The sequence below is a fragment of the Longimicrobium sp. genome, from assembly GCA_036389135.1.
GTDB lineage: Bacteria > Gemmatimonadota > Gemmatimonadetes > Longimicrobiales > Longimicrobiaceae > Longimicrobium.
In genome coordinates, this window is the sequence record DASVQP010000063.1 from 56882 (window position 1) to 114552 (window position 57671).

Below are 57671 nucleotides of genomic sequence, written 5' to 3' on the forward strand. Positions count from 1 at the left end.
GCGCTGGCGCGGAAGGAGATCGACGTGGCGGTGGTGTGGGGGCCGCTGGCCGGCTACTTCGCGCCGCGTGCCGGGGTGCCGCTGGAGGTCGTACCCGTCTCGCCGCAGATCGACCTTCCCTTCCTCCCCTTCGTGTTCGACATCTCGATGGGGGTGCGGCGGGAGGACGTGAAGCTCAAGGAAGAGGTGGAGGCGATCCTCGCCCGCCGCCGCGCGGAGGTGGAGGCCATCCTGGACGAATACGGAGTGCCGCGGGCTGGCCGCCGCGCGAAGCCATGACCGGGGGGAGAACGATGCGATCGATGGCGCTGGTTTGGGTCTGCCTGGCGGGAGTGCTCGCGGGGTGCGAGCGGGAGGAGCGTCCGTCGCGCGAGACGCCGCCGGGCGCATCGCCCTTTCCCGCGGTGCAGACGACGGAGCTGCAGGCCGGCCCCAAGACGCCGGACCCGTCGGTGGGCGCGTACCAGGAAAACCGGTTCACGGTTGGTCAGGGGCAGACCTTCTACGAGCAGTACAACTGCGCCGGGTGCCACTCCGCCGGCGGCGGCGGGGGGATGGGGCCGCCGCTGAACGACGACGAGTGGATCTACGGGAGTGACCCGGAGAACGTCTTCGCCACCATCGTGGAGGGGCGCCCCAACGGGATGCCCGCCTTCCGCGGGCGCATCGACCAGGGGCAGATCTGGCAGCTCGTGTCGTACGTGCGCACGCTGAGCGGCCTCACCCCGCCGGACACCTGGCCGGCGCGCGCGGACCACATGCAGGAGGCCCGCCCCGTGACCGACGCCGCACCCCAGCGCCAGCTCCCGTGAGCACGCGCCTTCGTCCCCACGCATGCGCGGCGGCCGTGCTCCTGGCGGGGTGCGAGCGCCAGTTCTCGGCCACGCACCCCGTGGGCCCGCAGGCGGAGCGGATCAGCGACATGATCTGGTTCCTCACCTGGCTCGGCACGGCCGTCTTCGTGGTGGTGGTGGGCTTCCTCTTCTACGCGCTGTGGCGCGGCAAGCAGCGCGAGGAGAGCGCCGCCGGGCCCGAGGCGGAGCGGCGGATGGCGTGGTGGGTGGGCGGCTCGGTGGCGGCCACCACGGCCATCCTGCTGGTGCTGCTGGTCTACAACTTCTACACGGGGCGGGCGCTGGCGGCCTTCGCGGATTCCAGCGCCATGACCATCCGCGTGACGGGGCACCAGTGGTGGTGGTCGGTGGAGTACCAGGACCCGCTGTACAGCCGCCGGGTGTCGACGGCCAACGAGATCCACATCCCCGTGGGGCGCAAGGTGCGGCTGGAGGTGCAGTCGCGCGACGTGATCCATTCGTTCTGGGCGCCGAACCTCCACGGCAAGATCGACCTGATCCCCGGCTACGGCGGCACCACCTACTTCAGCGCGGACGAGCCGGGGGTGTACAGCGGGCGGTGCGCGGAGTTCTGCGGCCTTCAGCACGCCAAGATGAACTTCCTGGTGATCGCGGAGCCGCCGGACCGCTTCGCCGCGTGGTACGAGGCGCAGCTCCGCAGCGCCCCGCCCCCGGCCGACTCGGTGCAGCAGAAGGGGCAGCAGGTATTCCTGTCGAAGCAGTGCGCGATGTGCCACACGATCCGGGGCACGCCGGCCAACAGCCGCATCGGCCCGGACCTGACGCACCTGGCGAGCCGCCGCACGCTGGCCTCGGGCGCCATCCCCAACACGCGCGGCCACCTGGCCGGGTGGGTGCTGGACCCGCAGCGCATCAAGCCCGGCACCCGCATGCCGCCGAACCAACTCGCCGGCGATGAGCTGCAGGCGCTGCTGGATTATCTGGAGAGCCTGAAGTAGGGAGTGAGGAATGGGGAATGGAGGGACAGCCCCCCGTGACGTCATCCTGAGAGAGCCGCGCAACGGATGTCTGCCGCTCCAGGCCGTACTCCTGCGGCGACCGAAGGATCTAGCCGGCGTGGCAAGAGGTCGGCGGGTGATGACGAGCCCCTCGGCACGCCCAGTAGATCCTTCGCTCGCGCCACGGGGAAGCGCTTCGCTCAGGATGACAAAAAGACGGGAATGCCCGAGGCGTAAGGGCCTGCCTCTCCGCGCCAGTCCGCGGAGGCGGACTTCGTGTGGTTCCAGCGGCGAATTCATCCGCTCCGGGTAGCGGCGCCCGGGGCATCGGCGGCGGCGGGCAGACACGCAGGTCTGCCCCTATGGGTTTGGTGTGGGTCAGCGGCACGGGCGCGATGAATCGCGCCCCTACGACGCACTAACGCACTTTCTTCCGTCCGGAGACCTCCCTTGGCCCACACCGAAGCCCACGCCACGGCCAGCCTTCTCGACGCCGGCGGGCGGGCGGAGATGGAGCGGAGCTGGCGACCAGAGCCCGGCTTCTGGGGGTGGCTCGTCGCAGTGGACCACAAGTCCATCGCGAAGCGCTACATCGCCACCGCCTTCATCTTCTTCCTGCTCGGCGGGCTGGAGGCGATGGTCATGCGCATCCAGCTCGCCCGGCCGGAGAACGGGCTGCTGTCGCCAGACCAGTACAACCAGCTGTTCACCATGCACGGCACCACGATGATGTTCCTGTTCGGGGTGCCGGTGCAGATTGCGGTGGCGCTCTACTTCGTGCCGCTGATGGTGGGGACGCGCAACGTCGCCTTCCCCCGCCTCAACGCGTTCGGCTACTGGACGTACCTCATCGGCGGGGTGCTGCTGTACTCCGGCTTCATCCTCAACACGGGGCCGGACGCGGGGTGGTTCAACTACGTCCCCCTCTCCGGGCCGCAGTATTCGCCGGGGAAGCGGATCGACGTGTGGGCGCAGACCGTGACCTTTACCGAGATCGCGTCGCTGGTGGCGGCGGTGACGCTGATCGTCACCATCCTCAAGCAGCGCGCGCCGGGGATGTCGCTCAACCGGCTGCCGCTGTACGTGTGGTCGATCCTGGTGACGGCGGTGGTGATCCTCTTCGCCATGCCCTCGGTGGCGCTGGCCAGCATGATGCTCGCCATGGACCGGCTGATCGGCACGCACTTCTTCAACCCGGCGGAGGGGGGCGATCCGCTCCTCTGGCAGCACCTGTTCTGGTTCTTTGGGCACCCCGAAGTCTACATCATGTTCATCCCCGCCACGGGATTCGTGTCCGAGATCATCCCCGTCTTCGCGCGGCGCAAGATGTTCGGCCACACGCCGCTGGTGCTCTCGCTGGTGGCGACGGGGTTCCTGGCGTTCGGGCTGTGGGTGCACCACATGTTCACCACGGGGCTGCCGCAGCTCGGGCAGAGCTTCTTCACGGCGGCGTCGCTGATGATCGCGATCCCCAACGGCGTCCAGATCTTCTGCTGGATCGCGACGTTGTGGGCGGGGCGGCCGCGGTTCGCCACACCGCTCCTCTTCGTCATCGGCTTCATCGTCCTGTTCGTGTGCGGAGGGATCACGGGGGTGATGGTGGCCTCGGTGCCCTTCGACCAGCAGGCGCACGACACCTACTTCGTGGTGGCGCACCTTCACTACGTGCAGATCGGCGCCTTCGTCTTCCCGCTCTTCGGCGCCTTCTACTACTGGTTCCCCAAGGTGATGGGGAGGATGCTCTCCGAGACGCTGGGGAAGGTGCACTTCTGGCTCTTCTTCGTGGGGATGAACGTCACCTTCTTCCCCATGCACTTCCTGGGGTTCATGGGGATGACGCGCCGCGTGTACACCTATCCGGTGGAGGCGGGGTGGGCGCCGCTCAACCTGATGGCCACCGTGGGCGCGGCGCTGATGGCGGCGGGGATCCTGACCTTCCTGGCGAACGTCTTCACCAGCGCGCGCCGCGGCGCGCCGGCCGGCGACGACCCGTGGGGCTCGCACACGCTGGAGTGGGGCACCGCGTCGCCGCCGCCCGCCTACAACTTCCTCCACATCCCGGTGGTGCAGGGGCTGTACGCGCTGTGGGAGCGCACCCCCGACCGGCCCGTGGTCACGGGGATGGGAACGCGCCGCCCCGAGGTCCTGCTCACCACCGTGCTCGACGCGGAGCCCGACGCGCGCTACGAGCACCCCGGCCCCAGCATCGCGCCGCTGCTCTGCGCGCTTGCCGTGGGGGTGACGTTCATCGGCGGCATCTTCACCACGTGGGCGTTCGTGGTGGGCCCCGCGCTCCTCTTCCCCGCCCTGCTGGTGTGGATGACGACGCAGGATGACCACGATGGCCCGCGCACCGAGGGAGAGGAGCCCGCATGAGCGCCGAGCGCAGTGTGCTGGACGTTTCCGGCCTCCCCAAGGTCGTCTTTGGCCACCGGTCGCTCCTGTGGTGGGGGACGGTCGGCTTCATGGTGATCGAGGGGTTCACCCTGGTGCTGATGGTGGCGGCCTACTTCTACCTGCGTACCGGCGAGATGGGATGGCCGCCGGGGCGCACTCCCAACCCGGAGCTGCTGATCCCCACCATCAACACCGTGCTCCTCCTGCTGGTGATGGCGCCCATGCACGCCGCGGGGAAGGCGGCGAAGCGCTTCGACCGGCGCGGGGTGGCGCGCGGTCTCCTGATCGCCTGCGCGCTGACGCTGGTGGTGAACGTGCTGCGCTGGTGGGAGCTGCTGGCGCTCAACGTGCGCTGGGACGCGCACGCCTACGCCTCGGCCGCGTGGGGCGTGGTGGTGCTGCACGCCACGCTCATCGTGGTCGATTTCTTTGAGACGGGGACGCTCGCGGCGCTCTTTTTGTCCGGCCGCGCGCTGCGGAAGCACTATCCGGACGTGGCCGACGCGGCGTTCTACCAGTACTTCCTCTCGCTCGCGTGGGTGCCGGTGTACCTGGTCATCTACTGGGGGCCGCGGGTGCTGTGAGGTGCCCCCTCCCCCGCGGGCGGGGGCGGGGGAGGGGGAGAATGCGGCGCGGAGGGCGGGGGGTGGTGTGGCGCTGGGGGCGGGTGCAACGGAACGGGGGCGAGGATGGTGGATACGACGGAGGAAGCCGGGCGGGTGCGAGGGGGGCGCGCGATTGCGGCGCTCTGGTTCGCCGTGCTCGCGGGGCCGGTGGCGTGGATGCTGGGGCTGAACGTCCAGTACTCGCTGGTGCGCCTGGAGTGCGAGAACGGCGGCGTCCTTCCGCTCCACCTGGTGAGCCTCGCCACATTCGCGATCGCGGCGGCGGGGGGCGTGGTGGCCTGGCGGGAGTGGCGGCGCGCCGGCGGCGTCTGGCCGGGCGAAGGCCCCGGCGCCATCCCCCGCAGCCGCTTCATGGCCGCCATGGGGCTCCTGGGCAGCCCGCTGTTCGCGCTGGCGATCCTGGCCCAGTGGGTGGCGAGCTGGTTCCTGAACCCGTGCATGGGGATCTGATGGCGGGCCCTCACCCCCGCTCGTTCCTCGCTGCCCCCTCTCCCGATAACGGGAGAGGGCTGCGCCCTCACGTCATCGAGAGAGGGGGCGGGTCCGCGGGATGCCGGCGCGCACACGGTGTTCTCCCCCTCCCCCGCCCTGCGCCCCCGCGGGCGGGGGCCGGGGGGAGGGGTCCCGCCGCCCTGCTCCTCCTCCTGCTCCTGGCGCCGTCGCCGGGGTGGGCGCACACGGGGCGGCCGCTGGCGCCGCACGACCTGTGGACGGCGTGGGCGTTCGATCCGGGGGTGGTGGCGGCGCTCTTTTTGAGCGCGTGGCTTTACTCGCGGGGGACGGAGCGGCTCTGGCGGCGTTCGGGGGTGGGGCGCGGCGTGCGGCGGTGGGAGGCCGGGTGCTTCGCGGCGGGATGGGTCACGCTGGCCGTGGCGATGGTGTCGCCGCTGCACCCGCTGGGTGGGGTGCTCTTTTCCGCGCACATGGTGCAGCACGAACTCCTGATGGCCCTCGCCGCGCCGCTGCTGGTGCTGGGGAGGCCGATGCTCCCGTTTCTGTGGGCGCTCCCCATGAGCTGGCGGCGCGCGGCGGGGGCCGGGGCGCGGCGGCAGGCGGTGCGCGCGGGGTGGCGGTTCGTTACCGCGCCGTTCGCGGCGTTCGCCCTGCACGCGGCCGCGCTCTGGCTCTGGCACATCCCTGGCCCGTATCAGGCGACGCTCACCAGCGAATGGATGCACACGCTGCAGCACGCCAGCTTCCTGGGCACCGGGCTCCTCTTCTGGTGGGCGCTGGTGCACGGGCGCGAGGGGCGGATGGGGTACGGCGCCGCGGTCTTCTACCTCTTCGCCACGGCGATGCACAGCGGCGGGTTGGGAGCGCTGCTGACCTTTGCGCGCGCGCCCTGGTACCCTGAATACGGCGCGGCGGGCGCGGCGTGGGGGCTGACGCCGCTGGAGGATCAGCAGCTCGCGGGGCTGATCATGTGGATTCCCGCAGGCGCCAGCTACCTGGTGGCGGGGCTGGCGCTGGTGGCGGCGTGGATGCGCGAGTCTGAGCGGAAGGCGGCGCGCTGGCAGGACCGCGCACTGCTGCGGCCCACCTGAGGAGTCAGACCGATGCGATTCAGTCGACGGATGCTCCTGCTGACGGCGCTCGCGCTCTCCGCGTGCGGCGGCGGGCCGGACAAGAAGGCGATGGAGGAGGCCGCCGCCCTCACCCGCGGCGACCCGCACGCGGGACGGGAGCAGATCCGGCGCTACGGCTGCAACGCCTGCCACACCATCCCCGGCATCCAGGGCGCGCACGGCGCCGCGGGCCCTCCGCTCGGCGGGATCGTGGGCCGCATGTACATCGCCGGCGTGCTCACCAACACGCCTGACCACATGGTGAAGTGGATCCAGGACCCCCCGGGCATCGAGCCCAAGACCGCCATGCCGAACCTGGGCGTCACCGAAGAAGAAGCCCGCGACATCGCCGCCTACCTCTACGCCCTGAAGTAGCGGCGCAAGCCGACACACGCCGCCCCACCCTCGCCGACCCGCCTCGCTAATCGACGCGATCTCCCCCCTCTCCCAGCGGTCTGGGAGAGGGGGGACGGGGGGGTGAGGGCGCCACCCGCAGCTCCGGCACCCCCACGATCTCGTACGTCGCGGACGCCAACCCCATCCCCGCGGCATCGAAGCCGTCCAGGATGTCGCGGGCGATGGCGTCCTTGAGGGCACGCACGCCGTGGTCGGGCGCCAGGAAGCGCACCGTGATCTCCAGCCAGTTGTCCGTCAGGCGCAGCGTGGTGCGCGGCTCCGGGTCCGCCGCCTCGATGCGGTAGTGGCGCTGGAGCCTTGCGAGCGCCGCGCTCCCGCGCTCGGTGACCTCCACCGTGTGGCGCCGCGCGGCCTCCAGGATGATCGCCTCCGCGCGCGCCCGGTCGTCCTGGTAGCGCACGGGAATGCGCATCTCCTCCCAGATGAAGGGAAACTCGCGCGTGTAGTTGTAGACGGGCTCGTCGAAGATCTTGTCGTTGGTCACCGTGACGATGCGCCCCGTGTACTGCCGCGCTCCCACCCACATGGCGGGCTCGTCCTTTTGCACCGGGGGCGGCTGCCCCATCTCGATGATCTTGGTCCGCGTGAAGCCCAGCGCGATCACGTCGCCGCGCACGCCGCCCATCACGATGCGGTCGCCCACGTTGAAGATGCGCCCGCTGAGGATCACGAAGTACCCCGCCACCGCCGTGATCACCCGCTGCAGCGCCACCGCCAGCCCCGCCGTCAGCAGCCCGGCCGGCATCGCCAGACCCTTTGGATCGTCGAACCAGATGGACACCAGGACCAGGATGACGATGATCGTGGTGCCGATGCTGACCGCGTGGTCGGACCAGAACCGGGCCCGCACGTCGCGGCGCCTGCGCTGAGACGCCCGGATCAGGGCCTTCAAACCCCTCCCCAGCGCCCACACCAGCACGAGCACAGCCAGCGACATCAGCAGCTTGCGGCCGGTCTCGGCGTTCATCCCGATGAGCCGCACGCCGAACATCTCGACGGTACGCTCCGGCCCCACCAGCTGGACGATGGACTGCATCGGCGTATCCGGTAGAAGGTTCGGCCGCCCCGACCGCAACATGCGATCCAGCGGCTGGCCGCGCTCTTGCGACCCGGGCGGACGTCCCGCCCCCCACCACGCCGCGAGAGAGCGCCATGATCTGCATCCTGCACGGGTACCTGCTGGAAGGCTCCGGAAGCAACCTGTGGACGCGCTCCGTCGTGGAGTCGCTCTGCCGCCAGGGGGAGACGGTCCACCTGATGGCGCAGGAGAACCATCCCGAGCGCTACCCCTTCATCTCCGAAGCGCGCCACTACCACCCCGACGGCAGCGTCGCAACCTTCTATCAGCGCGGCGCGGGCGAGCACCCCGGCTGCTGCATCCTGCACAAGCCGGTACTGGGCGACACGCTGCCGGTGTACGTGTGGGACAAGTACGAGGAGTTCACCAACGTCGTCCCCATGGTGGACCTGGACGACGCGGCGATCGATTCGTACATGGAGCGCAACGTCCGCGCGCTCACCCGCATCGTGCGCGAGAACGGGATCACGGCCATGCACGCCAACCACGCCGTGCTCATGTCCGTGGTGGCGCAGCGCGTGGGAGCGTCGGAGGGGATTCCGTTCTCCATCATGCCGCACGGCAGCGCGCTGGAGTACGCCGTCAAACGCGACGAGCGCTTCCTGCGCCTGGCGACGGAGGCGTTCACGGCGGCGGGTCGCATCTTCGTGATCGGCTCCGAGATGCGCGGGCGGGTGAGCACCGTCTTCACCAGCGTACCCGGGCTGGACGAGAAGATGGTGGACCTGCACCTGGGCGTGGACACCAGCCAGTTCGAGCCCGTCGCGCGCGCGGAGCGTCCCCGCAAGGCCGCCCAGCTCCGCGAGTCGCTCGCCGGCCTCGACCGCGGCCGCACCCCGGCGCAGCTCGACGCCATGCTCGCGGCCCTGCGCGGCGACCTGACCGGCGCGGCGCTGGATGAGGCGCTGGCGGCCGGGCGCGGCTACGTCGCCAAGCTCCCCGACGCGGAGCTGGAGACGAAGCTGGCCGGCGTGGACTGGGAGCGCGAGCCCACGCTGCTCTACGTCGGCCGCCTGATTTCGGCCAAGGGAGTGCAGGAGGTGGTCGCGGCCCTTCCCCTCCTCCTGGAGCGCAATCCCGAGATGCGGCTGGTGGTGGTGGGCCACGGCCCCCTGCGCGAGCCGCTGGAGGCGATGCTCTGGGCGCTGGAGCACGGGGCGCGCGGCGTCTTCGCGGACATCGTGGCCCGCGGCCGAGAGATGGAGGGCGACCCCGAGGGCGAGGGCGGCTCCACCGAGCTCACCAAAGTCGCGCGCTTCATGGACAACCTGCGCGAGCGCGGCGAGCTGGATGCCTACTTCGACGCCGGCCAGCGCCACGTGCGCCGCGACCGCGTGATCTTTACCGGCTACCTGACCCACGCCGAGCTGCGCTACCTCTTCCCCTGCTGCGACGCCGCCGTCTTCCCGTCGGTGGTCAAGGAAGCGGGCCCGCTCGTCTTCCTGGAGGCACTCGCGAGCGGCGCCTTCCCGCTGGGCACCTACTTCGGCGGGATGAAGGCCAGCATCGACTCGGTGGCCACCGTGCTCCCCCCCGAGGCCGCCGAGGCGATGAAGCTGGACCCCTCCCCCGAGCGCACCGTGGCCGACATCGTCCGCCACGTCCCCATCGCGCTGGAGATGGGCGAGCGCCACAAGGAAGCGCTCTTTCGCGTGGCGCGGGATCGCTACGACTGGTCGAGCGTGTCGCGCACGCTGTCGGAGGAGCTGGGGGGGCTCTGAGGGCGGCCCCTTCCCCCGCTCGTCAACTCGCGGCCCCGCCCCCAATAACTGCCTGAGGGAGGGGCGTACGCATGGATCCCAGCGGGGCGCACACATCCCGTAGGGGCGCGATTCATCGCGCCCGTGCCTGCATGCGCTCCGCTTCCTGCCTCCCGCACCCAACGGCATAGGGGCGGAGCTGCGTGTCCTACGTGGGGCGGCTCCCACGGCGGCGGTGCAATGAGTTCAGGCGGGGCAAGGGCGGCAGGCCCGCAGGGACTCACGACGCACCGCGCCGCCCGCACAGATGCACGCCACCGCCCCTCCCCCAGGTAGTTTTGGGGGAGGGGCCGCGAGGTGACGAGCGGGGGAGGGGGCCCGCGCCCCCTACGCCAGCGGCACGCGCACCGTGAAGGTGCTGCCGCGGCCCACCTCGCTTTCCAGCTCCACGTCGCCGCCCAGGAGGCGGGCGAGGCGGCGGGTGACGCTCAGGCCCAGGCCCGTGCCCCCGGCCGTCCGTGTGGGGCCGGCGTGCACCTGCCAGAAGGGGTCGAACACCTTTTCCAGGTGCTCCGCCGCGATCCCGGGGCCGGTGTCCGAAACGCGGAAGACGGCCTCGCCGCCCACCTCCAGCAGGGTGAGCTGCACCGTGCCGGCGTCGGTGAACTTGACGGCGTTGCCCAGCAGGTTGAGCAGGATCTGGAGCAGCTTGCGGCGGTCGCTCACCAGGGTGCCTGGCTCGGCGGGGGCATGGCACTCGAAGGCGATCCCCTTGGCCAGCGCCAGCGGCTCGGTGAGCGCCTGCGCCTCGTGCAACAGCGTCTTGAGGTCGATGGGACCGGGGTCCACCCGCTCCTCCCCCGCCTCCAGCCGCGAGAAGGTGAGGATCTCCTCGATCAGTTCCAGCAGGTGGCGTCCGCTGAGCGCGATGCGCCGCACCTGCTCCTGCGCCGCGACGGGGATCGGCTCCGGGATCCCGGCCAGGAGGAGCTCCGCGTAGCCGATGGTGGCGTTGAGCGGAGTGCGCAGCTCGTGGCTCATCGTCGCCAGGAACTCGCTCTTGACGCGGTTGGCGCGCTCGGCCTCCGCGCGGGCGCGGTGCTCCGCCTCGTACAGGCGGGCGTTGTCCATCGCCACGGCGGCCCATCCCGAGATCCCCACGGCCAGGTGCTCGCTGCGCTCGGAGAAGCGCCCCGGCTCCGAATGGCCGAAGAAGAGGCCGCCCACCACCTCCCCCGTGCGGCTGATCACCGGCACGGCCAGGTAGCTGCGCACCGGAAGGTGCCCCTCCGGCATCCCGCGGTAGGGGGCGTTCTTGCCGTAGCGCGGGTCCAGGGTGATGTCGTCGCTGCGCACCACCCCGTCGCCGTGAAAGGTGGGGCCGAACACCTCGGTGGCGCGCGGCATGGGGAAGCGCGAGAACTCCTCGCGCGGCACGCCGGAGATGGTGTAGAGGGTGTACGACTCGCCGCGCTCGCTCACCACGTTGTAGAAGAAGGCGCCGAACTGCGCCCCCGTCAGCTCCGTGGCCGCGTCGGTCACCACCTGTACGATGCGCTCCAGCCCCAGCTCGCTGGCGAGCGCCTGGCCCACGCGGTGCAGCGTCTCCACCGTGGTGGCCTGCTCCCGCCGCTCCCGGTCCGCGCGGTGCAGGTCTGTGACGTCCATCCCAATGAACCCCACCCCGCTCACCTCCCCGTCCGCGCCGCGCACGGGAAAGTAGTTGAGGAGCACGGCCCGCTCCTCGCCGGTCGCGAGGCTGGGGACCACCGCCTCCAGGTTGTGGATCGGCTCCCCCGTCTCGAGCACCCGGCGGAAGTTGCCCTCCACGCGCTCGGCGTACGCGGGCACCAGCTCGTGCAGGGTCTTCCCCAGCACCTGCTCGCGCTCCAGGCCGTAAAAGGCAGCGTGGGCGGCGTTGATGCTGCGGTAGCGGAGATCGCGATCCACCAGCCCGGCGGGGAGGGGCGCGGCGTCGTGGAAGGCGTCCAGCGCGGCGTGCGCCTCCTGGGCCAGGCGCTGCACGCGCTCCACCGCTTCGGCGCGCTCCAGCAGCTCGCGGTTGGCGCGCGCCATCTCCTCGTTGGCCGCCGCCAGGTCGCGGAGCAGCCGCTCGCGCTCCACGCGCTCGCGCCGCTCCTCGCCGATGTCGCGGGCCTCGATGATCGTCCCCACCGTGCGCCCGCCCTGGCGGATGGGCGAGGCCGTGAAGGCGACCGGGTAGAAGTGGCCGTCCTTGTGGACGAAGACCTCCTCCCCCTGCTCCCGCATGTCCTGCGGAAAGGCCTGGTCGATGGGGCACTCCTCCAGCGGGTAGTGCGACCCGTCCGGCCGGGTGTGGTGGATGTAGTAGTGAAGCTCCTTCCCCTGCAGCTCCTCCAGGCGGAAGCCGGTGAGCCTTTCCGCGGCGGGGTTCATGTACGAGCAGCGCTGGTGCTCGTCCATGATGAAGAGCGCCAGAGTGGCATTCTCCGCCACCGCGTCCAGCTGCCTGCGGTAGAACTCCGCGCTGCCGGAGGGGGCGGGATCGGGTTCGGTCACGAGTAGCGGCTCGGGAACGGGAGTGCGTTTCCTGGGACGGAGACAAGGCTGTGCATGATCCGTTCTTACGGCGCGCCGGCGGCCGGGGCGACCAGCACCTTGTCGACGCGCGGCCCGTCCATGTCGACCACTTCCAGGCGCAGCCCCTCGCTCTCCACGTGCTCCCCCACGAGCGGAATGCGGCCCAGGTGCGTGACGATAAGCCCGCCCACGGTGCGGTAGCCGACGCGCTCCTCATCGCGCCGCTCGTGCAGCCCCATCGCCTCGCGGAAGTCGTCCACCGACATCCCCGCGTCCACCAGCCAGCTGCCGTCGTCGCGCCGCACCACGTGCGGGTCGGTGGGGGCGGTCTCCCACGCCACGTCCTCCATCAGGTCGTCGCGGGTGAGCACCCCCTGCACGCCCCCGTACTCGTCCACCACCACGGCCACGCCGGCCGGGCTCTCGCGAAAGAGCTCCAGCATGTGCAGGGCGCGCGTGTTCTCAGGCACGAAGAGCGGCTGCTGGAGCGCCGCCTGGATGTCCATCGGCTCGCCGCGGACGGCCTGCTCCCACAGGTCGCGCACGCGCACGGCGCCCGCCACGCGGTCCAGCCCGCCGCGGCACACCAGGTAGATGTCGCTCGGCTGTGCGATCATCCTGGCGCGCACCGCGGTCTCGTCGTCCGCTTCGTCCACCCAGGCGACGCGGTGGCGCGGGGTGTGGAGGTCCGCCACGCGCCGGTCGCCCAGCCAGAAGACGCGCTCCACCAGGTCCTGCTCCGCCTCGTGGATCACCCCCGACTCGGTGGCCTCCTCCAGCAGCGCCGCGACGTCCGCGTCGGTGACGGCGGCGTCGGTGTTCTTGGTGACGCGCAGCACGCGAAGGACGACGCGCGTGGAGAAGGTGAGGACCCACACCAGCGGCGCCGCCACGCGCGACAGCAGGTGCATGGGCGCGGCCACCATCGCCGCGATGCGCTCCGGGTGCCCCAGCCCGATCTCCTTGGGCACCAGCTCGCCAATGATGAGCGACAGGTAGGTGATGGCGAGCACCACCAGGCCCAGCGCGAGGCCATTCGCGTACTCCGCGACCGCGGGCACCCCCGCGAAGTAGCGCGCGAGCGGCTCGGACAGGCGCGCGCCGCCGAAGGCGCCGGCCAGCACGCCCACCAGCGTGATCCCCACCTGCACCGTGGCCAGGAAGCGCGACGGCTCCTCCGCCAGGGCCAGGGCGCGGCGGGCCCCCGGGTCGCCGGCCTCGGCGCGCTGCTGCAGGCGCGTCTTGCGGGCGGAGACCACGGCGATCTCGCTCATGGCGAAGACGCCGTTGAGTACGAGCAGGGCGAGGACGATCAGGACTTCGGAGGCCATGGCCTTGGTGTGCTTCCAGGACGGCGAACCGCGGTCTTACGCACGGGCGCGGAGACGCAGGAGAGAGCCACGGGTGTGTCGTGGTTCCCCGAATCTGCGCCCGGCCGGGTGGATGTCAACCGACGCCGGTCAGCGCGGGCGGATGTGCTGGCCGCGCGTGGGCTCGCCGCGGTCCACCGGCTGCGCGTAGGCGAAGTAGCTCGTGAAGGGCGCCGGGAGCCCCTCGCCGGCGCCGAAGACGCCCGTGTTCTGCAGGTGGTAGTGCAGGTGCGCTTCGGTGGAGTTGCCGCTGTTGCCGCACCGCCCGATCACCTCGCCCGCGCGCACCTCGCGCCCCGGCTGCACCGCGACGCTCCCGCGCTGGAGGTGCGCCAGGAAGGAGAACTCGCCGTTGCCGTGGTCCAGCACCACGTGGTTCCCCAGCGGCTCGCGCGCGTTCATCACGCCCGGGCGGTTGTCCTCGATCCCATCCGCCGCCGCCCTCACCACGCCGGCCGCGGGGGCCACGATCGGCTGGCCGAAGCAGTGGTAGCTCTCGTTGAGCGCCGCATCGCCCGCAAAGGTGCTCCCATCCCGCACCACCAGGAAGTCGTAGGCGAAGCGCTGGTCGGCCGCGGCGGCGTGGTAGTTCAGAAAGGTGCTGCGCCCGCCCCACACCACGAACCAGTCGCCGGTGAACGGCAGGCGCAGCTCGGTGCGCGTGGTGTAGTTGAGGAAGCGCGTGGGCGCCTCGGGCACACCCGGCTTCACCTCGAACCCCTCGATGACGCCGGCGACGCTCATCGTCCACTCGATCCACACCGGGCCGCTGGTGCCGGTGAACGACGCGGCGCGGTGGTACAGGTCGCGGCCCAGCCAGGCGATCGTCTGCTCGTCCAGCACCTGGCGCTCGGTGCCCAGGTCACGCCGCACCTGGGCGGCGAACTCCCGCACCCCCGCCGGGGTCCCGAAGAGCTGGCGCATCCCGGGCGAGAACTGCTCCCAGAGCCGGTCCGCGTCGCCATCGTAGAAGAGCCTGGTGTATTGCCGCCCGCGATCCAGCGCGCTTCCGGGGATCACGTTGGGGGTGGTGACCGTCTGGCAGCAGCAGCCGGCCGAAAACAGGCCCAGGAGGGCGGCGACGATGTGTTTCATGGAGCTTCTGCGGTCTCAGCGCGGAAGGTTGCAGACGATGCGGGCCAGGGTTGCCGGATCCTTTTTCTTGACGCCCTCGCTGGTCAGGTGCACCACCCCGCCCTCCCCGAACGCCACCGCCTCGCCCTGCTCCTCCTTGAGCGGCGCGAGGTCGAAGCGCAGCGGCTCGGCGGCCGCACCCGATGCAAGGTTGCCCGCGCGATAGAACGACACGGAGCGCAGGGTCCGCAGCGCCACCCACCCCTCCGCCGACGCCGCTGCGCCGGTCACGCGGTCGGAGCGCTTGCTCTGCGCCGGAGCCAGCTCGCGCACCCGCTCCAGCCGGCTCACCGCGCCCGCCGTCATCTCGCGCGGGAAGCGGTAGACGGCGACGGGCCCCGTCTCCCCCTTGCTGACCACGAAGACGCCGCCGTCGCCCGTCACGAAGAGCGCCTCGGCATCCTGCGGGCCGTCGGGGTAGGTGGCGTGGAAGGCCTCGGCGGGGCGCGTGGCGGCGTCCCCCGGCGCGGGCATGGGGACGCGGTAGACGGTGATGCGGGGGCGCGCCGCCTGGTTGTCGCCGATGTCGGCCACGTACAGGCAGCGGCCGCCCGGGCAGGGGCCTTCCGCCACGTCTTCCCAGTCCTCCACCGTGGCCCCGGTCACGCGCACGGCCCCGCGCGGCGCCCCGTCCATCCCGACCGCGACGAGCACGGGATCGCCCGAGTCGTTGTGGGTCCACAGCACCCCGCCCCCCGCCGCCACGCCGCTGGACTCGTGCACCGTCATTGGGAGCGCGATCCCCGCCGTATCCACGCGGCAGAGCCCCCCCGCCCCCGAATCGCGCTGCGCCACCGCGATGGCTGGCGGGCGCGCGGCATTGGCGGGCGCGGAGTCCGCCTTGCTCGCGGGCTCCTGCGTCCTGCGGCCGGATGCCTCGTGCCCCGTGATCCACGACCCGCCCATGCCCACGACCACCATGAACACGCAGAGCGCCACGAGCGCGCGGAAGAGCGGAAAATCGCTGGGCATAGACCTCACACCAATGGGTGAATCGTGCTAGCGCCTGGGCGGGCCGGGGGTTGGCCGGGCGAGTGAACTCGCTGCAACAACAGCACAAAGTCCGCCTGCGCGGACTCCGGGTCCAATCTCGCGTTTCTCGAGCCCACTTCAGTGGGCTTCCCGTAGTTCCAGCCGGGGGGTTCATCCCCCGGCGATGCGGCGCCGGCGCCCGAGACCCCCCGCCGCATCGCCCGTGCCGCACCCATCATCACGCACCCATCATCACCCGCCGGCGCCGGGCTCGTTGAACCCGGCAAGGTCCGGGCGGAAACCGCGCTCCTCCAGCGTGCGCGGCTCGCGGCGGGGGTAGACGCGGCGCGCGATTTCCGGCGCCAGGCGCAGCCCCACGGTGCCGACGAGCGACAGGGCGAGCACCAGGAGCGCGATCGTCGCGCCGACCTCGGCGAGGCCCACCGTCACGGCGATGCCGGCGAGGAGGATGGAGAACTCGCCGCGCGGCACCAGGGTGAGCCCCAGCGCCAGGGCGTTGCGCTTCGGCAGGCCATCGTGCCGCCCGATCCACATCCCCACGCCCACCTTGAGCGCCACTCCCAGCACCGCCAGCACCAGCGCCGGGACCCACACCCCGCCGAAAGTGGCCGGGTCCAGCGAGAGGCCGAAGCCCAGAAAGAACACCGCCGCGAACAGCCCCTGCGGCGGCCCGAACAGGCGCTCGGCGCGCTCCTTGTGCTCCGTCTCGGCCAGCAGCAGCCCCGCGAGGAAGGCGCCGATCGCCTCCGACAGCCCCGCGGCCAGCGCGCCCCACGACAGCAGGAGCACGATGCCGCCCGTCAGCAGGAGGAAGAGCTCGTCGTCCTCCAGGTCGAAGAGGCGGTCCAGCAGCGGACGCGCATACAGCGCCAGCAACACCACCGCCCCAAAGAAGGCGGCCGCCTTGCCCATCCCCCACAACGCGGCGGCGGCGCTCGGCTCGTCCGCGAGTACGGCGCCGGAGAGGACGGCCAGGAATAGGGCCATGAACAGGTCTTCGAACACCAGCACGCCCAGCGCCACCTCCGTCTCGGGGTTGGCGGAGCGGCGCAGCTCGATGGTGCTCTTGGCGATGATGGCGCTGGACGAAACGTAGAACGCGCCTCCCAGCAGCAGCGCCCCCGCCCATCCGCCCCCCACCCAGAGCCCGATCACGAACCCCGCGGGAAAGCACACGAGGAGGTCCAGCCCGCCGTTCCGCATGATGCGCCGGCGGTCCCTCAGCAGCGCCCCCACCGAGAACTCCAGCCCCATGAAGAAGAGGAGGAGGACGACGCCCACCGTAGCGAGCACGTCCACCAGGCTCGTGTCCAGCTCGAAAGGCCGCACCGCCATCCCCAGGAGGATGAAGGCGGGGATGACGGACTGCCCGAGCCGGTTGAAGAGGAGTCCGGCCACCGCGAGCGCCGCCAGCAGCGCCCCGGCGCCCAGCAGGAAGTCGTGGTGCATCTTACCCGGAGGCGCCGGGGCCGCGCAGCAGGTCGCTGAACCGCCCCACCTGCGCGCGGTCGCCCACCACCACCAGGGTGTCGCCCGGGGCGAAACGCTCGTCGGGCTGCGGGTTGGGAAGGGCCTTCGCGTCGCGCAGGATGGCGATTACGCTGGCGCCGGTCCGCTCGCGCACGGCGGCCGAGGCCAGGCTCTGCCCCGCCAGCGGCGACCCGGCGGCGACCCGCAGCCACTCCACCGAGAGCTGCGAGAACACCATCTCCATCGACTCGGCGACGACGGGCTGGAAATAGGCGCCGCCGAGGATCGCCCCCAGCTTCCGCGCCTCCCCGTCGTCCATCCGCACCGCGTAGGCGGGGTAATCCTCGCCTCGCTCGAAGAAGTAGATCTCGCGGTGCCCGCTGTTGTGGATGATCACCGTCATCCGGTCCCCGTCGCCGGTGGTGATCGCGAATTTCTTACCCACACCGGGGAGGTCGTGCTCGCGGACGTCCATGGTCTCGTGAAGTGCGTGAGTGCGTGAGTGCGTGAGTGCGCGCGGGCCCCCTCCCCCGCTCGTCACCTCGCTGCCCCCTCCCCCAAAAACTACCTGGGGGAGGGGGCGATCGCATGCGTCTGCCTGGGCGCTGCATGAATACCGGCGGCCCCCGAGACCGCTTCAGCGGTCTTCCCGTGGTTCCAGCCGGGGGATTTATCCCCCGGTGTTGCGGGCGTCCGTGTTCACCCCCCGGCGTCCCCGGTGCCCGCCCCGGACCTCCCCCGCATCTCCGCGATCATCTTCCTCACCGTTTCCGCGAGGCTCGCGGGGTCCATCGGCTTCACCACGTACGCGTCACAGCCTGCGGCCTCGGCGCGCTCGAGGTCGGCGGGCTGGCTGTGGACGGTGAGCAGCATGATGGGGACCGACGCCGTCTCCGGGTCGCCCTTGAGCGCGGCCGTCGCGTCCCAGCCGTCCATCCCGGGGAGCCCGGCGTCCATCACCACGATGTCGGGGCGATGCAGGCGCACCGACCTCACGGCCGCCTCGCCGTCGTCCGCCTCCATCACCAGGAACCCCGAATGGCGCAGCACCGTGCCGTAGATGGCGCGGCTGTCCACGTCGTCCTCCACCAGCAGCACCGTCGCGCGCACACACACCTCCAGGGGGTTGGACGGCACCACTCGGCCGGGCGGAAACATGATGGAGAAAACGTGCCGCGCGGCGCGCGGGTGCCCCAACAGAAGGGTCTCACGCGGAGGCGCGGAGACGCAGAGGCGAGCACGCGAAGTTCTCTCCGTGTCTCCGCGGCTCCGCGTGAGATTGTTGTTAGCCGTTCGCCGGCCGAATCGTCCGTTTTTGGGACGGGTATTTCCCAATGGCGCGCAGGGGCCAAATGACTCTCTCGCGCAACGCGGTAGACCGCAACGACTTAGGATTGACGGGCATGGGGCATGGTCCTCGCCTTTGCTGGTGTTCGCCGCGGCGCGTGGCGTTCCGCCGGGCGCATCGGGTTCCCCCCGAAGGAAAGACAGGCCATGGACACGCTCCTCCAGGACATCCGCTACGCCCTGCGCACCCTGCGGCGCACCCCCGGCTTGACCCTGGCGGCGGTGCTGACGATCGCGCTGGGGATCGGGGTCAACACGGCGGTCTTCTCGCTGGCGAACGCAATCCTCCTGCGCCCCGCCGACGCGGCCGACCCCACGCGGCTGGTGCGCGTCTACAGCAACACGCACTCGCCCCTGCAGCGCGAGCAGCTCGACTACGTGAGCGCGCGCAGCAGCACCCTCACGGGGCTGTTCGGCGAGCGCTACCTGGAGGCGGCGCTCAACACGCCGCAGGGGAACCGAAAGGTAAACGCCGAGCTGGTGGGCGGCAGCTACTTCACCACGGTGGGGGTGGGCGCCTCCCTCGGCCGCGTTTTCACCCGGGCCGACGACACCGTGGCCGCCCACGGCGCGGTAGCGGTAGTCAGCCATCGCTGGTGGCGCGAGGCGTTCGGCGCGGACCCGTCGCTGGTGGGGCGCACCATTCGCATCAACGGGCAGCCGATCACGGTTGTGGGCGTGGCGCGCGAAGGGTTCGCGGGGGCGTTCGCCGGCTTCGGGCCGCAGATCTGGCTCCCGATGTCGCAGATGGGCCCGCTCACCGGCACCCAGCTCCGCGACTACCACGGCAGCCTCTACGTGGGCGGCCGCCTGCGCGACGGCGCCACCAAGGGCGAGGCGCGCGCGGAGCTGCGCGTGCTGGCGGCGCAGCTCACCCGGCTCGATCCCGCCCAGCGCGAGCCGGTGCGCCTGTCGCTGGACGGCTCCAACGGCGTCAACGTGGAGCTGCGCAACAAGTTCGGGGTCTTTGCCGTGGCGCTGCTGGCGGTCACCGGGCTGGTGCTGCTGATCGCGTGCAGCAACGTCGCAAACCTGCTGCTGGCGCGCGGCGTGGCGCGCCGGCGCGAGATGGGGGTGCGCATGGCGGTGGGCGGGGCGCGCGGGCGGCTCGTGCGGCAGCTCCTCACCGAGAGCGTGATCCTCTCGCTGGCGGGCGCGGTCGCCGCGCTGCTCGCCACCATGATGCTCACCCAGTTCGTGATGTCGCGCGTGCCGGCGGAGATCCCGATGGCGATCCGCCTGTCGCCGGACGTGCGGGTGCTCGGCTTCGCGCTGGGCGGCGCGCTTCTGGCGGCCCTCATCTTCGGGGTGGCGCCGGCGGTGCGCACCGCCTCGGCCGACGTGATCTCGGCGATCAAGGAGGGGGCGGTGGCGCCGCGCGGGGCACGGCTGCGCAACACGCTGGTAGCGGCGCAGGTGTCGCTCTGCATGGTGCTGCTCGGCTCGTCCGCGCTCTTCATCCGCTCGCTGGGGGCGGCGGGGAGCATCGATCCCGGCTTCGACCCCGCGCACATCCTCAACCAGAGCGTCGACCTGCGCCTGGGGAGCTACGACGAGACCACCGGCCCGCAGTTCTATCGCCGCCTGCAGGCCTCCGTCCGCAACCTTCCCGGGGTGCAGTCCGTCTCGCTGCAGCAGAGCCTCCCGCTGCAGGGCGACAGCCGCGAGACCGGCTTCGTCCTCCCCGGCGAGCCGGCGGACGGGCCGAGTCACCCCACGCACTTCAACATCGTCGGAGCGGACTACTTTCGGACGATGGGAGTGCCGCTGGTGCGCGGCCGCGACTTCGCCGATGCGGACCGCGCGGACTCGCCGCCCGTCACCATCGTCAACGAGACGTTCGTGCGGCGCTACCTTCCCGCGGGCGACCCGGTGGGCCGCCTGGTGAGCACCCAGGGGCCGAGCGGTCCCTTCATGACGGTCGTGGGCGTGGCGCGCGACGGGAAGTACGTGAGCCTGGGCGAGGACCCGCTTCCCATGCTCTACCAGCCGTTCGCGCAGAGCTACGACCCCGAGATGACGCTCCACGTGCGCGCCGCGGGCGATCCGGCCACGCTCGCCAGGGCGGTGCAGCGCGAGGTGGCGGCGCTGGACCCGGCGCTCCCCGTGCCGGCTCCAAAGACGATGCGCGAGCAGCTGCGGCGCGCCCTCCTTCCGGCGCAGCTCGGCGCGGCGATCCTGGGCGGGCTCGGGGCACTGGCGCTGGTGCTGGCGGCGGTGGGGATCTACGGTGTGGTGTCGTTCGCGGCGGGGCAGCGCACCCGCGAGATCGGCATCCGCACGGCGCTGGGGGCGCCGCGGGTGGCGGTGGTGAAGCTGGTGATGGGCGCCAACCTGCGCGTCGTGGCGCTGGGGCTGGCGGTGGGAACCGTGCTGGCGATCGTGGTGGGGAAGCTCGCCTCCGGCATGCTGTACGGCGTGACCGCGGCGGACCCCGCCCTCCTGCTGGGCGCGCCCGCGGTGCTGATGTCCGTCGCCCTCCTCGCCTCCTGGCTCCCCGCCCGCCGTGCATCGCGCGTGGACCCGGTGGTCGCCCTCCGCGCCGAGTGACCTCCCGAACGGAGCGGGTGATGACCCCGCATCCCAGCACCACTTCCTGAACGGAGCGCGCGACGGACAGCGGAGTCAACGCGAGTCTCCGGCGCGAAGTGAAGGAAAGGATCTCTGCCGCGCACCGCGATCCAGCCAATGTTCAGTCGTCCGTCCATGGCTGGCGACGTGAGGCGAAGCCTGAACCACCGTTCGGACGAACCAGGCTCGTGGGTGCTCGTTCGATCCCCAGAACGTGCATCGAACATGGGATGGGACAACGCGGGGGGGAGAGCCCGTCTCCTTCACTTCGCGCTACGGGATCGTGCCGCGAAGCTGGCGTTGGAGCGGGGCGCTTCGTTCAGGAAGTGTGGTCTAGCCGAAGGTTTACCGGGAACCGCTCTACACGAAATAGGGGACGCATGGAATCGCTCTACCAGGACCTGCGCTTCGCCATCCGCACCCTGCTGCGCAGCCGCGGCTTCGCGGTGGTCGCCATCCTCTGCCTGGGGCTGGGGGTGGGGGTGAACACGGCCGTCTTCTCCATGGTCAACGCCCTCCTCATCCGCCCCTTCCCCTTCCACGAGCCGGACCGCGTGGTGTCGCTGTACGCCTCCAACCCGCGGCTGGGCTACGACGAGAGCCACCTGTCGCAGGCGGACCTGGCGGACTGGACGGCGGGGTCGCGGGGCACCATCGAGGAGATCGCCGCCTTCTACACCCGCAGCGTCGCGGTAGCGGGGACGGGCGAAACGGAGCGGGTGGAAGGCGCCAGCGTCGCGACGAACACCTTTGGGCTGCTGGGGATCAGGCCGGTGCTGGGGCGCTCCTTCCTCCCGCAGGAGGGGGTCCGCGGCGGGCCCCGCGTGGTGCTCCTGTCGGACGCGATCTGGCGCCGCCGCTTCGCCGCCGATCCCAACGTGGTGGGACGCAAGCTGGTGCTGAACGGCGAGCCCGCGCAGATCGTGGGCGTGATGCCGCCGCGCTTCAAGTTTCCCGAGGTGGCCGAGCTGTGGACTCCGCTCGCCCCGAACCCCGAATCGCCGCGCGGCGAGCGCTACCTGGGCACGATCGCGCGCCTGCGCCCCGGCGCCACCGTACAGCAGGCGAACGCGGAGCTCGCCGCCGTCGCGCGCCGGCTGGCGGCGGAGTACCCGGAGACGAACGCGGGGTGGGGAGTGCGGGTGTTGTCGTACCGCGACGACATGATCGCCGGCTCGCTGCGCCTGATGCTCTCGCTGATGCTGGGCGCGGTGGGGCTCGTGCTGCTGATCGCCTGCGCCAACGTCGCCAACCTGATGCTGGCCCGCTCCGCCGGCCGCCGCCGCGAGATCGCGGTGAGGTCGGCGCTGGGGGCGGGGCGCGCGCGCGTCTTCCGCCAGCTCCTAACCGAGAGCGTGGTGCTGGCGCTCGCGGGCGGCGCTCTGGGAACCGCCATCGCCGTAGGGTGGACAAAGTGGACGGTATCGCGCATCCCCGAGGAGCTTCCGTACTGGATCCGCTTCGAGGTGGACGGACCCGTCCTGCTCTTCACATTCCTGCTCAGCGCCGTCACCGGCGTGGTGTTCGGCGCCGTCCCCGCCCTGCGCGCCACCGGCGGCGACGTGCAGCAGACGCTGCGCGACGGCGGCCGGGGCGCGTCCGGGGGACGCAGCCGGCTGCGCAGCGTGCTGGTGGTGGGGCAGCTCTCCCTGGCGATGGTGCTGCTGGTGGGCGCCACGCTCATGATCCGCAGCTTCGTGGCGGCCAGCCGCGCGGACCTGGGCTTCGACACCTCGCGCGTGCTGACGGCGCGCGTCTACCTGGCGGGCGACCGCTACTCGCCGCGCGCCGCCCGCGCGGCCTTCCTCAACGCCGCCGTGGAACGCATCGGCGCCATCCCGGGCGTGCAGGCGGCCGCCGCCACCAACGCCATCCCCGGCGACGACGGCGGCCAGCCGGTGGAGCTGGAGGCCGAGGGAGCCCCGCGCGCCCGCGGCGACGAGCTGATGGGCGAGCTCTTTGGCGGAACGGCGGGCTTCTGGAGCGCACTGGGCACCCCGCTGGCCGCCGGCCGCCCCTTCACCGCCGCCGAGACCGGCGACACGGCCGCCACCGTCGCCATCGTCAGCCAGGAGCTGGCGAAGCGCCTGTGGCCCAACGGCGACGCGGTCGGCCGGCGCCTTCGCCTGTCCGACGAAAAGGGGGATTGGCTCGCGGTGGTGGGGATCGCGCGCAACCTGCACTACGAGGAGGTGGGCGAGCAGACGCCCCGTTCGCGCCTGCAGCTGTACATGCCGGCGGCGCGCCTCCCCAACCGCACCTACGCGCTGGTGGTGCGCACCGGGGGCGACCCCGCCCAGGCCGCCGCCGCCGTGCGCCGCGAGATGCGCGCGCTGGACTCCACGCTCCCCACCTTTGACGTGCGCACCATGGACGAGGTGCGGCGCTACGTCACCTGGCCGCAGCAGCTGTGGGCGTCGCTCTTCGGGTCGTTTGGCACGCTGGCGCTGGTGCTGGCGGCGGTGGGCGTGTACGGCGTGATGGCGTACACCGTGTCGCAGCGCACCCGCGAGATCGGCATCCGCATGGCGCTGGGCGCGCGCGGAGCGGACATCGTGCGACGCGTGGTGGGCGAGGGCGCGGTGCTGGCGGGCGCCGGCGTGGGGCTGGGTATCCTTGGAGCGCTGGGTGCCGCCCAGCTCATGCGCGGCGCGCTCTACGGCGTGGCCGCCGTGGACCCGTTCGCCTTCCTGATCATCCCCATTCTCCTGGCCGCGGTCGCCCTGCTGGCGAGCTGGATCCCCGCCCGCCGCGCCTCCCGCGTCGACCCCATGGAGGCCCTCCGCGCGGAGTGACGCTGCCGCGGCAGGGGCGTGATTCATCACGCCCACCCTTGCCCCTCCTGGTGGACTGCAGCCGCAGGCGTCGGATGGGCATTCGCGCCGCGTTTGGAGAATCCGCGGCTGAGGGCGTGATGAATCACGCCCCTACGGTTAGATCTGTGCGGGGTTGCCGAACCGACGAGCGGGCAGATAGCGGCGAGGGGTGCGGGGATGATTCCCGCACCCCTCTCTGCGCTTTCCATCCAGCAGCCAACAGATCCGTTGCCAACGAATCTGTTGGGAAGATCGAATCAGGCCGTCGAGCGAAGACCTCGCTGTTCCGGCGCGCGCCCAACCTCAGGGCGTCGCCGGGGCGGGAGGAGGTGCGGGGGTGAGCATCGGTGCGGGCGTGAACACCTGCGCCCGGATCTTGAGACGGCCCCCCTCCTCCGCAAGCACCATCACGTACGTTCCGGTAGCCGGCGCGGCATCGGGGGTACTCTGGTACGCGAACGCTCCCGAGGCATAGCTGAGCCCCTCGCCAGCGACGAAATCGTTGATGCTGAGGCGCATCTCCGATCCCTCGGGGAGCTCCTTCTCGAGGAATCTGCGCAGCTCGATCTGCCCCCGGATCAGTACCGAGTCACCCAGGAGGACGGTCGGATTGGCGGAGTACCTCCCCAGCAGGGCGCGCATGTCCTTCTGCCGCCATGCCTCGGCCCACTCGGTGGTGAAGCGGTTGTAGTCCCTCAGTGCGTCGGCGGTGTACTCGCGGCGGCTGCGCCCGGGATCCACCCGCGTGCCCCCGGGAACGTCCTGCGCGGCCGCTGTTCCAGGGCTTGCCGCAATCCAAGTGAGAATCGCCACCACCGCGACAATGCGCGACAGGGTGGCGGCACCGATGGTTCGAACCGTGATTGGCATTCTTTGAGGATGACGAGGATGAGCGGGCGGCGCCCGAGGGGTGGCGCCGGAGAGTGGAACCGCGCGAAGGGCACTATTGTTCCGCCGATGGTCCAGCGCTCCAGGGATCGAGCGCCGGCGCCCGGGAACAACGACTATGCCGGCGCCGGTGTGACGGCAAGCATCACGGAGCTGACGGACACAGCGCGGGCGTGGCGATCTGGTAGGTGTGCCACAGGCCATTGCCGGGCTGCCGCAGGCGGCGCAGGAGGTCGCCGTAGCGTGCGCCGTCGCCGAGGCGGGCGGTTTCCGGCGAGCGGCGGTTGCTGGTGAAGTACAGGGTCTTTCCGTCCAACGACAGCGTGGGGGAGTTCTCCTGGTCCACGGAGTTGATGGGCGCCGGGAGCGGGCGCGCGGCTCCCCAGGCGCCGCCCTCCCGGCAGCTCACGAAGAGGTCGATCCCGCCGAGCGTCCCCTCGCGGTTCGATCCGAAGAGGAGCATGGTGCCCTCCGCATCCACGAACACCCCGCTCTCGCGCCGGTCGGTGTTCACCTCGCGGACCGGCTCCGGGGCAGAGTATTCCGCACCCGCCGAGGCCGCGCGCCACAGGTCCGAGCCGTCGGGGCTGCTGCGGGTGAAGTAGAGCGTGCCGTCGCGCGTGAGCGAAGGATACAGCTCGTGCGCCGGCGTGGCGAGGCCGTCCAGATGGCGCGGCGTCCCCCAGCGGCCGGTCGGGTCGCGGGCCACCTCCCACAGGTCGTAATCGGAGCGCATCGCGGCACCCTCCCGCGGGCGCCGCGATGCGAAGATGAAGCGCGATCCGTCCGGCGAAAGCACCCCCTCCGCGTCCGAATGGCGGCCGGAGAACGGGAGCACCTCCGGTGGACCCCAGCGCCCGCCGCGCATCCGCGTCTCCACCAGCACGTAACCGCCGCTGACCTCCATCGAATAGATCGCGGTGCGCCCGTCCGGCGAAAAGGTGGGGCGGTACGTGGTCGCCTCCGGGATCGTTACCACGCCCGGCGCAAAGAAGCGCGGCACACCCTGCGCGTGCGCGCCGCCGCTGGAGAGGATCGCCAGCAGGATCGTGATGCGGAAGATGGGCATGGCGGCTCCGGGACAGGGTGGACGTTGAGGCGCGGGAGATCCGGGTGACCCAGCCGCGCCGGCCGTGCGGGCACACCACCCGGTTGCCAGCTCTACCGGACTTCAGCGCGATGAAGCGAATCCACCCAGGCCGGCTGGCGTGGTGCCTGGCGAAGGGTCATCCCGCGCGTGGCGGCCCAGCGCTCCAGCCAGGAGAGTCCCATGGGTCCCGTGTACGTGTCGCGCGACGCGTAAGCCGGGTCGCGGAGCGCATCCTCCAGGCGCACGAAGCGGTAGCCGCGGCGGCGGAGGATCGCCGCGACCGAGTCGAAGTGGTCTGCGTTGAGGCGGTTGGCGTGCAGCAGGAGCACCTGCGGGATCTCGCGCCCGAACAGCGTCCGCGACAGCGCTTCGAAGTGGTCGAACGACTCCGCCATGTGCCGCAGGTAGCCGTCCGCGATCCGCCGCATCTCGGCCGAATCCCCGCGCGAGGCTGCGCGCGCGTACACGATGGCGAAGACCCACTCCTGATTGTCGAAGGTGACCGGCGCCACCCGATAGCCGCGCCGGGCCAGGAAGCGATGCACCTCGTCCCGGTACGCCAGCGTGCGCCCCGTGTGGAGCGATGGGTGGCGGAAGAAGCGCGGACGGGCGCCGCGCACCGCCATCAGGAGCCGCGTCACCGAGTCGCCGCGCGCGATCTCGTCCAGGTAGCGCGGTAGCGGGGTGCGGTGCGCCGATGGGTGCGAGTAGGTGTGGTTGCCGAGCTCGAACCCCGCATCCACCCACATGCGGAGCTGCGCGGTGCGGGCGCGGGGGTCGGCGCGCAGGTTCGCCTCGTTCACGAACCCGGTCGCGGGCACGCCCTGCCCCCGGATGGAGGCCAGGAGCCGGGGGGTGATGTCGGCCGCGGAGGCGGGGAGATCGTCAAAAGTCACCGCCACGCTGCGTGCCTGCGCGGACGAGCCCGACGCCAGCGCGTGGACGACGCACATCACCGCGGCCGCGCGCGACGCCCTCACGGCACCACTCCGCTGCCCCCGTAAGCGGGCGCCCCCGGCCGCGCGCCCAGCACCTCGCGGGCGTACTGCGCATCCCATTGCCGGGGGCCGCGCGGGCCGCGCAGGTAGATCCCCAGCGCGGCCTGCAGATCGGAGGGGTGCTCGCGGAGGGCGGCGCGCAGGTAGCGGAAGGCGAGCCGCAGGTTGGTGCCGCGGTCGCGCAGCTCGGCGCCGGTCACGCCCGGCTGCAGCGACCGCGCCGTGGACGGTAGGATGCGCGCCAGCCCTACCCCGCGCTCGCCGGGGGCCGTCCGCTCCCTGAAGCCGCTCTCCGCGCGCACCACGCGGAAGGCGAGCTCGGGATCGATCCCCTCCGCCAGCGCCGCCCGCCGGATGTCCGTGGCGACCGTCAGCGTCACGCCGTAGCGGCGCGCGAAACTGCCCGGCGCGGCGGTGTCGGCCGCGACCCATGCGTCCGCGGGATGGGCGCTCGTGGTGCCCACGAACCCCAGCGCCAGGAGAAGCGCGGCGCCGAGCACGTACCCGGCGCCGGTCGCCCGCCCCGGAACGCCGCCGCGCGGGCGGTGCGGGTCGAGCACGGCCTCGATGCGGCGGCGAAGCTGCGTGGGGCGCGCCATCGCCGCGGCGGCGCGGGTGTCGGCGCGGTGGAGCGATGCGGCGATTGCCAGGAGGTGCCGGGCATAGTCGGCGGCAGGGGTGCGGGCGAGGGCGGCATCGTCGGCGGCGTGCTCGGCCTCCAGCCGCATGCGCGCCGCGGCGTGCCAGGCGAGCGGGTTGAACCAGTGCAGGGCGCAGACGGCCGCCGCCGCCCACTGCGCCGCGCAGTCGCCACGGCGCGCGTGCGCCAGCTCGTGCAGCAGCACGGCGCGGAGCCGCTCCGCGGGCCACGCCGCCGCATCGCCGGGAAGGAGCACGGTGGGGCGCCACGTTCCCCAGGTGACCGGAACGGAGCCTGCCGCGCCGACCCTCAGGCGCACCTCCCGCGTGATTCCCGCCTCCGCGGCCGAGCGGCGGGCGAGCTCGGCCATGCGCGCGTCCACCAGCCGCGGCGCGCGCGCCCCGATCCACCAGAGCCGGCCCACGCCCACTCCCAGCCTGGCGAGCACCGCCAGCGCCCCCGCCGCCCACAGCGCCACCAGCAGCACCGCCGCGGACGGGAGCGCATCGCCGGCCGAAACCGCGCCGGCGGGTAAACCGGGCGCGAAATCACCGGCGTCCAACCTCGCCGGAAACGCAGCGCTGCTCGCCGCGATGGTGGGGATCGGAATCCGCCAGAGCGGCGGCAGTATCGAGAGTGGTACGAGGAGAAGCACGCCGCACACGGCCCCGGTCCACAGCCGGTGGCGCGTGGCCGCGGAGGCATGTCGCAGCGCCCGGTTCCCGCCCGCCGCGACGGCCAGCAGGAGCGCCGCCCGCCACGCCATCCCCGCCAGCACCGCGACGACCGCATCCGCACCGGGCATCATCTCTTCCCCCCGCGCGCGTTCCTGAGCAGCTCCTCCAGCTCCGCCAGCTCCTCGGCGGACAGCTCCGCGGATTCCAGCAGCGCCGCCGCCGCCCGCACCGGCGACCCGCCGAAGAAGGTGCTGACCAGCCGTCCGAGCGCGCCCTGCTGCGCCTCGTCGCGCGGCACGGTGGGGAGGTACACGTAGCGCGGGCCGTCGTACTCGCAGCGCAGGTGGCCCTTTCGGGTGAGCTTGGCGAGCATGGCGCGCACGGCGGAGTATCCCGGCGGATCGGGAAGCTCCACCTGGATCTCGGCGGCGGTCGCGCGCTTCCGCCGGTACACCACGTCCATGATCTGCCGCTCGCGCGCGGTGAGAAGCAGTTCCGAGGGCAGGGTCATGCGGCGCTCCGGCCAGGGGGTGCTACGATCGCAGCATCATGCTACGATCGTAGCACATCCGGGGCGGTGGGTCAAGGATCTTCTTTTGATGCAGGATCTACCGCACGTTCAACGGATCGGCGCCGCTGTGCGTATGCCGTCTCGATGCCGGAGATGCGGCTCCTTCAGGATTACAGAGGAACAGGCGATGGACGACGAGAAGAAGTGGGTGGCCGCGGGGTACGAGCGGGCGGCGGAGCGGCATGCGGAATGGGCGGCGCACGTGCGCGTGGCGGAGCGCGCGGAGTACACCGAGCGCGTCGTGGACGCGTTTCCGGCCGGCGCGTCGGTGCTGGAACTGGGATGCGGGGCCGGGGGCCCCACCACCCGGCGGCTGGCGGCGCGGCACCGGCTGGTCGGCGTCGACCTCGCGTGGCGCAACCTCGAGCTCGCGCGAACCCACGCTCCATCCGTGGCGTTCGTCCAGGCGGACATGGGCGAGCTCGCCTTCCGGCCCGCCTCCTTTCACGCTGTGGTCGCGTTCTACTCCATCATCCACCTCCCCAGGGCGCAGCACGGCGCGCTGCTGGCCTCGGTCGCGGAGTGGCTGAAGCCTTCCGGGCTGTTCGTCGGCTCGTTTGGCACCAGCGACGCGGAGCGCGGCATCGACGAAGACTGGCTCGGGGTCCGCATGTTCTCCAGCAGCCATCCTCCGGACACCACCCTGCGCCTGGTGGCCGATGCCGGCCTTCGCACCCTCGACGCCCGGGTCCGCACCGAATACGAGGACGGGCGTCCGATCTCCTTTCTCTGGGTGGTGGCGGCGCGGGAGGGGTGATCCGCCGGACTCCGGGCCATCGGTTGGCCCGTCATCGCACGGCCACGGTGGTGTCCAGCGCGAGAGCGCTTTCCCACACGTCGTCGCGGTACGCGTGGACGATGCGGAGGGTGTAGGTGCCGTGCCTTACGCCGCGCACGGTGGCCTTGTAGCTGAACAGCCCGCCCGTGTCCATGCATTCTTCGCCGTCGGGACGCCCCTGCACCACCAGCGTCAGCACCGACTTTTCGCGGTGCGCGGCGGCGGCGAGCTGGTAGCAGGCGCTGGGGGTGGGAAAGGTGCCGAATACCTGCACGCCGCCCCACGCGCCGCGTGCGCTGGCTGGGCGAAGGAAGTTGGCGCTGTCCGGGCGAAGCTGCTCGAAGAAGCCGTCGACCTCCATCCGCCGGGGCCGCGCCGTCGCGCTGACCGGGTCCAGCACGAGGGCGGCCGCGGAGAGCGGAACCGCCACGCGCACCGTCTCGCCGGGGCCGACGCTGATCGTGCGCGGACGGGCATTCCGGTAGCCGATGCGCGTCACCTCCAGGCGGTATGCGCCGCCGCCTAGCACGAGCGAGAAGCGCCCGTCCGCGTCGCTGTGTGTGGTGCGCGCGGAGGGCCGGTCGCCCCCCGTCGCCACCACCCGCGCCCGCGGCACGGCGGCGCCGGACCCCGAGTCCACCACGCGGCCGACGACGGCCTGAGCTTCGGCGCCGCGGGCGAGGACACAGGCGAGTGCGAGTAGAGTGAGAGCCCTCACGGCTCGCGCAGCGCTTCGCCCAGGCGGTTCACCACGATGTCGCCCATCAGGCTCACGAAAAAGGATGGAGCGGGGCGGAAGCGCCAGCGTTGCGCGGCGGAGTCCGCGGCGGCCTCCTTGCCGGCCAGCACGATGCCCAGCCCGCCCGTCCAGCTCGCCCCGGCGTACTCCACCGTGTCGCGCACGAGGGCACCGCCGCCGAGGTTGAGGAAGAGGGTAGAGTGGCGGCCCGACCCGGGCGCGCCGTTTCGCGGTGTGTAGCCGAACGCGGTGCCGCGACCCACCTCCACCAGCAGGAAGCCGCGCCGGGGCGGGAGCACGTAGAGCTCCGCGCCGCAGCTCCACGCCGAGTAGTGTACGATGGCGCCCACGCGGCACACGGCGCCCACCTGGTCGGTCGCCATCGCGCGAAGCGACAGCTCCAGCCCCGAACGGGTGCCGAGCGCGAAGCCGGCTCCGATGGTGACGTCCCCCTGGCGCTGCGCGAGCGCGGGTGCCGCGCACAGGGCGCCGGCGAGCGCAAGGACCACAATGCGTATCATGGCTCTCCTCGTCGTGGACCGGGCCGCTCCTCCGATCAGCGGTCCGGAATGCGGACGACGCGCTGGCCCCGGCGATCCCAGCGCCAGGGCACCTCGCGGCCGTGCAGGTGGACCCCGCCCCACCAGCGGTCGATCCCCGCGAGCCGGACCCGGTCGGCCGTCCCACCGAGCACGTCGCGGCCCGCATCGGTGAGCGCGAGCGCACCAAAGGGCGCGGGGCCGTCCCCGGAGCGCGGCGCGATCGCGAGGAGCGGATGCGGACCGGCGGCCATCATCCGTATGCAGTGCCAGAGCGAGGTGTCGCCGATGAAGAAGACGTCATCCGCATCGTGGACGGCGCGGAAGAGCCGCACCGGGTCCGTGATCCCATCGCGCACCCCTTCCAGCACGGCGCGCTCGATCCGCCCCAGCCCGCTCTCCCGGTCGGGAAGCTCTTCCAGGAAGCGGCGCAGCGCGGGGCGCAGAAAGGGGAGCGGGGTGAGATCCTCCTCCACCATGAGCGCCTCCACGGCGGCGGGGTGCTCGGCCGCGAGCGCGTGCCAGGTGCGCCGTCCCAGCTCGAGCTGGCGCTCCGTGATGGGCTCGCGCGTCCCGAACAGCGGCGCGAGCTGGTCCGGCGAGAGCTGGCCGAGCCCCTTGAACGCCGGCATCCCCGGGTACGCGCCGATGCAGATCAGGCTAAGGGTCGTCGTTCCGAGCGGCTGCTCGGCGAAGTACGCCAGGTGGCGCACCAGGAGGAGCTGGTCGAAGAGGTCGTGCTCGAACCAGAGCACCACCTCGTCGTACTCCGCCCACCGCTCCAGCTCCCGGTCCCACCGCGCGAGCATGTCGAGGATGTCGCGCTCGCTTGCCCACCCCGCCTCCGCGAACAACGCCGCCCGCACCGCCCGACGCCGCTCCGCCGGTGTGTCGATGGGGAAGAGCGGGCCGTCGTGGAGCGCGTCCGCATACACGGCGTGGTCGCCCGGGACTCCGGAGCGCGCCAGCTTGTCGCGCACGACGTCGCCGTTGTGCACGTGGAGGATGCGGGGCCCCGGCTTATGTGCGGACATGATCTCTCGGGTGAAGGCTTGCTGATCCTCGAAGAAGATCGTTGCCCGCGCATCCCCGCCGCGCGCATGTTGCGAACGCGGCGGCCGGCAATCGATCGACACACCGACCTTTCCCCAACATGCCCACTGAAAGCGACGCCGTAAAGCGCGAGATGCTGCGCCACTTCCTGGCCGCCCTCGCGTACCGCACGCAGAAGGCCCTTCGCGGCGCGCCGGAGGACTTCGGGGACTTCTCCGCCGGCGCCGGCACGCGCACGCCGCGCGATCTCGTGCGTCACATGCGCAGCGTGATCGGCTACTCGCGCACGTACTTCATCGGAGGGCTGTACCGGCCGGAGGAGATGGCGAGCTTCGCCGTCGAAGTGGAGGAGTTCCACGCGGTGGTGGCCGACGTGGCCGCGCACCTGGCCGCCGGCACGCCGCTGCGCGACATTTCGATGGAGCAGCTTCTCCAGGGTCCGTTCAGCGACGCGATGACGCACGCGGGGCAGATCGCGATTCTCCGCCGCCTGGCCGGCTCCCCCGTGGAATCGGAGAACTTCCTCTTCGCCCAGATCTCGCCCGACCACCTGGGCTCCGACCAGCCCCTCCCCGCCGCCCCCGACAGCCGCTGGATGGGCGCCGCCCTGCACACCGCCTGGCGCCTATCCGCCTGGCTCACCCGCGTCACGCGCAAGTAGCCGCCCCGCCGCAAACACAACTCTTGACTTCCTCACCTATCTCTACCTATGTAGAGATAGGTGTCATCCTGAGGGAAGCCGCCCCAGCTGCCCCCGCGACACACAGGCCTCCTGCGGCGACCGAAGGATCTAGCCGGCGAGGCAAGAGGACGGCACGTAACGACGAGCCCCTCGACACGTGCAGTAGATCCTTCGCTCCGCGCTAATGTGTGGCACGGGGAAAGGGCGGAGAGCGCGTCGCCCAGGATGACAAAATGACCTCCGCTCTCGGGGTTTCCAGCAGCGTTCGTTCGCTCCCGGATGCGGGCTACGCCGTATGCCGCGGACGCGGGCAGCCACGCGGGGCGGCCCCTACCCGTAACGGTCCGATGGGCGGCCGTCGAGGTGGGGGAGAGGGTGGGCGCGATGAATCGCGCCCCTACCCGATCTGCGCAGCCCACACGGAGTTCTCCCCCTCGCCCGCCCTGCGCCCCCGCAGGCGGGGGAGGGGGCACTCACGCCACGCACTGACGCACTCACGCACTCCCATGCCCCTGCGCCTCACCCGCCCCACCGCCACCGTCCTCCTGGCCCTCTCGCGAGGCTTCCGGCACGGCTTCGACATCCTGGACGCCACGGGGCTGGAGAGCGGCACCGTGTACCCGATCCTGCGCCGCCTGGAAGACGCCGGGTGCGTGCGCTCGGAATGGGAGGAGGTGGAGCGCGCGCGCGAAGAAGGGCGTCCGCCCCGGCGCTACTACGAGCTAACGGGCACCGGCGCGGGCACGCTGCGCGAGGCGCTGGCGCGGTACCCGGAGGCGCGCGGCACGGCGGTGCCCGGCGGGCTGCGGCCGAGACCGGCCTGATGCCCCGGCCTCCGGGGTTCGCGCTGGTGCGCGCCGTCCGCTGGCTGGTGCCGCGCCACCTGCGCGATGCATGGCTGGCGGAGTGGGAGGGCGAGCTGGCCTGGGGGTGGCAGCGCGCCGAACGCGGCGAGAACCTCTCCGCGGCACGCGCGCGGCTGCACTGGCGCGCGCTGGGAGCGTCGTCCGACGCGCTCTGGCTGTGGCGCAGACATGGAGCGACCGAGATGATCGGCTTCGACCTGCGGTACGCCGCGCGCTCGCTGCGCCGCCGCCCCGGCTTCGTGGCGGTGGTGGTGCTGACGCTGGCCCTGGGCGCGGGCGCCGCGGCGGCGGTCTTCTCACTGGTCAACGGCGTGCTGCTGCGGCCGCTCCCCTTCTCGCAGCCCGAGCGCCTGGTCGCCATCCAGGGCCGCGCCACCGGCGGCGACCCCGAGGCGGTCTCGCAGCCATCGTCGTACCTGGACTACCAGGACATGCGCGCGCAGCTTCGCGGCTTCGAGCAGCTGGCGGCGGTGCGCGGCGAGGACGTCACCCTCACCGCCCCCGGCGCGCGGCCGGCGCGGATCGGCGCGCAACTCGTCACCGCGAGCGCCTTCCCGGCCCTGGGGATGCGCCCCGTGCTCGGCCGCCCCTTCCTGGCGAGCGACGAGCGGCCCGGCGCGGAGCCGGTGGCGATGATCACGCATGCTCTATGGCAGCGCCGCTACGGCGGGTCGCCTGCGGTGCTCGGCAGCCGCATCACGCTGGACGGCGCGCCCGCCACCGTCGTCGGCGTGCTGCCGGACGAGGCGCGGCTCACGCCCGAGACGGAGATCTGGCTGCCGCTCGTCCCCGGCCCGGCGGAGGAGTCGCGGGCCACGCACCGCTTCACCGTGCTGGGCCGCCTGCGCCCGGGCGTCACCATCGAGCGCGCGGCGCGGGAAGCATCCGCCGTGGCGAAGCGGCTGGAGGAGCGCTACCCGTCCGAGAACGCGAAGCGCGGCGCGGCGGTCATCCCCCTGCGCGAGGCGATCGTCGCCGATGCGCGGCCGGCGCTGCTGACGCTGTTCGGCGCGGTGCTGCTGGTGCTGCTGATCGGCTGCGCGAACCTGGCGAGCCTGTTCATGGCCCGCGCCCAGTCGCGCGAGCGGGAGATGGCGGTGCGGGCCGCGCTCGGCGCGGGGCGGGCGCGGCTCACCCGGCAGTGGGTCGCGGAGAGCTTCCTGCTGGCGCTGGGCGGCGGCGCGGCGGCGCTGGCGGTGGCGTGGGTGGGGATGCGCACCCTGGTCGCCTTCGTCCCCACCGCCATCCCTCGCGCCGGCGAGATCGCGCTCGACCAGCCCGTGGCCGCCTTCCTGATCGGGGTAATGGCGGTGGCCGCCATCGGCTTCGGCGCGCTGCCGGCGCTCCAGTACCGCGACGCATCCGTATCGCTGGGCGCGCTGCGCGAGGGCGGGCGCGGCGCCACACCCGGCCGCCGGCGGCGCCGCATGCGGCAGGGGCTCGTGGTGGCCGAGGTGGCGCTCGCGACGGTGCTGGCCATCAGCGCGGCTCTGCTGGTGAAGAACCTCTGGCAGCTGGAGCGCGCGCGGCTCCCGCTGCGGCCGGACGGGGTGACGTTCGTGCAGCTCCAGCTTCCGCAGGGCCGTTACTCCGACCCGGCCAAGGTGCTCGACTTCTTCGACCGTCTGCGGCGCGAGGTCGCCGCGGCGCCGGGGGTGCGCTCGGTGTCGTTCGCTTTCGAGCACCCGGTGAGCGAGGGGTGGACCTCCAGCTTCTCGCTCGTGGGGCGCCCCGAGCCGCCCGTGGGGATGTGGCCGGAGTCGCGCATCCGGCCGGTGTCGCCCGGCTACTTCCGCACGGTGGGGCTCCCCCTGGTGCGCGGCAACGACGTCTCCGATGCGGACCGCTTCGGCACGCCCGGCTCCGTGGTGGTGAACGAGGCGTTCGTGCGCGAGCACTTCCCCGATGGCGACGCCGTGGGCCAGACCATCAACCGCGGCCAGATGTGGTGGCCGGGGCAGCCTACGCACTTCCGCATCGTGGGCGTGGTGGCCGACGAGCCGTTCCGCGGCGTGGGCCGGCCCGCAGACCCGGCGACGTACTATCCGCAGGCGCAGTTCCCCATGAACGACATGTGGATGGCCGTGCGCGCGGACGGCGACCCGGCCGCGCTCGCCCGCACCCTGCGCGAGCGCGTGTGGCGCGTGGACCGCGACCTCCCCGTGGAGCGCGTGCAGACGCTGGACGAGCTGCTCGGCGACGCCGTGGCCGCCTCGCGCTTCAACGCCGCGCTCCTCGCCCTCTTCGCCTGCGCGGCGCTGTGCCTGGCGGCGGTGGGGATCTACGGCGTGCTCTCGTACGGCGTGGAGCAGCGCACCGGCGAGATCGGGGTGCGGATGGCGCTCGGCGCGAGCCGCGCCCGCGTTATCCGCCAGATCGCCGCAGAGGGCGCGGCGGTGGCGACGGCGGGCGCGGCGCTGGGGCTGGTGGCGGCGTTCGCGCTGGCGGGGGTGCTGCGGTCGCTGCTGGTGGGCACCGAGGCGCAGGACCCCGTCGTCTTCGCGCTCGTCCCCACGCTCCTCGTGGCCGTCGCGATCACCGCGGCTTGGCTCCCCGCGCGCCGCGCCAGCCGCATCGATCCGGCCGGGGCGTTGCGCTGCGAGCGGTAATCCGCCTACGGCCGCAGTCGAGCCATCATGTGAGCATCCACGTACTCGCCGCCGCGGAAGCCGTATCCGACCGCGGTGCCCTCCACCTCGAAGCCGAAGTTGCGGTAGAGCCGGATCGCCGGCTCGTTGTCCACGTAGACGGTGAGCTCGATGCGGCGCACGTTCAGCCAGTTGTCCGCGAGGTCGACCGCGGCGGCCACGAGCGCGGTCCCGACTCCGCGCCCCGCCCACGCGTCGTGCACCGTCATCCCGAGTAAAGCCGCGTGGCGCCTGCGTGGCTTCGACGGGTTGCCGTGCAGCCCCAGCATCCCCACCACCTTTCCATCCACGACCGCCACGAGGTTGTACGCCCCCTCCGGCGGCCGCTCCAGCCGACCCCGCCAATCCTCCAGGCTGGGAAACGGGAGCTGCATCGTCCCCCATACGGCGCCCGGATTCGTAAAGATCTCATGGATCTCCGCCGCGTCCCCCGGCTCCGCCCGCCTGATCCTGATCTCCGTCTCGCTCATTCGTCGCCCGTCGCGGGTGGTACGCTGGATCGTCCTCCAGTTTCGTGGCGGATTCACGCGACAGCAAGCCCAACGCGGAGTCGTGGCAAGATTCGCGTAACGCTTCGCTCAGGATGCCAAGATGGTGGAAGCGCCCCGGGTTCTCTCTGCCACCCTGGAACTTGGACGATGGCGGGCCTACCTTACGCGCGCCGATCGAGATGCGCGTCCCGGTATCCCCACTCCGACAATCCCACATGAGAACAGTTCTACTCGCCTGTCTTTTGAGCCTCACACTATCGGCCGCTCACGCGCAGGACACCGCCAGGCTGGTACAGCGAACCGCGCTCGCGGGCAAAGTCTCCCTTCTCGTCCCTGAAGAATTCGGTCCGCTGAAGCCGGAGATCATGGACGTCAAGTACCGCCGGGGCGGACGGCCGGCCGAGGTGCTCAGCAACGAGCCGGGGACGATCAACATCGCGTTCGGACACTCGCAGATTGCCATCCCCCCGGCCCAGATCCGGGAGGCATACCCGGTAATGGAGCGGCAAATCAAGGCCACTTACCCCATGGCTCGCTGGAACCGGAGCGAGCTCGTGGAGCGGGATGGACGACACTACATTCTGCTGGACTTCTGGGCCCCGGCGGCCGACACGGAGATACGCAACATCATGCTGGGCACCTCGGTCAGCGGAAGGTTCCTCCTGGTGAGCTTCAACGTTACCCGGGACCTCGAGGCGGAGTGGGGAGCGATCGGTGAACGGATCATGAACTCGGTGCGGGTGATAGAGTAGGCTCCTCCGAGCCCGCGAAAGCTACTCGCCCGGGATCGCCCGCTTCGCCACCTCGGCGGCGAGGCGCGTGGGGCGCTCGCCGCCGGGGCCGCCCTGGCGAAGGTAGGTGAGCACGGTGTAGCGCGCCCGCCCCGCCGGGTCGAAGACGAGCCCCGCGAACCATCCGTCCCGCGAGCCCGTCGTGCCGGTCTTGCCGCCGAGGCGCCAGGCGCCGGGCTGCGTGCCGGCCGCCGCCCGCGCCGTCCCCGCCTCCACCGTGCGCAGCATCGCCCGCTGCAGCTTGGCGGCGGTCGAGGCCTCCATCACCCGCACCGCGTCGCCGCTGCCGACGAGCGCGGCCTCGATGGTCGGCGCGCGCATGACGCCGCCGTTGCCCACCGCCTGCAGGAAGCGCGAGAAGTGGAGCGGGGTGACGCGCGCGGCTTCCCTGCCCAGCGCCAGGTCCGCCATCGTCGCCGCACCGCCTACGTGGACGGTCGCCGCCAGCGGGGCCATCGCGCGGCGGAAGCCGGGGGAGGAGCTCGCCCAGAACGACGGGTCCGCCGCCTCACGCGCGTCCGGCCCCGCCACGGGGAAGCCCATGCGGCCGAGCTGCGCCGCGAGCCGGTCCGTCCCCCCGTCGCGGCTCAGACGCAGCGCCATCTCCACCGCCGCCGTGTTGCACGAGTAGACGAGCATCTCCTCCGGCGCGCGGATACGTCCACCGGGAGGGCGCCCGGGGTTGGACATGCGGCGCCCCGCCACCGTCGCCGACGCCGGGCACTCGATATCGACGCTCGGCCAGCCGCGGTCCCACCACGCGGCGGCGATGGCCAGCTTCCACAGCGATGCCGGGAGCGCGGCCCGCGTGACGTCGACCGAGTCGCCGCCGGCCGCGGACTGGGTGGAGACGAGGACCGCGCCGGTAGCCACATCCTGCACGATGACGGCGCCCGCGTAGCCGGTGCCGCGCAGCAGCCCCGCCGCCTCGCGCCCCAGTCCCGCGCACAGCGTCAGCCCGGCCGGCGCCGCATCCGCGCCGCACAGGCCCGGCACCGGGCGCGGCGCATCGACGGGAGCCGGCGAGGGGCGCGCCGCCGCCAGCGCCAGCAGAGCCGCCGCCGCCACAAGCGCGACCGGCGTGCGTCCGGCGGCATCGGTGCGGCGCGCGGGGTTGGTCAGGCGCCTCACCCGCGCCACCAGCGACGCGCCCCCGGCCCCCAGCGCCAGCGCGGGCACGGGGCGGCGCGCCTCCTCCATGGCGAGCAGCGCCAGGACGTAGTCGCGCACGCTGGCCCGCTCCACCACCGCGTCGTCGCAGCAGTGCTCGCGCTCCTCGCGGATGCGCGCGGAGATCCACCACACGCCGGGATGGTAGAAGAGGAGCGTCTCCGCGAGCCGCTGCGCCAGGTTCACGGCGTAGTCCCAGCGCCGCACGTGCGCCAGCTCGTGCAGCAGGATGAGCTCCACCTGGCGCGGAGTGAGCCCGCTCGATGCGCTGAGCGGAAGGAGGATCACGGGACGCAGCCAGCCGATCAGCGCCGGCCCACTCACGTGCGGCGAGATCCAGAGGCCGACTGCACGCGGGATACCGAGCTGCGCGCGCAGCCGGGCCAGCGCCGCGCTCCACTCCGCCGGAACCGGCAGGAGGCCGCGCCGCGCCAGCCGCCGCACCCACAGCCATCCGCCCAGCAGGCGCAGCGAGAGGAGGAGCACGCCCACCGCCCACCCCACCGCCAGCCCCGGCACCAGCGGCTCGATGGCGATCGAGGTGCGCCGCGCCAGGCGGACGGGAGCGAGCGCCGCCTCCTCCGCCGCGTCGACGGGGCGCGCTTCCTCCTCCGCCAGCGGCATAGTCCGCCACCCTTCGCCCGAAAACTTCGCCGCCTCTGCGGGCACGCGCTGCCCGGCGCGGGCGATCCAGGCGCCGGTCGCGAGCGGCGCGGCCATCATCAGTCCCAGCGCGGCGCACGCGGCCCAGTAGCGAAGGGCGGGCGCGGAGCGGCGCGCGGCACGGTTCACCCCCGCGAAGACGAGGGCGATCAGCGCGCCCTGCCAGAGGAAGTGGACGAGCGCCCACCCCACGACGTGCGCCCACGCCCCCGTGCTCACTCGCCCTCCGGGGCCGGGAGCCGCGCCACCATCCGCCGTATCTCCTCCAGCTCCGCGGGCGACGCAACCTCCGGCGAGAGCGCGTGCATCACCAGCCCCAGCGCGGAGCCGCCGAACGCCTTCTCGGTGAAGTCGGCCAGGAGCTGCCGCTGCGTCGTCTCTGGCGGCACGGCCGCGGCGTACACGTGGGTGCGCTCCCGCTCGTCGCGGATCACCAGCCCCTTGGTGTACATGATCTGCAGGAGCTTGAGCACCGTCGTGTAGCCCGTGTCCTCGCCGGGGAGCGCGTCGAGCACCTGGCGCACGGTGCTCGCGCCGCGATCCCACAGCACGCGCAGGATGCGGAGCTCGCCTTCGGTGGGGAGCGGAAGGTCCCGGCGTGGCATGTCGATGGGGGAGCGGGTGCATCGGCCCATACGGAGCCGCTGCGGGTACTCTAATACGATGAGGTTCGTTGAGTCAACTGGCTCGTTCTGGTCCTGATGATTCCACCACTCTAGACAATCACCCTTGCATCTACGAACTGAATCGTATACACTCGGGTGACAACGACTACGAACACATTCGTACTACTCGCAACCCGGAGTAACCCCGTATGAGCTTCCATCGCCCCGCGCTTTTCGTCGCCGCCCTGCTCGGCTGCGCGGCTCCCGCCCTGGCACAAACGTCCAACCGCGCCTCACCCGCGATGGCGCAGCTACGCGCGCAGCTGGAGGCGCACGCCCGCGCGACGGGCGGAGTCGTCGGCCTGCGCGCCGTGCACCTGGAGACGGGCGAGACGGTCGGCCTGCGCCCGGCGGAGCGCTTCTTCATGTCGAGCGTCACCAAGCTGCCCGTCTCCGTGGCCGTGCTCCGCCGGGTGGACCGCGGCGAGATCCGGCTGGGCGACACCGTGGACATCCCCGCATCCGCGCTCACCCCCGGCCACAGCCCCGTTCGCGAAGCCAACCCGAACGGTACCCGCATGACCGTCGAGGCCCTCCTGCGCAGCGCGGTCTCGGACAGCGACAACACCGCCAACGACGCGCTGCAGCGCCTGATGGGCGGACCGGCCGCGGTCACGGCCGAGCTGGCGCGTGGCGGCATCCGGGGCGTGCGCGTGGACCGTCCCTACACGCGCCTCAACCGCGAGCTGCAAGACCGCCTGCGCACGAACGATCCACGCGACACCATGACGCCGGACGGGGCGGTGGCGCTCCTCCGCGCCATCTGGGTCGGGCGGCTGCTCTCCCCCGCCAGCCGCCAGCGCCTCGTCGGCTGGATGACCCGCGGCCAGAACCCCGCGGACCGCATCGTCGCCGGAGTCCCCGCGGGCACGACGGTGGCGCACAAGACCGGCACCTGGGGAGGCGGAGGCGTCATCGGGGCAATCAACGACATCGGCATCATTACCCTTCCCGGCGGCCGGGGCCACGTGCTCCTGGCGATCTTCGTTCGCAACCCATCGGGCCCCAGGGCCAGGGTGGCGCCCCACGTGGCGGCCATGGCGCGCACCGTCTACGGGCACTGGGCGCGGCGCTGATCCTCATCGGGGGCTTCTGGACGGCCCGGCTGAACGCCGCTATGCTGAGGGTGGGTGCATCGCGCGCCCGCCCCGCAGCATCATCCCGCCCCTGCCCCCGCCGCGCCATGACCCGCACACGCACACCGCTCCTCCTCTGCCTTGCGCTGCTGGCGCTCCCCGCCGCCGTGCACGGCCAGGCGCGCCTCGACGTGACGGTGCTGGACTCGTCGGGAGCGCCGGTCGCGAACGCGCGCGTGGAGATCGCCGGCGTCAGACAGGTCGTGACCACGACCGACCGAGGAGTCGGCCGCATCGACCGGGTGCCCGCCGGAAACCGGATCGTGTCCGCGTCGCGCATCGGCTACACCGCGGCGCGGGTGGCGGTGGAGTTCCGCGCGGGCGAAACGGTGGCGCGCACCATCACCCTCAAGGCCGAACCGGTGGCGCTCGCCGGCGTGGCGGGGACCGCCGCGCGCAACGACCGGACGCTGGCGCGGCACGGCTTCTACGACAGGCAGCGGGCCGGCCAGGGCGCCTTCATGACCGGCGAGAGCATCGACCGCATCCACCCGGTACGGACCGTCGACCTCTTTCGGCGCATGCGCGGCTTCTCGGTGAGCATGGACCGGCGCGGCTACTACGTGGTCGCCCCGTCCCGCGGCCCCGCCAGCGTAAGCATCCCCTGCAACGGCCCTCTGGTCTTCCTGGACGGCATCCTCGTCCCCGCGCGCGCCAGCTCGCGGGAGGACATGCTTTCCTTTGTGAACCCGGAAAGCATCGCGGGGATCGAGGCGTACCCCAGCCCCGCCACCGTCCCCGCCCAGTACAACATCACCGGTGCCGCCTGCGGCGTCGTCCTGCTGTGGACGAAGACCGGCCCCTCCTGACCCGCCGCCGTGCCCGACACTGCACCGCTCTCCCCGCCGTTCCACCCGGCGCCTCGGCGATTGCTGGACCAGCGATGAATACTTAATTTAGACACAAATCCTACCCAACTGCGTTTGTCCTGCCGAAAGCTGATCCAATGAAGATCACGATCGGCGGATAACCCTTTCGATCTCCCCTGGGGAACTCTTAGGGAGGGTGTTCCCTCTCTTTGGGGCGTTGCTCCTCGACCCTCACCCGCTCAGACCCGCCGCAGCATTCGAAGGCGTCCTCTGCGGGGCACCACAGGCTCGTGTGTGGCTCGCAAGCACTTGGCCGTCCTCTTTACGGGGTGGCGAACAGACGCCCGCTTACTCGTGCCTTTCTCGAGACCCGCCTTCCCCCAAAACCTGGGACACTCGCAATGCCCACCCCTACAGGACCCTGGCGTATGATCTCCATCGCCGCCCTGGCATCCGTATGTATCGCCTGCGCCGACGACAGTCCGACCGCATCACAAGCTGGAGCACGGCATGCGGCACTCGCAGCCGGAGAGCAGATCCAGAGCTGCGCGCAATTCGAGATCCGCATCGGCAGCCAGATGCAGGTCACGGTTGTGCCGCTCACCGTCCCCGGCTGCGGTGGCACCCTCGTGCCGGTAGTCGACAGTAGTGCCACCCTCGACCGTAAGGGGCGTCTCCGCCTACCGCTCGTCCTGGAGAACCGTGGCACGGTCACCGTCGGGCCGCCCGCGCACTTGGTAAGCTGGCGGGATAGCCTTCGGATCATAACCCAGGGCTCGAAAACGCCGGCCCTCCAGTTCGTGAATCCTGATTCGGTGGTGCCCACCACGTCACCGAGCATGCCTGGGGCTCTACTCTGGAAATACGATACCCTCCTCAACGGCTCAGGTCAGCGGCAGGTGTTGGCCCCGGGGGCACGTTCCCGCGTGCGCTGGGTCGAGATGGATGCCGTGGGCGTGTCCGTCTTCCGCGTCACTTTCCACACGCGCGCCGTAACTACCACGCCGACCGTTCCGCTTACGCCGCCGAATGGAAGGCCCGCGGAGCTCTACCACGAATCAAACGTGATTGCGGGTAGCCGGCTTGCGACCGGCCCGTACCCGCGCAACGTGGTCCTGGTCCGCTTTCACCGCGGCGCCACCCAAGCGGAGCGGCAAGCCGCCATCGACCTGGTTGGCGGAGAGGTGGTGGGCGGGTCGCCCATCATGGGAATCTACATCGTAAAGGCGCCGGAGGACGGCACCGACGCGCCGCTGGTTTCGGCGATCGAGCGGCTCAGCACGTTCCCCCAGGTTGCCTCGGCGGGTCCAGACTTCTTCTTCAGCCCCTCGTACGAGAAGCCCGGCGACGGCACCGGATGGCAACGGCCGCAGTGGGAGGTCGACGCGGACTCCGCGGCTGGTGACAACTGGGGGATGGAGCGGATCGCCGCACCGCTGGCCTGGGGATGTGAAACAGGCGACAGCACGGTGCGCGTCGCGATCATCGACAACGGCTTCCACAACGTCAGCGATCTGGCGACCAACACGACGAACCCCGGCATCGCGCAGTTCGGCGCGTTCACCGCGGACCACGGGACGCGCGTCGCCTCCATCGTGGGTGCGCGTGGGAACAACAACGCGCAGATCACGGGAGTCATGTGGCGCGCCGATCTTCAGATGTACGAATACGGGACCTCCAACAGCAATCCCAATCTCCAGCTTACCACGCTGGGGCTCCAAACAGCCATCGTCACGGCCGCGGCGAATGGCGCGTCGGTGATCAACATCTCGTCAGCGTTGTACTGGCTTCAGCAGCACGGCCGGTTGCCCTACGGCGTCCCCGGCGGGCCTGCCATACCCCACCCCGACAGTGCGAAAGCCGACAGTGCGCGAGTCCGCAGAGTCCACGCAGACCTCCGCGATGCGATCGCCTATGCCGACACGATACATGGCCAGAGACCACTGTTCGTACTCTCCGCCTCAAACGACGGTATCGACGCATGGTGGTCCGGGATGGCGAACGTAGCGACAGACTACCCGGATCGAGTACTCGTCGTCGGCGCGGTGGACCAGCCGGGAGCACTCCGGTTCAACCACAATCAGCAGGGCAACAATCTGGTGAGCGTCGTGGCGCCCGGTGTCGATGTAGGTGTACTCGACGGTACCGGGACCCCTCGGCTCGACTCGGGCGCTTCGTTTGCTGCCCCGCACGTCACCGGAATCGCGGGGCTGCTGCTCTCCTTTGACCGCACGCTTTCTCCAGCGCAGGTGCGCCAGTTGATCGTGGAGGGAGCCGACAGTGCCCGGCGCGTCGTCAGCGGAACACCGACCGCGAACGCGCGGTGGAGCCTGCGACTCGCGGCCCGTAGGAACGGTGCCCGCCTCTGCGGCAATCGCGCGTGGATGGACAACGCCGGCTTTACCGTGCAACGGCGCAGCGCCCCCGAAACATCTCTTTTCGGTACGTCGACGTACGCCCCATGGGACATCCTTCACCGCGGGCGGCGCATGCGCTTCCTGAACAATGGCGTCCCCAGAGTGTTCGAGTGGAGTGCGGCGGGCTGGCAGGCATCCGCACTCCTCGGGGGCGAAGCATCTCCGCTCACGGCTCGGAGCGGAGACCCCTATCGCTCGGTGTACCGTGATCCGCAGATCTCCAGTCAGGGGGTGAATCACAGCGGGGACACATCCGTCGTACACAGGCGGCTGAACAATGGGGGGGTGGTAACTGACAACACTGCGATGATCACCGACGTGGAGGTATCGTTGCGAGATCCGGGTGGGAATCGGCGGTTGATCGGAACCCTCCCGGCTGCCCTCACGGAGACGCGAAGCAACGTGTGCATTCGAGAATCGCCGGATTCGTCCGGGAATTTCTCCTGCACCGCTACGCTGGGGGATCATGGGGTCGACTACATGGAGCGTCTGGAAATTCAAACCGCGTATGCACCCACCGGAAAGTCGGTCTTCGTGTTGCTCGGCCGAACTTTCACGCGCTGGGCGACGGTGGGAAACTGGTACTCCCCGTGTGACACCGGGTATTGGGGGAGTCGGTGCATGGATTATACGGTCACCCGCGGCTATCGCGACGTTCGGATTTACTCCGTCCCGGTGGCTGGCGGCGCGCCCACTTTGCTCTGGCAGGAAAACGACATCAGCCTGACACCGCTTGGGGTCAGCGCGGAGAGTAATGAGCTGGCAGTGACGCGCCGGACAAGTAACTCCGTCACCCACGAAGCCTGGGGGAAGCCCCCTGTAGTAACCACCAACACCAGCACGTGTCGCGCGCAGTTCCGCGACCTGCGCCAGGCGGGCGCGCTACGGTTTGAAGTACCCGATTGTGTCGATGCGACGTACGCGCCCTGACCAGCGGTGCCGGTTCAGGCCGGGAGAGCGTTGCCCGTAGAGCTCTGCCGTGACAGCGGCCACGGAATCTCCGTGGCCGCTTCGTGCTTCGTTCAGGAGAGGTGACCGGCCATACCTCTTCAGGCTCGTACGGCAGAGCGCTGCGTAGGGGAACACGGCGGTCGCTACGCCTACCCCAGCGGCAGCGTCAGCGTAAACGTGCTCCCCTCGCCGACCGCGCTCTCCGCCACGAGCTCGCCGTCCATGGCGCGGGCCAGGTCGCGGCTGATGGCGAGGCCCAGGCCGGTGCCCTCGGCCGTGCGGGTGAGGTCGGAGCGCACCTGCACGAACGGCTCAAAGATGGCGGCCAGCTTGTCCGCGGGGACGCCGATGCCGGTGTCGGTCACGCGAAAGACCACGCAACCCCCCGCCTCGCCGCACCAGAGGGTGACGCGCCCGCCGGAGGGGGTGAACTTGACGGCGTTGGAGAGGAGGTTCGCCAGGATCTGGAGGAGCTTCTCCGCGTCCGCGCGCACGGTGAGCGCATCGCTGCACGGCGACACCTCCAGCCGCAGCCCCTTGGCCCCCGCCTGCGGCGCCACCAGCGCCTCCGCCGACGCGAGCACCCCGCGCACGCCAACGTCGCGCAGCTCGTAGTGGACGGCGCCCGTCTCCAGCTTGGCGTAGTTGAGCACCTCGTTGATCAGCCCCAGCAGGTGCCGCTGGCTGGCCTGGATGCGCTGAAGGTCCTCGCGCTGGCGGTCGTTGATGGGGCCGCGCACCCCCATCTCCAGCAGCTCCGCGTAGCCGCCGATGGCGTTGAGCGGCGTCCTCAGCTCGTGGCTCATGGTGGCGAGGAACTCGCTCTTCACGCGGTTCGCCTCCTCGGCGGCGCCGGTGCGCTCCGCGAGCTGCTCGGCGCTCCAGCGCAGCTCGCGCGTCTGCGTCTCCAGCTGCACCGCCTGCAGCTCCATCTCCAGCGCGCGCTCGGCCAGGCGTGCGGCCAGGGCGCGCGCCTCCTCGCCCTGGCGGCGCAGCTCCAGCGACAACGACCGGGCGCGGAGGAGGATCGCCACGCGGGCGCGCAGCTCCGGCTTTTCGATGGGGGTGATGATCAGCTCGTCCACCCCGCGCCACACCTGGCGCGTGACCATCTTCACCCCCGGACGCGAGGTGATGAGGAGGACGGGGAGGAGGGCGGGCTGTTCGCGCTCCTTTCTCCGCTGCACGCGCTCCCACAGGCGGTCGAGCGCGCGCCCGTCCACGATGCACAGGTCGAAGTCCTGCTCCAGCGCCTCCTCATCGTCCGCCACGACGACGGTGTGGTCCCGGGACAGCTCGTCGGCCAGCAGCGAGCCGTTCTCCCGCTGGTCCAGCAGGAGGAGGATGCGTTTGGCGCGGAGCTCGGCCGGCGCCACGTCCAGCTCCGCCGTGGTGACGTCGTGCGGGGCGGTGCTCACGGGAGGCCGCCCTCTTCACGCCAACGATCCGGAGTGCCCGTAAGGACGCCGCGCAGCCCGGTGAGGGGGGGGCCCACCTGCACCCCGTCGCAGGTGATCTCGTACTCGCGCAGCGTCTTGGTGAAGTCGCCCATGCGCTTCTTCAGCACGCCCATCGCCTTGCGCAGCTCGCCCTTTACCTCCAGGTAGCGCATGAAGATCAGGTTGTCGCACAAGTAGCTGATCTCCGTCTCGGTCGCGCGGAACTCGCCGGTGATGGACTTCACCTCGTTGATGAAGATCACCGTGACGCCCATGTTCTTGAGGTAGCGGCCGAGGGCGTGGAGCTGCACCACCAGCTCGTCGCCGGCCAGCGTCAGCTGGTAGCCCGCGATCCCATCGAGCATCACGATGCGCGCGCCGTTCTCCTCCACCTCGCGCCGCACCATGAGCGCGAACTCGCCCGGCGAAAAGCGAAGGGGCTCCACCTCCACGATCGCCAGCGACCCGTCTTCCACCATCCCGCGCACCGGCACGCCGATGGCGTCGCAGCGGTGGAGCAGGGTGTTGAGCTGCTCTTCGAAGGCGTATACCACCGAGCGCTCGCCGCGAGCGGCGGCCTCCTTCATGAACTGGATGCCGAGCGTCGTCTTCCCCACCCCGCTGGGCCCGCTCAGGATGGTGATGGTGCCGCGCTCGATGCCGCCGCCCAGCATCTCGTCGATCTCCGGGATCCCCGAAGGAATCAGCTCGTGCACGAACTCGCGCTCGTGCGACCCCGGCACCAGGCGCGGGTAGATCTCCATGCCTCGCCCGGTGAGGCGCATGGCGTGGGGCCCGCCTTCGAAGTCCGACCCGCGCATCTTGGTGACGCACAGCATCCGCCGCAGCACCCCGTGCGAGGGCGAGATCACCAGGTCGATGATCCCGTCGCTCATGAAGCGCAGGTCGTCGTCCGGCACGTTGTCGGTGGGCTCGGAGCTCAGCATGGCGGTGGCGCCCTGCTCCACCAGGTAGCGCACGAAGGAGAGCGCCTGCTTGCGGAACTGGAAGGCGTCGCTCGCCATGTAGCGCAGCGTGGTGACCGCGTCCACGAAGACGCGCTGCGGCTTCAGCTCCTCGATGGTCTGGATGATCCGCCGGGTGGTGGGGTCGCGCTCCACGTCGGCCAGCGAGAAGATGTCGTAGCTCTGGTTCTGGGCAAAGAACTCGCGCGTGGGGCTCAGGTCCAGGATGGCGATCTCGGACAGGTCCAGCCCCTGCGACGCCGCGTCCAGGCGGAGCTGCGCCTCGGACGACTCCAGCGTGATGAGCAGCGCCTTCTCCCCCAGCGCCACGCCGGCCAGGAGGAAGTGGATGCCCAGCGTCGTCTTGCCGGTGCCCGGCCCGCCTCGTACGAGGTAGGCCCGCTCGGGAATGAGACCGCCGTGCAGTACCTCGTCGAGTCCGGGCAGCCCCGTGGGGCGCCGCGCGGTGCCGGTGTCCAAGTAGGCGTCTCCATGCGTGGGGGGTCGCTACGTTCGACGGGTCTTCTGCAAGCCACTCGCCAAAGCAAAAAGCGGCCTCACACAGAGCCACGGAGGGGAACTGCAAGAACGGAAGAGGTGTTTTCCCGCGGCTCGCTGTTCCCTCTGTGTTCTCTGTGTGAGGCTGTTCTCCCGCGAAACTAAATACTTGCTCCGCTCGTCCGGTCAGGGTGCACCCCCGCCCCTGACCCCTCGCTTCGCATCTCCATGGAACTCCAGATCCGCGACCTGTCCAAGACGTACGGCAACGGGGTGCATGCCCTGAACGGCGTCACGCTCACCATTCCGCTGGGGATGTACGGGCTGCTCGGGCCCAACGGCGCGGGCAAGTCCACGCTGATGAGGACGCTGGCGACGCTGCAGGAGCCGGATTCGGGGTCGGTCCGCCTGGGCGAGCTGGACGTGCTGCGCAACAAGGACGAGATGCGCAGGACGCTCGGCTACCTGCCGCAGGAGTTCGGCGTGTACCCCAGCGTGCGGGCGGAGCGGCTGCTGGAGCACTTCGCGGTGCTCAAAGGAATCCCCCGAACGGCGCGGAAGGAGGTGGTGGAGGCGCTCCTCCGCCAGACCAACCTGTGGGACGTGCGGCGCGAAAAGCTGGGCGGATTCTCCGGCGGGATGCGCCAGCGCTTCGGGGTGGCGGTGGCGCTGCTGGGGAATCCGAAGCTGATCATAGTAGACGAGCCCACCGCGGGGCTGGACCCGGCGGAGCGCGTGCGCTTCCTTAACCTGCTCAGCGAGCTGGGCGAGAACAGCATCGTCATCCTCTCCACCCACATCGTGGAGGACGTGGTGGAGCTGTGCAGCCGCATGGCCATCATCGACCGCGGCGAGATCCTGCTGGAGGCCGAGCCGCTGCGCAGCGTGCAGGAGCTGCGCGGCCGGATCTGGCGGCGGGTCGTCTCGCGCGACGAGCTGCCGGAGGTGGAGCGGCGGCACGCGGTGATCTCCACGCGGCTGCTGGCGGGGCGCACCGTGGTGCACGTGTACGGCGATGCGTCGCCCGGAGCGGGGTTCGAGCCGGTGGAGCCGGGGCTGGAGGACGTCTACTTCAGCGTCATGGGGCGCCACCACGGCCGCCGCGCGGAGGTGGCATCGTGAGGATGGGCGAGGTCTTCCGCTTCGAGATCGAGTACCGGCTGCGCAGCCTGTCGACCTGGATCTACGCGGCGCTCCTGCTGGGGGTGCCATTCCTGATGCTGCACATGATCAACGGCAGCAGCAGCTGGATGAACTCGCCGGAAAGGGTCACGATCATCTCCGGCATGACCGGCACGCTGGGGATGCTGGTGACGGCCGCGCTCTTTGGCGACGCGGCCACGCGCGACTTCTCGTCCGGGATGCATCCGCTGGTCTTCACCACGCCCACGCGCAAGGCGGAGTACCTGGGCGGGCGCTTCCTGGGCGCGCTTGCGGTCAACGCGGTGCTCCTGCTGGGCGTGCCGCTCGGACAGCTGATCGGCGCGAGCATGCCGTACATGGACCCGCAGATGTTCGGGCCCATGCGGCCGGGCGCGTACGTACAGGCGTACCTCCTCTTCCTCCTCCCCAACCTGGTCCTCACCGCGGCGGTGCTCTTTTCCGTCGCGGCGCTCGGCCGGCAGATCCTTCCCGCCTTCCTCGGCGGCGTCGCGCTCTTCATCGCCTACACCTTTGCGGGGGAGATGGCGGGCGATCTCGGCGCGTCGACGCTGGCGGCGCTGGCTGATCCGTTCGGCGTGCAGGTGGTGGAGGGGATCACGCGCTACTGGACGCCGGTGCAGCGCGACTCGCAGGCGATCGGCTTCCCGGCGATCCTGCTGTGGAACCGGCTCCTCTGGCTCGGCGTCGCGATGGCGATCCTGGCGCTGCTCCACCACCGCTTCCGCTTCGCCCACCCGGGCGGCGCACCCGGCCGCAGGAGGCGGCGCAAGGTGGCGGACGCCCCGGTGCTCAGGACGGGCCCCATCGTGGTTCCGGCGGTCGAGAGGTCGTTCGGGGCGCGCATGCGCGTGGAGCAGACGATCGAGGTCGCTCGGCGCGCGCTGGGGGAGATCGCGCGGAGCCGCGCCTTCCTCGCCATCGCGGCGGGGGCGGTGGTCTTCGTCTTCGTGGTGGGGTGGGACGTGGGGGACCTGATCTTCGGCACCTCCACCTGGCCCGTCACCCACCTCATCGCGGTGGACGTGCTAACCGGCGCGGCCGCACCCATCGTGGCCGTGCTGATCGCGCTCTTCGCGGGCGAGATGGTGTGGCGGGAGCGCGACGTGCGCGTGAGCGAGATCGCCGATGCCGCGCCGGTGCGGGGGTGGGTGGCGCTGCTGGGACGCTTCCTGGCGCTCGTGGCGATGATCGTGATCCTGCAGGCGGTGCTGATGGGGTCGGGCGTGCTGCTGCAGGCGCTCCGCGGCTACCACCGCCACGAGCTCGGGCTCTACCTGCGCATCCTCTTCGGGATGAAGCTGATCGACTACGTCCTCATCGCGGCGCTGGCGATGGCGGTGCACGCGATCGTGAACCAGAAGTACCTCGGGCACTTAGTGGTGGTGCTGTACTACCTCTTCACCGTCTTCGCCGGCAGCTTCGGCGTGCAGCACAACCTGCTGGTCTACGGCTCCGATCCGGGTTGGGTGTACTCCGACATGAACGGATTCGGCCCGTTCGTGGCGCCCTTCGTCTGGTTCAAGCTGTACTGGGCGGCCTGGGCGCTCCTCTTTGCCCTCGCCGCGAACCTCGCGTGGGTGCGCGGACGGGAGTGGAGCGTGCGCACGCGCGTGGCCGAGGCGCGCTCGCGGGTCACCGGCACCGTGGTGCGCGCGGGCGCCCTGGCGGCGATGCTGGTGCTGGCGCTGGGCGGCTTCATCTTCTACAACACCAACATCCTTAACGACTACCGCACGCCCTTTGAGCAGGGCGAGGTGCAGGCGGAGTACGAACGCCGCTACCGCCGCTTCGACGCCCTTCCGCAGCCCCGCCTGACCGCCGCCAAGCTGCGCGTAGAGATCTACCCGGACGAGGGCGCCGCCGACCTGCGCGGCACCTACCGCCTCGTCAACCTGACGGCACGGGCGATCGACTCGGTGCACGTCGCCGTCGCGCCGGAGATCCGCGTCCGCTCCATCGGCTTCGACCGCCCGGCCAGGCGCGTGCTGCGGGACGACCGGGCGCAGTACCACATCTACGCCCTCGCGCGCCCGCTGCGGCCCGGCGACTCGCTGCACCTGGCGTTCGACGTGGGATTCCGGCCGCGCGGCTTCCCCAACAGCGGCATCCCCACCGACGTGGCGCGGAACGGCGCCTACTTCGACGCCCGCTGGCTGCCGCTGATCGGCTACCAGCCGGCCGGCGAGCTGAGCGACGAGAAGGCGCGCCGGGAGCACGGCCTCCCCCCGATCCGTCCCACGCCCGCGGCGGACGACGCGGGCGCGCTCCAATCCCGCTGGGGTATCCGCAACGTGGACCTAGTGCACATCGACGCCGTCGTCGGCACCGACCGCGACCAGATCGCCATCACCCCCGGCACCCTGCAGCGCGAGTGGATGGAGAACGGCCGGCGTTACTTCCACTACCGCATGGACGGGCCGCTCCCCTTCAACGCACCCGTCCTATCCGCCGAGTACGCGGTGGCGGAGGACCGCTGGAGGGACCCTTCGGCAAGCTCAGGGCAGGCTGTCGCGCTGCGCGTCTACCATCACCCGACGCACACCTTCAACGTGCAGCGGATGCTCCGCGGTATGAAGGCGGCGCTGGAATACAACAGCACCCACTTCGGCCCCTACCAGTTCAGGGAGCTGCGCGTGGTGGAGTTTCCGCGCTACGCCAGCTTCGCCCGCGCGCACCCGCACACCATCGCCTACTCGGAGGGGAGCGCCTTCCTCACGCGCGTCTACGAGGGCGACGTGGACCGCCCCTTCTTCGTGACCGCGCACGAGACGGCGCACCAGTGGTGGGGCGGCCAGGTGTTCGGCGCGCGTGTGCGCGGTGCCTCCATCCTCACCGAGACACTGGCGCAGTACAGCTCCATGATGGTGATGGAGAAGGAGCTGGGTTTGGAACAGGTCCGCCGCTTCTACGAGTACGAGCTGGAGCGCTACCTCCAGGGCCGTGGCGTCTACACCAACCGCGAAGTCCCCCTGCTGGACGTGGAGAACCAGAGCTACCTGTACTACCACAAGGGCGCCGTGGCCATGTACACGCTGCGCGACCACATCGGCGAGGCGCGCGTGAACGCCGCCCTGCGCGCCTTCCTCAACAAGCATCGCGCCGGCGTGCCGCCCTACCCCACCTCGCGTGACCTGTACGCGGAGCTGCGCGCCGTCACCCCGGACTCGCTGCACCCCCTGCTGCGCGACCTCTTCGAAGACGTGGTGCTGACCAGCGTGCGCGCCGGCGAGGCGCGCGTGGAGCCCACGGGCACCGGCCAGTACCGCGTCACGCTCCAGGTCACCGCAACCAAGGTCCGCGCCGACAGCATCGGCCGCGAAACGGAGATCCCGATGAACGACCTGGTCGAGATCGGCGTCTTTGCGGGCCCGCAAAAGGACGGCGCCCCCGGCGAGCCGCTCTACCTCCGCCGACACCGCGTCCGCAGCGGCGCGCAGACCATCACCGTCACCGTCCCCCGCCCCCCCACGCGCGCCGGCATCGACCCCTACCGCAAGCTCATCGGCCGCGACGCGGGGGCAAACGTGGTGGAGGTCAAGGGGGCAGCCGCGGGCGGTGCGGTGCGGACCGGTGGCTGAGCGCCAGCCAACGGCGGGGCGGTCCCGTACCATCCCGAGGAAACCTGTTTGCATTCTGACCAGCCTGTCTCACGCAGAGACGCAGGAGAGAAAAAGCAGAAACAAACGGCCTCACACAGAGCCGCAGAGGAAACTGATAAGAGAAACGAAAAGGGTTTCGATCTCGCCGTGCTTCCGTGTCTCCGTTGGCCCCGACGAGCCGCAGGCGTCCTGATCCTGGAGTCCCTCGCGCATGAGCCTACACACGCTACGCCGCCTGCTGTACATTGCCTTCAGTGTAACCCTCGGTGCCTATGCCCTTCTCTCCGGCTTCGCGCGGCGGCCGCTGAACCCCTCTGAGGCCTGGACTTTTGCCGTTGCGGTGCTCCGCGCCACTCCCGCGCACCTCGGGGGCAGCAATCCGGTGGAGACACTGCGTCTCGGCGGCACTGCCTTCGGCTCTCCAACCGGCGCAGCCCTCTTCTCGACGGCTGGCGGGGCGTACACCATCCCTCTGCCTCCGCGCACCGTTCGCGTGGAATCCGCGCATGCGCAGTCGCAGCGGTTCATCACCTTTGCCACGCCCACGGAGCGGCAGGAGTACCTCCACGCAACTCTGCCCCAGGCGGGCTGGCGGTACCGGGAGCAGCTCGGGAGCATGCACGCTCTCGATCGCGGAAACCACCTGCTTTCCGTGCAGAGCACCTTCCACGTCGGCACCCGAGTCGGTGCGTTGCGGATCAGCATCCGGGCTCGTCCGCTTCCGGCTGGCCAAGCCCCTTCACCGAGCCATACCCGATGACGCCGACCCGCCCGCTGATCGTGTATGTCGACATCGACGACACGCTGATCCGTTCCGCGGGACACAAGCGGATGCCGATCCCGGCCGCCATACAGCACGTGCGGGAACTTCATGCGCAGCGGGCAGTGCTATATTGCTGGAGCTCCGGCGGTGGAGAGTACGCGCGGCAGAGTGCCGCCGAGGTGGGTCTGGAGGAGTGCTTCGAAGCGTTCCTGCCGAAGCCCGACGTGCTGCTCGACGATCAGGCGGTGGGCGAGTGGAGGGGTCTGCTCAACGTCCATCCGGCCGAATGCCAGGGGCAGAGCGTAGACAGCTACCGCGAGCGGCTGCGCCCCGGGAGCGCCCCCGGCGCCGGGCCGTCGGCTGCACGCGATGTGGGCCCCAACCGCTCATCCGCTTAAGTTCATCCGCACCCGTCTTCGTTCAGCCATCTCTTGATCGCGTGAAACCACTGTGACGCCAGAATATCGTGATCGGCTCATCGGGGGGCTCATGGCGGTTGAGTCAGGCGGCAAGCCAGCAATGGCGCTGGCCGACTGGGCTGTCGACATGCTTGTCGCTGGATATGACACCCCCTCGCTTCGCGTCCTGGCGGGGCTGCTTCCCATCGAAGCGGACACCCACGCCATCGTTTTCCTCGCGCGGAGAGCGGCGCGTGAGCTCGGGCTGCTCGCGCCGGGGGGTGAAGCGTTGCGGCGTGCCTACATCTACGTGGTATGCCGCGCGTTGCTTAGCGGCGAGCTGGATGCCGACACGGCCACCGAGTACATCCACAGCCGGGTCATCAGCCCGCTGGATCATCCCGCGGACTTGATGCCGTGGTGCTATCTCTGGGAAGGCAACAGCGCGGAGTGCGACTACGTCGAAGGCCCGAACACGGCCCACGTGATCGCCGAGGCCCAACGCTGGGCGGACGCCGACCCGGCGGTGCCGAGCGCGATCTGGACTGGCGGTCAGCCAGGTGCCGCCCGCAGGCCCTCTCGCCCAGGGTCTGAAGATGGGCCAAAGCAAGGCCGGCCATCAGAAAACCCATCGCAGGCGGGTGACCGCTTGCTGGTATTGGGAGGATCGCTCACGGGCGTCGCGGCCCTGCTGCACGTCGCGATCATCATCGGCGGGCCCGACTGGTACCGCTTCTTTGGAGCGGGCGAGCGAATGGCGCGGCTCGCCGCCCGCGGTTCCATCTACCCCACCGTCATCACGGCCTGCCTCGCCGCCATCCTTGCCGTGTGGGCGCTCTACGCGTTCTCGGGCGCGGGGCTGATCCGCCGCCTCCCCCTCCTGCGTGTCGCCCTCACGACGATCGCCGCGGTGTACCTCGCCCGCGGCATCCTGGGCGTTCCCGTCGTTCTGTTCGTGGACGACGTGTACACGAATCAGCTGCGGGCGAAGATGACTTTCATGGTGGTCAGCTCCGCCATCTGCGTCGGGCTGGGCCTCTGCTACGCGATCGGAGCGGCCCGGCTCTGGCGGGCGTCTTCCGCGACCCACGGCTAAAGCCTGCGCATTCCCGATCAACGAGGAGACTCAGGCAATGGACGGAGAACACGATCAGGCGCTGACCGCCCAGGTCGATTCAGTGCTATGGGAGGTGTGGGACCCGATCGGCGTCAACGATGCTCCGGAAGCCCGCGACGAGTACACCAGCTACGCCCCGAACGTCGCACAGCTGCTACGCTCCGGCGCATCCGACGCCGAGATCGAGCGCCATCTCGCATCGATCATCCTCGAGAACATGGGGATGTCGTGGGTGAATCCGGACCGGGCCCGGCGCACACTCGCCGCACTTCGTGAGATCCCTGTCGCAGCGTAGGGAGCATGAAGACGCACTGCGAGTACTCGACGGTCGAGATTAATCCCGTGAACAGCAGCCGAACCGGGGGTCTACCTGACAGAGGGTGTTCGACCCGAGCGCGATTGTGCGCGGCGCGATCAGCTTCAGGACGTGGTAGACGTTTTCGCAGCGTTTCCATGGTAAGTGCCACCGCGCGAACCGTGCTCGTCGTGCTGACCATCGCGGGTTGCAGCACGGGCGACGGCGCGAATCCAGGAGATGATTCGCCAATCACACCTGTAGCGATTTCATCCCCCCACCCAGTGCGGACACAAGCGCGTCCCGAGAAACCGAACGTGGACGCTTTTGCCACCCAGCAGTATCACGGAGTCGGTGCGATCCCGGTGCGTGTGCGGCTTGCGGTTGCTTCTGATACGCAGGTAATCCGCCGGTACGCGGAGTGGCTGGTGGGCCGTCGCGCCGCGCCGCTCCCGTGGGACACCGCTACCGTGCTCTGGTGGCTCGCGGAGAGCGATGATTCTTCGTACGTGCCCCTCTTCGTCAATTTCTCCAAGGATTCCAACGACCAGGTTCAACTGATGGCACTCTATGGACTCGCGCGGCATGCGGCCAACGCGGCGGCACGGGAGCGCCTACTGGACATCGTTGCCAATCCTTCCTCGCGACATCAAAAGTTCAACGTGGCGGTTTCGCTTCTGTATGTCGGCGACCCAGCCGCACGGCAGGTGCTGGCGCGGGTATCGACTGCAAATCTTCCGCGGTATCTTGCGGCCGAGATCCAGTGGGTGCGCTCGCAGCCTGCCCCTGAGCGGCATAAAGGGAGATGGCCTTGTTCGGGTGATCGCGTGCTTCGCAGGTCGGCGGACGGCGCCCACCGCTGCCAACACACCGTTGCACGACCGTAGGGGTCCCCCAGGCTGGACCGAATCGGCCGACGAACGACGGCCCGCCGCCCTCTCGGGGTGGCGGGCCGTTGTGTGTTGGGTGCAGCCGGTTCAGATCCAGAATCCCCGACCGACTACGCTACCGTGACGTCCTCCCGCGCAACCGCCAGCGCCTCCGCCACCGCGCGCCCCATTTCCTCTGTCCGCACCCAGGGCTGCCCCGGCTCGGCGAGGTCGCGGGTGCGGAGGCCGCGGGCGAGGACGTGGTCGACGGCGGCTTCCAGGGCGGCGGCTTCGGCGGGGAGGGCGAGGGAGTGGCGCAGGAGGAGGGCGGCGCTGAGGATGGTGCCGAGCGGGTTGGCGACGCCCTGGCCCGCGATGTCCGGCGCCGAGCCGTGGATCGGCTCGTAGAGGCCCGGCTGCGTGGCGGCGCCGGCTCGCACAGCGCCCAGCGAGGCGGAGGGGAGCACGCCCATGGAGCCGGCGAGCATCGACGCCTCGTCGGTCAGGATGTCGCCGAACATGTTCTCGGTGACGATCACGTCGAAGTCGCCGGGGCGGCGGAGGAGGTGCATGGCGCAGGCGTCCACCAGCATGTGCTCCAGCGTCACGTCAGGGAACTCCTCCGCCACCACGCGCGACGCCACCGCGCGCCACAGCCGAGAGGTCTCCAGCACGTTGGCCTTGTCCACCGAGGTGAGCCGTCCGCGCCGCGCCCGCGCGAATGCGGCCGCCGCGCGCACCACCCGCTCCACCTCCAGCGTCTCGTACGCGCACAGATCGGTGGCGCGCTCGCTGCCGTCCTCCCGCTTCTCGCGCGTCTTGTCGCCGAAGTAGATGCCGCCGGTGAGCTCGCGCACCACCAGCAGGTCCACCCCGCGCAGCAGCTCCGGGCGCAGGGGAGAGGCGCCGATCAGCGCCTCGCGCACGGCAACGGGGCGCAGGTTGGCGAAGAGGCCCAGGCCACGGCGCAGCCCCAGGAGCCCCTGCTCGGGGCGCACCTCTGCCTGTGGGTCGTCCCACTTCGGCCCGCCGACGGCGCCGAGGAGCACGGCGTCGGCATCGCGGCAGAGGGCGAGCGTGTCGTCGGGGAGAGGGCTGCCGGTGGCGTCGATGGCGCAGCCGCCCACGAGCGCCTCGCGGAATTCGAAGCGATGGCCCCACCGCTCCGCGACCGCCCGCAGCGCCCGCACCCCCTCCGCCGCCACCTCCGGCCCGATCCCGTCACCGGCGAGCACCGCGATCGTCGCGTGCATTCAGGCGCCCACGGTCGAGACGGGGGCGGGATGCTCCGCCTCGTATCGCTCGATCTCCGGACCCACCCCCACCAGAAACCCGAGCTGGTCCACGCCGTTCAGCAGGCAGTGCTTGGCAAAGGGCTCGATGGGGAACGCCACGGCCTCACCGTCGGGAAGGGTGACGGTCTGGCTGGCGAGGTCGACGGTG

General features: G+C 71.0%; 48 protein-coding genes (2 of these 48 running past the window's edge). 25 read left to right on the forward strand and 23 right to left on the reverse strand.

Features of this window, described 5'->3' with window-relative positions:
- The 8 genes from VF584_15380 to VF584_15415 form a co-directional block, all read left to right on the forward strand.
- Positions 1–279, forward strand: the 3' end of a protein-coding gene (locus tag VF584_15380) for a substrate-binding domain-containing protein (protein ID HEX8211553.1). The gene continues 597 nt to the left of window position 1, outside the view; the window shows 279 of its 876 coding nt (coding positions 598–876); its start codon lies beyond the left edge, outside the window; it ends in the stop codon at positions 277–279.
- Positions 280–293: 14 nt separating this feature from the next.
- Positions 294–812, forward strand: a complete 519-nt coding sequence (locus VF584_15385; protein HEX8211554.1) for a c-type cytochrome — start codon at positions 294–296, stop codon at positions 810–812.
- Entirely contained in the window at positions 809–1813 is a 1005-nt protein-coding gene (gene coxB / locus VF584_15390; GenBank protein HEX8211555.1) for a cytochrome c oxidase subunit II, read from the forward strand. Before VF584_15385 ends, coxB begins: the two co-directional genes overlap by 4 nt.
- A gap of 450 nt (positions 1814–2263) precedes the next feature.
- Positions 2264–4189: a cytochrome c oxidase subunit I gene (gene ctaD, locus VF584_15395; GenBank protein HEX8211556.1), complete on the forward strand. Its 1926-nt coding sequence runs from the start codon at positions 2264–2266 to the stop codon at positions 4187–4189.
- Positions 4186–4794 carry a cytochrome c oxidase subunit 3 gene (locus tag VF584_15400; GenBank protein ID HEX8211557.1) on the forward strand — a complete coding sequence of 203 codons (609 nt, stop codon included), beginning with the start codon at positions 4186–4188 and terminating at the stop codon, positions 4792–4794. The genes ctaD and VF584_15400 overlap by 4 nt, the downstream gene beginning before the upstream one ends.
- Positions 4795–4899: 105 nt before the next feature.
- Positions 4900–5286 carry a hypothetical protein gene (locus tag VF584_15405; protein ID HEX8211558.1) on the forward strand — a complete coding sequence of 129 codons (387 nt, stop codon included), beginning with the start codon at positions 4900–4902 and terminating at the stop codon, positions 5284–5286.
- A gap of 302 nt (positions 5287–5588) precedes the next feature.
- The gene (locus VF584_15410; protein ID HEX8211559.1) at positions 5589–6380 is read left to right on the forward strand and encodes a cytochrome c oxidase assembly protein; all 792 of its coding nucleotides are present in this window, start codon (positions 5589–5591) and stop codon (positions 6378–6380) included.
- Between the two features lie 12 nt (positions 6381–6392).
- Positions 6393–6776, forward strand: a complete 384-nt coding sequence (locus VF584_15415) for a c-type cytochrome (GenBank protein ID HEX8211560.1) — start codon at positions 6393–6395, stop codon at positions 6774–6776.
- 46 nt (positions 6777–6822) lie between these two features.
- Here the strand turns inward: VF584_15415 and VF584_15420 are convergent, their stop codons facing one another.
- On the reverse strand, positions 6823–7854 hold the full coding sequence (locus VF584_15420) for a mechanosensitive ion channel domain-containing protein (protein HEX8211561.1): 1032 nt from the start codon (positions 7852–7854) through the stop codon (positions 6823–6825).
- 116 nt (positions 7855–7970) lie between these two features.
- On the opposite strand from VF584_15420, the gene VF584_15425 reads away from it, so the two are divergent.
- Positions 7971–9617, forward strand: coding sequence for a glycosyltransferase family 4 protein (locus VF584_15425; protein ID HEX8211562.1), 1647 nt, complete (start codon positions 7971–7973; stop codon positions 9615–9617).
- Positions 9618–9983: 366 nt separating this feature from the next.
- On the opposite strand, the gene VF584_15430 is transcribed toward VF584_15425, so the two are convergent.
- From VF584_15430 to VF584_15460, 7 genes are all read right to left on the reverse strand, one after another.
- Positions 9984–12137, reverse strand: coding sequence for a PAS domain-containing protein (locus tag VF584_15430; GenBank protein HEX8211563.1), 2154 nt, complete (start codon positions 12135–12137; stop codon positions 9984–9986).
- A gap of 65 nt (positions 12138–12202) precedes the next feature.
- On the reverse strand, positions 12203–13489 hold the full coding sequence (locus VF584_15435; protein ID HEX8211564.1) for a hemolysin family protein: 1287 nt from the start codon (positions 13487–13489) through the stop codon (positions 12203–12205).
- A gap of 129 nt (positions 13490–13618) precedes the next feature.
- Entirely contained in the window at positions 13619–14623 is a 1005-nt protein-coding gene (locus tag VF584_15440; GenBank protein HEX8211565.1) for a M23 family metallopeptidase, read from the reverse strand.
- Positions 14624–14638: 15 nt separating this feature from the next.
- Positions 14639–15634, reverse strand: coding sequence for a hypothetical protein (locus VF584_15445; protein HEX8211566.1), 996 nt, complete (start codon positions 15632–15634; stop codon positions 14639–14641).
- Between the two features lie 252 nt (positions 15635–15886).
- On the reverse strand, positions 15887–17104 hold the full coding sequence (locus tag VF584_15450) for a cation:proton antiporter (protein ID HEX8211567.1): 1218 nt from the start codon (positions 17102–17104) through the stop codon (positions 15887–15889).
- A 1-nt stretch (position 17105) separates the two neighbouring features.
- Positions 17106–17600 carry a cation:proton antiporter regulatory subunit gene (locus VF584_15455; protein ID HEX8211568.1) on the reverse strand — a complete coding sequence of 165 codons (495 nt, stop codon included), beginning with the start codon at positions 17598–17600 and terminating at the stop codon, positions 17106–17108.
- Positions 17601–17824: 224 nt separating this feature from the next.
- The gene (locus VF584_15460; protein ID HEX8211569.1) at positions 17825–18235 is read right to left on the reverse strand and encodes a response regulator; all 411 of its coding nucleotides are present in this window, start codon (positions 18233–18235) and stop codon (positions 17825–17827) included.
- A 384-nt stretch (positions 18236–18619) separates the two neighbouring features.
- Between VF584_15460 and VF584_15465 the strand changes: the two genes are divergently transcribed.
- Positions 18620–21022, forward strand: coding sequence for an ABC transporter permease (locus tag VF584_15465; protein ID HEX8211570.1), 2403 nt, complete (start codon positions 18620–18622; stop codon positions 21020–21022).
- A 401-nt stretch (positions 21023–21423) separates the two neighbouring features.
- Positions 21424–23838, forward strand: coding sequence for an ABC transporter permease (locus tag VF584_15470; GenBank protein HEX8211571.1), 2415 nt, complete (start codon positions 21424–21426; stop codon positions 23836–23838).
- A 324-nt stretch (positions 23839–24162) separates the two neighbouring features.
- Here VF584_15470 and VF584_15475 read toward each other — a convergent pair whose 3' ends face one another.
- The 5 genes from VF584_15475 to VF584_15495 form a co-directional block, all read right to left on the reverse strand.
- Entirely contained in the window at positions 24163–24600 is a 438-nt protein-coding gene (locus VF584_15475; GenBank protein HEX8211572.1) for a hypothetical protein, read from the reverse strand.
- A 292-nt stretch (positions 24601–24892) separates the two neighbouring features.
- A complete protein-coding gene (locus tag VF584_15480) occupies positions 24893–25816 on the reverse strand; it encodes a hypothetical protein (GenBank protein ID HEX8211573.1) in 924 nt (307 codons plus the stop codon).
- Between the two features lie 92 nt (positions 25817–25908).
- On the reverse strand, positions 25909–26817 hold the full coding sequence (locus tag VF584_15485) for a polysaccharide deacetylase family protein (protein HEX8211574.1): 909 nt from the start codon (positions 26815–26817) through the stop codon (positions 25909–25911).
- Complete coding sequence (locus VF584_15490; GenBank protein HEX8211575.1) at positions 26814–28280, reverse strand: M56 family metallopeptidase; 1467 nt, start codon at positions 28278–28280, stop codon at positions 26814–26816. The genes VF584_15485 and VF584_15490 overlap by 4 nt, the downstream gene beginning before the upstream one ends.
- The gene (locus VF584_15495; GenBank protein HEX8211576.1) at positions 28280–28663 is read right to left on the reverse strand and encodes a BlaI/MecI/CopY family transcriptional regulator; all 384 of its coding nucleotides are present in this window, start codon (positions 28661–28663) and stop codon (positions 28280–28282) included. The genes VF584_15490 and VF584_15495 overlap by 1 nt, the downstream gene beginning before the upstream one ends.
- Before the next feature lie 187 nt (positions 28664–28850).
- On the opposite strand from VF584_15495, the gene VF584_15500 reads away from it, so the two are divergent.
- A complete protein-coding gene (locus VF584_15500) occupies positions 28851–29480 on the forward strand; it encodes a class I SAM-dependent methyltransferase (GenBank protein HEX8211577.1) in 630 nt (209 codons plus the stop codon).
- A gap of 31 nt (positions 29481–29511) precedes the next feature.
- On the opposite strand, the gene VF584_15505 is transcribed toward VF584_15500, so the two are convergent.
- From VF584_15505 to VF584_15515, 3 genes are read right to left on the reverse strand one after another with little or no spacing between them, the layout of a single operon-like run.
- On the reverse strand, positions 29512–30219 hold the full coding sequence (locus VF584_15505) for a carboxypeptidase-like regulatory domain-containing protein (protein ID HEX8211578.1): 708 nt from the start codon (positions 30217–30219) through the stop codon (positions 29512–29514).
- Positions 30216–30761 (reverse strand): hypothetical protein, encoded by a 546-nt coding sequence (locus VF584_15510; protein ID HEX8211579.1) that lies wholly within the window; start codon positions 30759–30761, stop codon positions 30216–30218. Before VF584_15510 ends, VF584_15505 begins: the two co-directional genes overlap by 4 nt.
- 35 nt (positions 30762–30796) lie before the next feature.
- The gene (locus tag VF584_15515) at positions 30797–31813 is read right to left on the reverse strand and encodes a hypothetical protein (protein HEX8211580.1); all 1017 of its coding nucleotides are present in this window, start codon (positions 31811–31813) and stop codon (positions 30797–30799) included.
- A 119-nt stretch (positions 31814–31932) separates the two neighbouring features.
- Here VF584_15515 and VF584_15520 point away from each other — a divergent pair, with 119 nt between their 5' ends.
- From VF584_15520 to VF584_15530, 3 genes are all read left to right on the forward strand, one after another.
- Positions 31933–32493 carry a hypothetical protein gene (locus tag VF584_15520; GenBank protein HEX8211581.1) on the forward strand — a complete coding sequence of 187 codons (561 nt, stop codon included), beginning with the start codon at positions 31933–31935 and terminating at the stop codon, positions 32491–32493.
- Between the two features lie 527 nt (positions 32494–33020).
- Positions 33021–33338: a helix-turn-helix transcriptional regulator gene (locus VF584_15525; GenBank protein ID HEX8211582.1), complete on the forward strand. Its 318-nt coding sequence runs from the start codon at positions 33021–33023 to the stop codon at positions 33336–33338.
- Entirely contained in the window at positions 33338–35989 is a 2652-nt protein-coding gene (locus VF584_15530) for an ABC transporter permease (GenBank protein ID HEX8211583.1), read from the forward strand. Before VF584_15525 ends, VF584_15530 begins: the two co-directional genes overlap by 1 nt.
- Positions 35990–35994: 5 nt before the next feature.
- Here VF584_15530 and VF584_15535 read toward each other — a convergent pair whose 3' ends face one another.
- On the reverse strand, positions 35995–36498 hold the full coding sequence (locus VF584_15535) for a GNAT family N-acetyltransferase (protein HEX8211584.1): 504 nt from the start codon (positions 36496–36498) through the stop codon (positions 35995–35997).
- Positions 36499–36884: 386 nt separating this feature from the next.
- Between VF584_15535 and VF584_15540 the strand changes: the two genes are divergently transcribed.
- Positions 36885–37271, forward strand: coding sequence for a hypothetical protein (locus VF584_15540; protein ID HEX8211585.1), 387 nt, complete (start codon positions 36885–36887; stop codon positions 37269–37271).
- A 21-nt stretch (positions 37272–37292) separates the two neighbouring features.
- Here the strand turns inward: VF584_15540 and VF584_15545 are convergent, their stop codons facing one another.
- Both VF584_15545 and VF584_15550 read right to left on the reverse strand, forming a co-directional pair.
- Positions 37293–39362: a M56 family metallopeptidase gene (locus VF584_15545; GenBank protein HEX8211586.1), complete on the reverse strand. Its 2070-nt coding sequence runs from the start codon at positions 39360–39362 to the stop codon at positions 37293–37295.
- The gene (locus tag VF584_15550) at positions 39359–39778 is read right to left on the reverse strand and encodes a BlaI/MecI/CopY family transcriptional regulator (GenBank protein ID HEX8211587.1); all 420 of its coding nucleotides are present in this window, start codon (positions 39776–39778) and stop codon (positions 39359–39361) included. Before VF584_15550 ends, VF584_15545 begins: the two co-directional genes overlap by 4 nt.
- A 179-nt stretch (positions 39779–39957) precedes the next feature.
- On the opposite strand from VF584_15550, the gene bla reads away from it, so the two are divergent.
- The 3 genes from bla to VF584_15565 all read left to right on the forward strand — a co-directional run bounded on the left by bla (position 39958) and on the right by VF584_15565 (position 45100).
- The gene (bla, locus tag VF584_15555) at positions 39958–40884 is read left to right on the forward strand and encodes a class A beta-lactamase (protein HEX8211588.1); all 927 of its coding nucleotides are present in this window, start codon (positions 39958–39960) and stop codon (positions 40882–40884) included.
- Positions 40885–40991: 107 nt separating this feature from the next.
- Positions 40992–41753, forward strand: coding sequence for a TonB-dependent receptor (locus VF584_15560; protein HEX8211589.1), 762 nt, complete (start codon positions 40992–40994; stop codon positions 41751–41753).
- A 428-nt stretch (positions 41754–42181) separates the two neighbouring features.
- On the forward strand, positions 42182–45100 hold the full coding sequence (locus VF584_15565; GenBank protein ID HEX8211590.1) for a S8 family serine peptidase: 2919 nt from the start codon (positions 42182–42184) through the stop codon (positions 45098–45100).
- Positions 45101–45270: 170 nt separating this feature from the next.
- Here VF584_15565 and VF584_15570 read toward each other — a convergent pair whose 3' ends face one another.
- Both VF584_15570 and VF584_15575 read right to left on the reverse strand, forming a co-directional pair.
- A complete protein-coding gene (locus VF584_15570; GenBank protein ID HEX8211591.1) occupies positions 45271–46539 on the reverse strand; it encodes an ATP-binding protein in 1269 nt (422 codons plus the stop codon).
- Entirely contained in the window at positions 46536–48005 is a 1470-nt protein-coding gene (locus tag VF584_15575) for an ATPase domain-containing protein (protein HEX8211592.1), read from the reverse strand. The genes VF584_15570 and VF584_15575 overlap by 4 nt, the downstream gene beginning before the upstream one ends.
- A 246-nt stretch (positions 48006–48251) precedes the next feature.
- On the opposite strand from VF584_15575, the gene VF584_15580 reads away from it, so the two are divergent.
- The 6 genes from VF584_15580 (at position 48252) to VF584_15605 (ending at position 56246) form a co-directional block, all read left to right on the forward strand.
- Entirely contained in the window at positions 48252–49145 is an 894-nt protein-coding gene (locus VF584_15580) for an ABC transporter ATP-binding protein (protein ID HEX8211593.1), read from the forward strand.
- Between the two features lie 2 nt (positions 49146–49147).
- The gene (locus VF584_15585; protein ID HEX8211594.1) at positions 49148–52765 is read left to right on the forward strand and encodes a M1 family aminopeptidase; all 3618 of its coding nucleotides are present in this window, start codon (positions 49148–49150) and stop codon (positions 52763–52765) included.
- A 777-nt stretch (positions 52766–53542) separates the two neighbouring features.
- Entirely contained in the window at positions 53543–53947 is a 405-nt protein-coding gene (locus VF584_15590) for a DUF705 domain-containing protein (GenBank protein HEX8211595.1), read from the forward strand.
- 121 nt (positions 53948–54068) lie between these two features.
- Positions 54069–55043, forward strand: a complete 975-nt coding sequence (locus VF584_15595; GenBank protein ID HEX8211596.1) for a hypothetical protein — start codon at positions 54069–54071, stop codon at positions 55041–55043.
- 37 nt (positions 55044–55080) lie between these two features.
- On the forward strand, positions 55081–55359 hold the full coding sequence (locus tag VF584_15600) for a hypothetical protein (GenBank protein ID HEX8211597.1): 279 nt from the start codon (positions 55081–55083) through the stop codon (positions 55357–55359).
- A 317-nt stretch (positions 55360–55676) separates the two neighbouring features.
- On the forward strand, positions 55677–56246 hold the full coding sequence (locus tag VF584_15605) for a hypothetical protein (GenBank protein ID HEX8211598.1): 570 nt from the start codon (positions 55677–55679) through the stop codon (positions 56244–56246).
- Positions 56247–56359: 113 nt separating this feature from the next.
- Here the strand turns inward: VF584_15605 and leuB are convergent, their stop codons facing one another.
- Positions 56360–57481, reverse strand: coding sequence for a 3-isopropylmalate dehydrogenase (leuB, locus tag VF584_15610; GenBank protein HEX8211599.1), 1122 nt, complete (start codon positions 57479–57481; stop codon positions 56360–56362).
- Positions 57482–57671, reverse strand: partial view of a 3-isopropylmalate dehydratase small subunit gene (gene leuD / locus VF584_15615; protein HEX8211600.1) — the final stretch only. The gene runs 422 nt beyond the window's last position; the window shows 190 of its 612 coding nt (coding positions 423–612); its start codon lies off the right edge, out of view — the gene reads right to left on this strand; it ends in the stop codon at positions 57482–57484.

Excerpts from the sequence above, each read along its gene's own strand:
- VF584_15385 (HEX8211554.1), top strand. The coding sequence starts at position 294 with ATGCGATCGATGGCGCTGGTTTGGGTCTGCCTGGCGGGAGTGCTCGCG.
- VF584_15400 (HEX8211557.1), top strand. The coding sequence starts at position 4,186 with ATGAGCGCCGAGCGCAGTGTGCTGGACGTTTCCGGCCTCCCCAAGGTC.
- VF584_15405 (HEX8211558.1), top strand. The coding sequence starts at position 4,900 with ATGGTGGATACGACGGAGGAAGCCGGGCGGGTGCGAGGGGGGCGCGCG.
- VF584_15415 (HEX8211560.1), top strand. The coding sequence starts at position 6,393 with ATGCGATTCAGTCGACGGATGCTCCTGCTGACGGCGCTCGCGCTCTCC.
- VF584_15420 (HEX8211561.1), bottom strand. The coding sequence starts at position 7,854 with ATGCAGTCCATCGTCCAGCTGGTGGGGCCGGAGCGTACCGTCGAGATG.
- VF584_15425 (HEX8211562.1), top strand. The coding sequence starts at position 7,971 with ATGATCTGCATCCTGCACGGGTACCTGCTGGAAGGCTCCGGAAGCAAC.
- VF584_15435 (HEX8211564.1), bottom strand. The coding sequence starts at position 13,489 with ATGGCCTCCGAAGTCCTGATCGTCCTCGCCCTGCTCGTACTCAACGGC.
- VF584_15440 (HEX8211565.1), bottom strand. The coding sequence starts at position 14,623 with ATGAAACACATCGTCGCCGCCCTCCTGGGCCTGTTTTCGGCCGGCTGC.
- VF584_15445 (HEX8211566.1), bottom strand. The coding sequence starts at position 15,634 with ATGCCCAGCGATTTTCCGCTCTTCCGCGCGCTCGTGGCGCTCTGCGTG.
- VF584_15450 (HEX8211567.1), bottom strand. The coding sequence starts at position 17,104 with ATGCACCACGACTTCCTGCTGGGCGCCGGGGCGCTGCTGGCGGCGCTC.
- VF584_15455 (HEX8211568.1), bottom strand. The coding sequence starts at position 17,600 with ATGGACGTCCGCGAGCACGACCTCCCCGGTGTGGGTAAGAAATTCGCG.
- VF584_15465 (HEX8211570.1), top strand. The coding sequence starts at position 18,620 with ATGGACACGCTCCTCCAGGACATCCGCTACGCCCTGCGCACCCTGCGG.
- VF584_15470 (HEX8211571.1), top strand. The coding sequence starts at position 21,424 with ATGGAATCGCTCTACCAGGACCTGCGCTTCGCCATCCGCACCCTGCTG.
- VF584_15480 (HEX8211573.1), bottom strand. The coding sequence starts at position 25,816 with ATGCCCATCTTCCGCATCACGATCCTGCTGGCGATCCTCTCCAGCGGC.
- VF584_15490 (HEX8211575.1), bottom strand. The coding sequence starts at position 28,280 with ATGCCCGGTGCGGATGCGGTCGTCGCGGTGCTGGCGGGGATGGCGTGG.
- VF584_15495 (HEX8211576.1), bottom strand. The coding sequence starts at position 28,663 with ATGACCCTGCCCTCGGAACTGCTTCTCACCGCGCGCGAGCGGCAGATC.
- VF584_15500 (HEX8211577.1), top strand. The coding sequence starts at position 28,851 with ATGGACGACGAGAAGAAGTGGGTGGCCGCGGGGTACGAGCGGGCGGCG.
- VF584_15510 (HEX8211579.1), bottom strand. The coding sequence starts at position 30,761 with ATGATACGCATTGTGGTCCTTGCGCTCGCCGGCGCCCTGTGCGCGGCA.
- VF584_15515 (HEX8211580.1), bottom strand. The coding sequence starts at position 31,813 with ATGTCCGCACATAAGCCGGGGCCCCGCATCCTCCACGTGCACAACGGC.
- VF584_15520 (HEX8211581.1), top strand. The coding sequence starts at position 31,933 with ATGCCCACTGAAAGCGACGCCGTAAAGCGCGAGATGCTGCGCCACTTC.
- VF584_15525 (HEX8211582.1), top strand. The coding sequence starts at position 33,021 with ATGCCCCTGCGCCTCACCCGCCCCACCGCCACCGTCCTCCTGGCCCTC.
- VF584_15530 (HEX8211583.1), top strand. The coding sequence starts at position 33,338 with ATGCCCCGGCCTCCGGGGTTCGCGCTGGTGCGCGCCGTCCGCTGGCTG.
- VF584_15535 (HEX8211584.1), bottom strand. The coding sequence starts at position 36,498 with ATGAGCGAGACGGAGATCAGGATCAGGCGGGCGGAGCCGGGGGACGCG.
- VF584_15540 (HEX8211585.1), top strand. The coding sequence starts at position 36,885 with ATGGACGTCAAGTACCGCCGGGGCGGACGGCCGGCCGAGGTGCTCAGC.
- VF584_15550 (HEX8211587.1), bottom strand. The coding sequence starts at position 39,778 with ATGGGCCGATGCACCCGCTCCCCCATCGACATGCCACGCCGGGACCTT.
- bla (HEX8211588.1), top strand. The coding sequence starts at position 39,958 with ATGAGCTTCCATCGCCCCGCGCTTTTCGTCGCCGCCCTGCTCGGCTGC.
- VF584_15560 (HEX8211589.1), top strand. The coding sequence starts at position 40,992 with ATGACCCGCACACGCACACCGCTCCTCCTCTGCCTTGCGCTGCTGGCG.
- VF584_15565 (HEX8211590.1), top strand. The coding sequence starts at position 42,182 with ATGATCTCCATCGCCGCCCTGGCATCCGTATGTATCGCCTGCGCCGAC.
- VF584_15580 (HEX8211593.1), top strand. The coding sequence starts at position 48,252 with ATGGAACTCCAGATCCGCGACCTGTCCAAGACGTACGGCAACGGGGTG.
- VF584_15585 (HEX8211594.1), top strand. The coding sequence starts at position 49,148 with ATGGGCGAGGTCTTCCGCTTCGAGATCGAGTACCGGCTGCGCAGCCTG.
- VF584_15590 (HEX8211595.1), top strand. The coding sequence starts at position 53,543 with ATGACGCCGACCCGCCCGCTGATCGTGTATGTCGACATCGACGACACG.
- VF584_15595 (HEX8211596.1), top strand. The coding sequence starts at position 54,069 with ATGGCGCTGGCCGACTGGGCTGTCGACATGCTTGTCGCTGGATATGAC.
- VF584_15600 (HEX8211597.1), top strand. The coding sequence starts at position 55,081 with ATGGACGGAGAACACGATCAGGCGCTGACCGCCCAGGTCGATTCAGTG.
- leuB (HEX8211599.1), bottom strand. The coding sequence starts at position 57,481 with ATGCACGCGACGATCGCGGTGCTCGCCGGTGACGGGATCGGGCCGGAG.